General features: G+C 71.3%; 51 protein-coding genes, 7 tRNA genes and 1 pseudogene (1 of these 59 running past the window's edge). 42 read left to right on the forward strand and 17 right to left on the reverse strand.

Annotated features, from left to right (window positions below; genetic code table 11):
* Positions 1–235 precede the first annotated feature (235 nt).
* Positions 236–907, reverse strand: coding sequence for a lysophospholipid acyltransferase family protein (locus AB0I52_RS19870; protein WP_363074297.1), 672 nt, complete (start codon positions 905–907; stop codon positions 236–238).
* Between the two features lie 232 nt (positions 908–1,139).
* Here AB0I52_RS19870 and AB0I52_RS19875 point away from each other — a divergent pair, with 232 nt between their 5' ends.
* From AB0I52_RS19875 to AB0I52_RS19885, 3 genes are all read left to right on the forward strand, one after another.
* Positions 1,140–2,318 carry a glycerophosphodiester phosphodiesterase gene (locus AB0I52_RS19875; RefSeq protein WP_363074299.1) on the forward strand — a complete coding sequence of 393 codons (1,179 nt, stop codon included), beginning with the start codon at positions 1,140–1,142 and terminating at the stop codon, positions 2,316–2,318.
* A gap of 126 nt (positions 2,319–2,444) precedes the next feature.
* Positions 2,445–3,011: a sigma-70 family RNA polymerase sigma factor gene (locus AB0I52_RS19880; RefSeq protein WP_363074301.1), complete on the forward strand. Its 567-nt coding sequence runs from the start codon at positions 2,445–2,447 to the stop codon at positions 3,009–3,011.
* Between the two features lie 37 nt (positions 3,012–3,048).
* Positions 3,049–3,552 carry a GNAT family N-acetyltransferase gene (locus AB0I52_RS19885; protein ID WP_363074445.1) on the forward strand — a complete coding sequence of 168 codons (504 nt, stop codon included), beginning with the start codon at positions 3,049–3,051 and terminating at the stop codon, positions 3,550–3,552.
* A gap of 31 nt (positions 3,553–3,583) precedes the next feature.
* Here AB0I52_RS19885 and AB0I52_RS19890 read toward each other — a convergent pair whose 3' ends face one another.
* Both AB0I52_RS19890 and AB0I52_RS19895 read right to left on the reverse strand, forming a co-directional pair.
* On the reverse strand, positions 3,584–4,021 hold the full coding sequence (locus AB0I52_RS19890; RefSeq protein ID WP_363074303.1) for a hypothetical protein: 438 nt from the start codon (positions 4,019–4,021) through the stop codon (positions 3,584–3,586).
* Positions 4,022–4,023: 2 nt separating this feature from the next.
* Positions 4,024–4,383, reverse strand: a complete 360-nt coding sequence (locus AB0I52_RS19895; protein ID WP_363074305.1) for a hypothetical protein — start codon at positions 4,381–4,383, stop codon at positions 4,024–4,026.
* Between the two features lie 617 nt (positions 4,384–5,000).
* On the opposite strand from AB0I52_RS19895, the gene AB0I52_RS19900 reads away from it, so the two are divergent.
* The 8 genes from AB0I52_RS19900 to AB0I52_RS19935 all read left to right on the forward strand — a co-directional run bounded on the left by AB0I52_RS19900 (position 5,001) and on the right by AB0I52_RS19935 (position 15,926).
* Positions 5,001–6,065: an ATP-binding cassette domain-containing protein gene (locus tag AB0I52_RS19900; RefSeq protein WP_363074307.1), complete on the forward strand. Its 1,065-nt coding sequence runs from the start codon at positions 5,001–5,003 to the stop codon at positions 6,063–6,065.
* Positions 6,062–6,733, forward strand: a complete 672-nt coding sequence (locus tag AB0I52_RS19905; protein WP_363074309.1) for a methionine ABC transporter permease — start codon at positions 6,062–6,064, stop codon at positions 6,731–6,733. The genes AB0I52_RS19900 and AB0I52_RS19905 overlap by 4 nt, the downstream gene beginning before the upstream one ends.
* A gap of 72 nt (positions 6,734–6,805) precedes the next feature.
* Positions 6,806–7,672: a MetQ/NlpA family ABC transporter substrate-binding protein gene (locus AB0I52_RS19910; protein ID WP_363074311.1), complete on the forward strand. Its 867-nt coding sequence runs from the start codon at positions 6,806–6,808 to the stop codon at positions 7,670–7,672.
* Positions 7,673–7,773: 101 nt separating this feature from the next.
* Complete coding sequence (locus AB0I52_RS19915) at positions 7,774–8,451, forward strand: GNAT family N-acetyltransferase (RefSeq protein WP_363074313.1); 678 nt, start codon at positions 7,774–7,776, stop codon at positions 8,449–8,451.
* Between the two features lie 104 nt (positions 8,452–8,555).
* Positions 8,556–9,794, forward strand: coding sequence for a precorrin-6y C5,15-methyltransferase (decarboxylating) subunit CbiE (cbiE, locus tag AB0I52_RS19920; RefSeq protein WP_363074315.1), 1,239 nt, complete (start codon positions 8,556–8,558; stop codon positions 9,792–9,794).
* Between the two features lie 333 nt (positions 9,795–10,127).
* A complete protein-coding gene (gene cobT / locus AB0I52_RS19925) occupies positions 10,128–13,592 on the forward strand; it encodes a nicotinate-nucleotide--dimethylbenzimidazole phosphoribosyltransferase (RefSeq protein ID WP_363074317.1) in 3,465 nt (1,154 codons plus the stop codon).
* Positions 13,593–13,789: 197 nt separating this feature from the next.
* Entirely contained in the window at positions 13,790–15,043 is a 1,254-nt protein-coding gene (gene cobA / locus AB0I52_RS19930) for a uroporphyrinogen-III C-methyltransferase (RefSeq protein WP_363074319.1), read from the forward strand.
* Positions 15,044–15,107: 64 nt separating this feature from the next.
* A complete protein-coding gene (locus AB0I52_RS19935; RefSeq protein WP_024490659.1) occupies positions 15,108–15,926 on the forward strand; it encodes an RNA methyltransferase in 819 nt (272 codons plus the stop codon).
* 32 nt (positions 15,927–15,958) lie between these two features.
* Here AB0I52_RS19935 and AB0I52_RS19940 read toward each other — a convergent pair whose 3' ends face one another.
* Positions 15,959–17,248 carry a protein kinase gene (locus AB0I52_RS19940; protein WP_363074321.1) on the reverse strand — a complete coding sequence of 430 codons (1,290 nt, stop codon included), beginning with the start codon at positions 17,246–17,248 and terminating at the stop codon, positions 15,959–15,961.
* 205 nt (positions 17,249–17,453) lie between these two features.
* On the opposite strand from AB0I52_RS19940, the gene AB0I52_RS19945 reads away from it, so the two are divergent.
* The 4 genes from AB0I52_RS19945 (at position 17,454) to AB0I52_RS19960 (ending at position 19,748) form a co-directional block, all read left to right on the forward strand.
* Entirely contained in the window at positions 17,454–17,714 is a 261-nt protein-coding gene (locus AB0I52_RS19945; protein ID WP_363074323.1) for a hypothetical protein, read from the forward strand.
* Positions 17,715–17,900: 186 nt separating this feature from the next.
* A complete protein-coding gene (locus AB0I52_RS19950; protein WP_363074325.1) occupies positions 17,901–18,110 on the forward strand; it encodes a hypothetical protein in 210 nt (69 codons plus the stop codon).
* A gap of 205 nt (positions 18,111–18,315) precedes the next feature.
* Entirely contained in the window at positions 18,316–19,392 is a 1,077-nt protein-coding gene (locus tag AB0I52_RS19955) for a phosphotransferase (RefSeq protein WP_363074327.1), read from the forward strand.
* A 68-nt stretch (positions 19,393–19,460) separates the two neighbouring features.
* Positions 19,461–19,748 carry a zf-TFIIB domain-containing protein gene (locus AB0I52_RS19960; RefSeq protein WP_363074329.1) on the forward strand — a complete coding sequence of 96 codons (288 nt, stop codon included), beginning with the start codon at positions 19,461–19,463 and terminating at the stop codon, positions 19,746–19,748.
* 149 nt (positions 19,749–19,897) lie between these two features.
* On the opposite strand, the gene AB0I52_RS19965 is transcribed toward AB0I52_RS19960, so the two are convergent.
* From AB0I52_RS19965 to AB0I52_RS19985, 5 genes are all read right to left on the reverse strand, one after another.
* A tRNA-Val gene (locus AB0I52_RS19965) sits at positions 19,898–19,969 on the reverse strand.
* Between the two features lie 23 nt (positions 19,970–19,992).
* Positions 19,993–20,064 (reverse strand) — tRNA-Val (locus AB0I52_RS19970).
* Between the two features lie 19 nt (positions 20,065–20,083).
* A tRNA-Val gene (locus AB0I52_RS19975) sits at positions 20,084–20,155 on the reverse strand.
* Position 20,156: 1 nt separating this feature from the next.
* A tRNA-Cys gene (locus tag AB0I52_RS19980) sits at positions 20,157–20,230 on the reverse strand.
* Positions 20,231–20,267: 37 nt separating this feature from the next.
* Positions 20,268–20,340: transfer RNA gene (locus tag AB0I52_RS19985), tRNA-Gly, on the reverse strand.
* Between the two features lie 163 nt (positions 20,341–20,503).
* Here AB0I52_RS19985 and AB0I52_RS19990 point away from each other — a divergent pair.
* From AB0I52_RS19990 to AB0I52_RS20000, 3 genes are all read left to right on the forward strand, one after another.
* Positions 20,504–21,541 carry a chorismate-binding protein gene (locus AB0I52_RS19990; RefSeq protein ID WP_363074447.1) on the forward strand — a complete coding sequence of 346 codons (1,038 nt, stop codon included), beginning with the start codon at positions 20,504–20,506 and terminating at the stop codon, positions 21,539–21,541.
* The gene (locus AB0I52_RS19995; protein WP_363074331.1) at positions 21,538–22,359 is read left to right on the forward strand and encodes an aminodeoxychorismate lyase; all 822 of its coding nucleotides are present in this window, start codon (positions 21,538–21,540) and stop codon (positions 22,357–22,359) included. The genes AB0I52_RS19990 and AB0I52_RS19995 overlap by 4 nt, the downstream gene beginning before the upstream one ends.
* Positions 22,360–22,454: 95 nt before the next feature.
* The gene (locus AB0I52_RS20000; RefSeq protein ID WP_363074333.1) at positions 22,455–23,291 is read left to right on the forward strand and encodes a GNAT family N-acetyltransferase; all 837 of its coding nucleotides are present in this window, start codon (positions 22,455–22,457) and stop codon (positions 23,289–23,291) included.
* Positions 23,292–23,313: 22 nt separating this feature from the next.
* Here AB0I52_RS20000 and AB0I52_RS20005 read toward each other — a convergent pair whose 3' ends face one another.
* Positions 23,314–23,829 carry a DsbA family protein gene (locus tag AB0I52_RS20005; protein WP_363074335.1) on the reverse strand — a complete coding sequence of 172 codons (516 nt, stop codon included), beginning with the start codon at positions 23,827–23,829 and terminating at the stop codon, positions 23,314–23,316.
* Positions 23,830–24,032: 203 nt separating this feature from the next.
* Here AB0I52_RS20005 and AB0I52_RS20010 point away from each other — a divergent pair, with 203 nt between their 5' ends.
* The 3 genes from AB0I52_RS20010 to AB0I52_RS20020 all read left to right on the forward strand — a co-directional run bounded on the left by AB0I52_RS20010 (position 24,033) and on the right by AB0I52_RS20020 (position 26,832).
* A complete protein-coding gene (locus AB0I52_RS20010) occupies positions 24,033–24,497 on the forward strand; it encodes a hypothetical protein (RefSeq protein WP_363074337.1) in 465 nt (154 codons plus the stop codon).
* Positions 24,498–24,767: 270 nt separating this feature from the next.
* A complete protein-coding gene (locus tag AB0I52_RS20015; RefSeq protein WP_363074339.1) occupies positions 24,768–25,784 on the forward strand; it encodes a LacI family DNA-binding transcriptional regulator in 1,017 nt (338 codons plus the stop codon).
* A 76-nt stretch (positions 25,785–25,860) separates the two neighbouring features.
* Positions 25,861–26,832 (forward strand): acetylxylan esterase, encoded by a 972-nt coding sequence (locus tag AB0I52_RS20020; RefSeq protein ID WP_363074341.1) that lies wholly within the window; start codon positions 25,861–25,863, stop codon positions 26,830–26,832.
* Positions 26,833–27,150: 318 nt separating this feature from the next.
* On the opposite strand, the pseudogene AB0I52_RS20025 reads toward AB0I52_RS20020, so the two are convergent.
* Positions 27,151–27,726 (reverse strand): annotated as a pseudogene (locus tag AB0I52_RS20025) (CGNR zinc finger domain-containing protein); the annotation flags it as partial.
* 281 nt (positions 27,727–28,007) lie between these two features.
* On the reverse strand, positions 28,008–28,421 hold the full coding sequence (locus AB0I52_RS20030) for an SsgA family sporulation/cell division regulator (protein ID WP_003959770.1): 414 nt from the start codon (positions 28,419–28,421) through the stop codon (positions 28,008–28,010).
* Positions 28,422–28,611: 190 nt separating this feature from the next.
* Here AB0I52_RS20030 and AB0I52_RS20035 point away from each other — a divergent pair, with 190 nt between their 5' ends.
* Together AB0I52_RS20035 and AB0I52_RS20040 are read left to right on the forward strand one after the other, a co-directional pair.
* Positions 28,612–29,103, forward strand: coding sequence for a TIGR02611 family protein (locus AB0I52_RS20035; protein ID WP_363074343.1), 492 nt, complete (start codon positions 28,612–28,614; stop codon positions 29,101–29,103).
* Between the two features lie 54 nt (positions 29,104–29,157).
* Positions 29,158–29,229 (forward strand) — tRNA-Val (locus AB0I52_RS20040).
* A 174-nt stretch (positions 29,230–29,403) separates the two neighbouring features.
* Here the strand turns inward: AB0I52_RS20040 and AB0I52_RS20045 are convergent.
* Complete coding sequence (locus AB0I52_RS20045; RefSeq protein ID WP_363074345.1) at positions 29,404–31,902, reverse strand: hypothetical protein; 2,499 nt, start codon at positions 31,900–31,902, stop codon at positions 29,404–29,406.
* An 83-nt stretch (positions 31,903–31,985) separates the two neighbouring features.
* Between AB0I52_RS20045 and AB0I52_RS20050 the strand changes: the two genes are divergently transcribed.
* Positions 31,986–32,432, forward strand: a complete 447-nt coding sequence (locus tag AB0I52_RS20050; protein ID WP_363074347.1) for an SRPBCC family protein — start codon at positions 31,986–31,988, stop codon at positions 32,430–32,432.
* A gap of 39 nt (positions 32,433–32,471) precedes the next feature.
* Positions 32,472–32,543, forward strand: a tRNA-Val gene (locus AB0I52_RS20055).
* 97 nt (positions 32,544–32,640) lie between these two features.
* On the opposite strand, the gene AB0I52_RS20060 is transcribed toward AB0I52_RS20055, so the two are convergent.
* Positions 32,641–33,354: a 3'-5' exonuclease gene (locus AB0I52_RS20060; protein ID WP_363074349.1), complete on the reverse strand. Its 714-nt coding sequence runs from the start codon at positions 33,352–33,354 to the stop codon at positions 32,641–32,643.
* Positions 33,355–33,604: 250 nt separating this feature from the next.
* Here AB0I52_RS20060 and thrS point away from each other — a divergent pair, with 250 nt between their 5' ends.
* Entirely contained in the window at positions 33,605–35,581 is a 1,977-nt protein-coding gene (thrS, locus tag AB0I52_RS20065) for a threonine--tRNA ligase (protein WP_363074351.1), read from the forward strand.
* 26 nt (positions 35,582–35,607) lie between these two features.
* Here the strand turns inward: thrS and AB0I52_RS20070 are convergent, their stop codons facing one another.
* Positions 35,608–36,285 carry a potassium channel family protein gene (locus AB0I52_RS20070; protein WP_363074353.1) on the reverse strand — a complete coding sequence of 226 codons (678 nt, stop codon included), beginning with the start codon at positions 36,283–36,285 and terminating at the stop codon, positions 35,608–35,610.
* Between the two features lie 66 nt (positions 36,286–36,351).
* On the opposite strand from AB0I52_RS20070, the gene AB0I52_RS20075 reads away from it, so the two are divergent.
* Positions 36,352–36,909: an HIT domain-containing protein gene (locus AB0I52_RS20075; protein WP_363074355.1), complete on the forward strand. Its 558-nt coding sequence runs from the start codon at positions 36,352–36,354 to the stop codon at positions 36,907–36,909.
* A 135-nt stretch (positions 36,910–37,044) separates the two neighbouring features.
* On the opposite strand, the gene AB0I52_RS20080 is transcribed toward AB0I52_RS20075, so the two are convergent.
* Both AB0I52_RS20080 and AB0I52_RS20085 read right to left on the reverse strand, forming a co-directional pair.
* A complete protein-coding gene (locus AB0I52_RS20080) occupies positions 37,045–38,715 on the reverse strand; it encodes a hypothetical protein (RefSeq protein WP_363074357.1) in 1,671 nt (556 codons plus the stop codon).
* A gap of 148 nt (positions 38,716–38,863) precedes the next feature.
* Complete coding sequence (locus tag AB0I52_RS20085; RefSeq protein WP_363074359.1) at positions 38,864–41,089, reverse strand: elongation factor G-like protein EF-G2; 2,226 nt, start codon at positions 41,087–41,089, stop codon at positions 38,864–38,866.
* Positions 41,090–41,379: 290 nt separating this feature from the next.
* Here AB0I52_RS20085 and pgsA point away from each other — a divergent pair, with 290 nt between their 5' ends.
* The 15 genes from pgsA to AB0I52_RS20160 all read left to right on the forward strand — a co-directional run.
* Positions 41,380–42,060 (forward strand): phosphatidylinositol phosphate synthase, encoded by a 681-nt coding sequence (gene pgsA, locus AB0I52_RS20090; RefSeq protein WP_363074361.1) that lies wholly within the window; start codon positions 41,380–41,382, stop codon positions 42,058–42,060.
* Positions 42,057–42,986, forward strand: a complete 930-nt coding sequence (locus AB0I52_RS20095) for a phosphatidylinositol mannoside acyltransferase (RefSeq protein WP_363074363.1) — start codon at positions 42,057–42,059, stop codon at positions 42,984–42,986. Before pgsA ends, AB0I52_RS20095 begins: the two co-directional genes overlap by 4 nt.
* 120 nt (positions 42,987–43,106) lie before the next feature.
* The gene (locus AB0I52_RS20100; RefSeq protein ID WP_363027691.1) at positions 43,107–44,267 is read left to right on the forward strand and encodes a glycosyltransferase family 4 protein; all 1,161 of its coding nucleotides are present in this window, start codon (positions 43,107–43,109) and stop codon (positions 44,265–44,267) included.
* Between the two features lie 119 nt (positions 44,268–44,386).
* The gene (locus tag AB0I52_RS20105; RefSeq protein WP_362967061.1) at positions 44,387–44,932 is read left to right on the forward strand and encodes a hypothetical protein; all 546 of its coding nucleotides are present in this window, start codon (positions 44,387–44,389) and stop codon (positions 44,930–44,932) included.
* A gap of 172 nt (positions 44,933–45,104) precedes the next feature.
* Complete coding sequence (gene pdxS, locus AB0I52_RS20110) at positions 45,105–46,025, forward strand: pyridoxal 5'-phosphate synthase lyase subunit PdxS (protein ID WP_363074365.1); 921 nt, start codon at positions 45,105–45,107, stop codon at positions 46,023–46,025.
* 6 nt (positions 46,026–46,031) lie between these two features.
* Positions 46,032–46,664, forward strand: a complete 633-nt coding sequence (gene pdxT, locus AB0I52_RS20115) for a pyridoxal 5'-phosphate synthase glutaminase subunit PdxT (protein WP_363074367.1) — start codon at positions 46,032–46,034, stop codon at positions 46,662–46,664.
* 61 nt (positions 46,665–46,725) lie between these two features.
* Positions 46,726–47,478 carry a YebC/PmpR family DNA-binding transcriptional regulator gene (locus AB0I52_RS20120; RefSeq protein WP_123468415.1) on the forward strand — a complete coding sequence of 251 codons (753 nt, stop codon included), beginning with the start codon at positions 46,726–46,728 and terminating at the stop codon, positions 47,476–47,478.
* A gap of 127 nt (positions 47,479–47,605) precedes the next feature.
* Positions 47,606–48,178, forward strand: coding sequence for a crossover junction endodeoxyribonuclease RuvC (gene ruvC / locus AB0I52_RS20125; protein WP_363074369.1), 573 nt, complete (start codon positions 47,606–47,608; stop codon positions 48,176–48,178).
* A complete protein-coding gene (gene ruvA, locus AB0I52_RS20130; RefSeq protein WP_362967069.1) occupies positions 48,175–48,801 on the forward strand; it encodes a Holliday junction branch migration protein RuvA in 627 nt (208 codons plus the stop codon). Before ruvC ends, ruvA begins: the two co-directional genes overlap by 4 nt.
* A gap of 83 nt (positions 48,802–48,884) precedes the next feature.
* On the forward strand, positions 48,885–49,958 hold the full coding sequence (gene ruvB, locus AB0I52_RS20135; RefSeq protein ID WP_363074372.1) for a Holliday junction branch migration DNA helicase RuvB: 1,074 nt from the start codon (positions 48,885–48,887) through the stop codon (positions 49,956–49,958).
* A 164-nt stretch (positions 49,959–50,122) separates the two neighbouring features.
* Positions 50,123–50,614, forward strand: a complete 492-nt coding sequence (gene yajC / locus AB0I52_RS20140) for a preprotein translocase subunit YajC (RefSeq protein ID WP_363074374.1) — start codon at positions 50,123–50,125, stop codon at positions 50,612–50,614.
* 147 nt (positions 50,615–50,761) lie between these two features.
* Positions 50,762–52,486, forward strand: a complete 1,725-nt coding sequence (gene secD / locus AB0I52_RS20145) for a protein translocase subunit SecD (protein ID WP_363074376.1) — start codon at positions 50,762–50,764, stop codon at positions 52,484–52,486.
* A 1-nt stretch (position 52,487) separates the two neighbouring features.
* A complete protein-coding gene (secF, locus tag AB0I52_RS20150; protein WP_363074378.1) occupies positions 52,488–53,609 on the forward strand; it encodes a protein translocase subunit SecF in 1,122 nt (373 codons plus the stop codon).
* Entirely contained in the window at positions 53,606–54,160 is a 555-nt protein-coding gene (locus AB0I52_RS20155; protein WP_362967079.1) for an adenine phosphoribosyltransferase, read from the forward strand. Before secF ends, AB0I52_RS20155 begins: the two co-directional genes overlap by 4 nt.
* 170 nt (positions 54,161–54,330) lie before the next feature.
* Positions 54,331–56,900, forward strand: the 5' portion of a protein-coding gene (locus tag AB0I52_RS20160) for a bifunctional (p)ppGpp synthetase/guanosine-3',5'-bis(diphosphate) 3'-pyrophosphohydrolase (RefSeq protein WP_363074380.1). The gene runs 1 nt beyond the window's last position; 2,570 of the gene's 2,571 nt are visible here — the first part of the coding sequence; it begins with the start codon at positions 54,331–54,333; only part of the stop codon is in view: it crosses the right edge, with 2 bases visible at positions 56,899–56,900.

Here is a 56,900-nt window from a genome sequence, read left to right on the forward strand (position 1 = left end):
GGGGTCGCCCCGGTACAACCAGTATCGGGGCGACCCTCCGCCCCTTGCGATCGCACGCACCGGACACCGCCGGGCCCGCCCTTCGGGCGGACGGCGCTGCTTTCGAAACACGCCCTAGCAGGTCCCGTCCGTCTCGCGTGGTCCGGACGGGTGGAACGGATACGCACAAGGGCCCGTACCCCCAACCGGGGTACGGGCCCTTCCGTAGGTCCGTGACGCGGTGCCGCGCGTCGGCTCAGGCAGCCTTGGCCTTCGTCGCGTACATGTCGACGTACTCCTGGCCGGACAGCCGCATCACCTCGGCCATCACTGAGTCCGTCACCGCCCGCAGCACATAGCGGTCGCGGTCCATGCCCTCGTAACGCGAGAACTCCATCGGCTCACCGAAGCGGACCGTGACCTTGCCCGGCCGGGGGACACCGGAGCCGCCCGGCTGGAGCTTGTCCGTACCGATCATCGCGAACGGCACGACCGGCGCACCCGTCATCAGCGTGAGCCGGGCGATGCCCGTACGGCCCCGGTAGAGGCGGCCGTCGGGGGAGCGGGTTCCCTCCGGGTAGATCGCGAAGGCCCTGCCCTCCTCCAGCACCCGGCGGCCCGTCATCAGCGCCGCGACACCGCCGCGGCCGCCGTCCCGGTCCACCGGGATCATGCCGACGCCCGTGAAGAACCAGGCCATCAGACGGCCCTTGAGTCCCTTGCCCGTGACGTACTCGTCCTTGCCGATGAAGAACACCGGGCGGTCGCAGCAGATCGGCATGATCATCGAGTCGATGAACGTGAGGTGGTTTCCCGCCAGGATCACCGGCCCGGATCCCGGAATGTTCTCGATGCCTTCCATCCGCGGCCGGAACATCAGGCGCAGGATCGGTCCGAGCACTGCCTTGATGAGTGCGAGTCGGGACAACGGTTCCTCCGGTGTAGTGGCCGGGCCGGCCGAGCGACGGATTGAGCGGTCCATGCAGGTGAGGACGATACTCGCGGGTGCTCGCTGATCGCACATCGGGTTCACGCGGCGGATACGCAGTGTTGACGTGTGTTTGCGCCATGTTGGCCCGGATGCCGCCGTCAGGACCGCGGCGCTGCCTACGCTCGGGCCTCGCTCCACAGGTGCCGGACATCATATGCGAGGAGTATTCATGACAGAGCGTGCACAGGCCATTCCCGGACGGCGGACCGTCATGGGCGCGGGAGCCGCCGTACTCGGTACCGCGGCCATCGGCCTGACCGGGGGGACGGCACGGGCCGCCGGGAACACCTCGGATCGGTCCGGTGGCCACGGCGGCGGCTTCGGGCACCGCCTCGACCTGCCGGTGCCGACCGTCATCGGACACCGGGGCACCAGCGGATACCGCCCCGAGCACACCCTCGGCTCGTACCGGCTGGCCCTCGACATGGGCGCGCACATCATCGAGCAGGACCTGGTGCCGACCAGGGACGGCCACCTCGTCTGCCGTCACGAGAACGACATCACCGCCACCACCGATGTGTCCGCCCACCCCGAGTTCGCGAGCCGCAGGACCACGAAGACGATCGACGGCATCCCGCTCACCGGCTGGTTCACCGAGGACTTCACCCTCGCCGAACTGAAGACGCTGCGCGCCAAGGAGCGCATCCCGGGCAACCGCCAGAAGAACACGCTGTACGACGGCCGCTGGGAGATCCCCACCTTCGAGGAGGTCCTGCGCTGGGCCGACCGCGAGGGCCGCAGGCGCGGGAAGCCCGTCTGGCTGTACGTCGAGACCAAGCACCCCACCTACTTCCGCGGCCTCGGCCTCGGCCTTGAGGAACGGCTCGTCAAGCTGCTGCGGCGCTACGACCGCCACCGCGCCCAGTCGCCGCTGATCCTCCAGTCCTTCGAACCCAGCAGCATCCAGCGGCTGTCGAAGCTCGTCGCCACTCCGCGCGTCGTCCTCCTCTCGGGCGCCGGAACCCAGCCCTGGGACTTCACGGCGACCGGAGACCCGCGCACCACCGACGACCTGGTGAAGCCCGCCGGCCTGAAGTGGATGGCGTCCTTCGCCCAGGGCATCGGCCCCACCCTGGACCTGATCATTCCCAAGGACGGCTCCGGCGGGCTCGGAGAACCCACCACCCTGGTACGCGACGCGCACGCCCAGGGGCTGATCCTGCACCCCTACACCATGCGCAACGAGAACACCTTCCTGCCCGCCGGCTTCCGGCGCGGCAGCGACCCCAACGCCTACGGGGACGCGTTCGGCGCCTTCGCCGCGTACTTCGCGACGGGCATCGACGGGATCTTCTCCGACAACCCGGACACGGCGCTGCTCGCGGCGGCGGACTTCACGGGCAAGTAGCGGGCCCGCCCCGGCCGATGGCCGCCGGCGGCACGGGCCCGTCAGCACCCGGCCGGGCGTGCCCCGGTCGGGTGGTGCTCGACCGGTTCGGCTACCGGCCGGCGCAGAAGCGCGTCGGGTGGGTGCATGACGCTTCTCGATCTTCCCTCGGCGCCGTCCATCCCGGCCCCCGCAGCCGTCGTCCGGACCCTGTATCCGCTGGTCAGCGCGGAGGCGGGCGCCGAGGCGGCGGCCTCGGCCACCGGTGCGGCCATCGACCCCGCCGATCTCGAACAGAGCGTCTGGCTGCGCCTGCTGGAGCGGCTGCCCGAGCAGGGGCCGCCGGCGGACGCCGCCCGCTGGGTGCGGGACACCGTGCGGGGGGAGGCCCGCCGGGCCCGCCGCACCGCCCGGCACGAACGGCCCTACCGTGACGAGGCCGTCCCCGATCCGGCCGGCTGCCCCGAGCGGGCGTTCGCCGGCGCCGACGAACGCCGGGTGCTGCGCGCGGCTGTGGACCGGCTCCCCGCCCGCTGCGCACGCCTGCTGAGCGCGCTGCTCGCCCCGAACGATCCCACCTACCGGGAAATCGCAGGGGAGTTGGGTATGTCACAGGGGAGTTTGGGTCCGATCCGTTCCCGATGCCTGGGATGTCTGCGCAGAATGCTGGCGGCGGAGGTTGTAGCTCCTGAACTGCGGGGAAAGGAGCGGTAGACAACCGGCGGATCAGATGAGCGGGAGGCATGCGCGGATGGGCATGAGCGTGATCATCTCGGCGGCGGGCACACAGGACGCCGAACAGATCTTGAAACTCCAGTACCTCTGTTTTCAGAGCGAGGCGGAGCTGTACGGGAACTACCGGATCGACCCGCTCGTCCAGACCCTCGACTCATTGCGCGCCGAGATCGCCACGAACCTGGTGTTCGTGGCACGGCTCGGTGAGGAAGTCGTCGGTTCGGTACGGGGATCAGCGGATCAGGACGGTGTCGGGGAGATCGGGCGGCTCTGCGTCCACCCCCGGCTCCAGGGGCACGGCCTCGGCGCCCGACTGCTGCGGGCGGCGGAGTCCGGACTCGCCGCCCAGCGGTCGGCCACCCGCTTCCGGCTGCACACCGGACACCTCAGCGAGAACAATCTGCGGCTCTACCGCCGGGCCGGTTACGCCCCCGTGGGCAACGCCACCGGCCAGGACGGTGTCCGGATGATCCTGCTGGAGAAGGAGGCCTCGGCCGCCGCGTACGTGACCAGCGCCTGACCCCCGACCGGCACCCGACCTCGACCGGTGTCTAAGCGGTCCTCGCGCGGCGCAGCCAGATCATCCCGGTGACCGGCAGGATCACCGGGATGAACAGGTAGCCCGTGCCGAAGTCCGACCAGACGGTGGCGTCCGCGAACGCGGACGGGTCGGCCAGCGTCCACGTCCCCACGACCAGTACCCCGGCGAGCTCGGCGGCGCAGCACACCAGCGCCGTCCTGCGCGCCTTCTCCCCGCCGCGCACCAGCGAATACGTGATGAAGCCGTAGACGAGCGCGGCCACGGCCGACAGCACATAGGCCAGTGGTGCCTTGCCGAAGTCCAGGATCATCTGGACGATCGAACGGGACGCCGCCGCCACGGTGAACACGCCGTAGAACCAGACCAGTACCCGGCCCGGACCGGTTCCCAGGTCGAAGGGCTGCTTCTCGCCGGTGGCTGCCGCGGGGGTGCGATCGGTGTCGGTCACGGTCAGTTTCCCCAGATGTCGTAGAGCCGTACTTCGAGAACGGCCAGCACGACCGCGCCCGCCGCCACCGTCACCGAACCCCACCGGGTCCGCTCGCTCAGTGACAGGAACCCCGCCGCCGGAACGGCGAGGAAGGCCCCGATCAGATACGCGATGAAGATGGTCATGCCTTGTTCCGGCCGCTCGCCGCGGGCCATCTGCACGATCCCCACCACCAGCTGGGCCAGCGCGAGCACCGAGACCACGGCCATCCCGATGAAGTGCCAGTCCTTGGTCGGCTGGTCCCGGTAGGCGGCGAATCCGCACCAGGCGGCGAGGGCGAGGGCGGCCACGCCGGCCGCGATCGTCAGGGCGTCAAGCATGAGCCGAGGGTATTACGGGCCGGACGGCCCGCCGAGTGCGCCCCCGCACCCGGGCGCCGGACAGGCCGCGGGGCGCGGAGCCGCACGCTTGAACAGGAAGCTCCACGCCGGCGCCCTGCCGTACGAGGACCGTGGCCTTGGCCACAGAACAGGACCGGTCCGGACTGGCGATCGATGGTGCCGCCGAGCGCCAGAAACCCACATCAATGCAGGTCACGGCGTTGCGCCTGGAAATTTCGAAGGCCTGCGGGGCGGCCCCGGAACACCATCCACGCTCGTCCGCTATTCGGACAGCCGGTCCGGGCGGAACGTTACGTCTGTTTTACTTTGGGACATGACCACGACGAGCAGCCGCATCCTTGCGACCGAGGCGATCACGACGCCCGGTGCTCGTTGTATGTGTCGAATGCGCGCCTTCTGAGGGCCCCCGCCCGAGCCTCGCGCCCCAAAGCGAGGACGAGTCTGTCCGAGCACGCTGCCCCGCGGTGAACCACCGCGCCGGGCCGTGCCGGGACCCCGCTCGAAACGTCCGATCGAACGTCCGAACAGTCTCACCGGACGAATGCCCCGTGCCCGGCGGACACCGCGCCGCGCACTCGACAGTGACGGAAACCCCTGTGATCACCACTACGGGCCTCACGAAGGTCTACCAGTCGCGCGACCGTGAGGTCACCGCTCTGGACGGCGTCGACCTGCATGTCCGCGAGGGCGAGGTGTACGGCGTCATCGGACAGAGCGGCGCCGGAAAATCATCCCTGATCCGCTGCGTCAACCTGCTGGAGCGCCCCACCTCGGGCACCGTGACCGTGGCCGGCCAGGACCTCACGGCCCTCGCGGGCCGGGGCCGCCGGGCCGGAAGGGAACTGCGCGAGGCGCGCAGCCGCATCGGCATGGTCTTCCAGCACTTCAACCTGCTGGCCTCCCGCACCGTCCAGGACAACGTCGAACTCCCGCTGGAGATCCTCGGCGTCGCCGGCCGCGAACGGTCCCGCAAGGCCCTCGAACTCCTCGACCTGGTCGGCCTCGCCGAGAAGGCCAAGGCGTACCCCGGTCAGCTCTCCGGCGGCCAGAAGCAGCGCGTCGGCATCGCCCGCGCGCTCGCCGGTGACCCCAAGGTGCTGCTCTCCGACGAGGCGACCTCGGCGCTGGACCCCGAGACCACCCGCTCCATCCTCCAGCTGCTGCGCGACCTCAATCAGCAGCTCGGCCTCACCGTCCTGCTCATCACGCACGAGATGGACGTCGTCAAGACGGTCTGTGACTCCGCCGCGCTGATGCGCAGGGGCCGCGTCGTCGAGTCCGGCACCGTGGGCGAACTGCTCGCCACCCCCGGCTCCGAACTCGCCCACGAACTGTTCCCGGTCGGCGGCAGCGCCTCCGGCCCCGACCGCACGGTCGTCGACGTCACCTTCCACGGCGAGGCCGCCGTCCGGCCGGTGATCTCGCAGCTCTCCCGCACGTACAACATCGACATCTCGATCCTGGGTGCGGCGATGGACACCGTCGGCGGCAAGCAGATCGGCCGGATGCGCATCGAGCTGCCCGGCCGGTTCGAGGAGAACGTCGTGCCCATCGGCTTCCTGCGCGAGCAGGGCCTGCAGGCCGAGCTCGTCGAAGACGCGGACGCCGCTCCCGCCCCCGCCCTCATCCCCGCACCGCTCACCAAGGAGGCGGCGAAGTGACCTGGTCCGAAATGCAGCCGCTGCTGACGCAGGGCACCGTCGACACCCTCTACATGGTGCTGTGGTCGGCGGCCGTCACCGTCCTGGTCGGACTGCCGCTCGGCGTCCTGCTCGTCCTCACCGACAAGGGCGGACTGCTGCAGAACACCCCGGTGAACAAGGTCATCGGCGTGATCGTGAACATCGGCCGCTCGCTGCCGTTCATCATCCTGCTGATCGCCCTGATCCCCTTCACCACCTGGGTCGTCGGCACCTTCATCGGCCCGACCGCGATGATCGTGCCGCTCGCCGTCGGCGCCATCCCGTTCTTCGCCCGGCTCGTCGAGACGGCGGTCCGCGAGGTCGATCACGGGCTCGTCGAGGCCGTCCAGTCCATGGGCGGATCCATCCCGACGATCGTCCGCAAGGTCCTGCTGCCGCAGGCGCTGCCGTCCCTCGTCTCCGGTGTCACCACCACCCTCATCGTGCTCATCGGCTACTCCGCGATGGCCGGCGCGGTCGGCGGCGAAGGACTCGGCTCCAAGGCCGTCACCTACGGATTCCAGCGCTTCGACAACCAGTTCATGCTCATCACCGTCGCGCTGCTGATCGTCATCGTGACCGTGATCCAGCTGATCGGCGACGGAGCCGTACGCCTGCTGGCCCGCCGGGGCCGCAGCACCTCCTGAGACTTTCCCTCCCCACAGCCCGCACTCCTTGTCCGGGCGTACCACCATCACCATCCGAAAGAGGCACTCTTCGTGCGCAAGAACATCAAGATCACCGCGGCTGCCGCCGCCACTGCCGCGCTCGCCTTCGGCCTCACCGCCTGCGGCACGGACTCCGACCCGGCGTCCAAGAGCGAGACCGGCGCCAAGGCCGACACCTCCAAGGCCCTCGTCGTCGCCGCGTCACCGACGCCGCACGCCGACATCCTGAACTTCGTCAGCAAGAACCTGGCGGCCGAGGCCGGCCTCAAGCTGGAGGTCAAGGAGTTCACGGACTACGTCCTGCCGAACACCGCCACCGAGACCGGCCAGGTCGACGCCAACTTCTTCCAGCACCAGCCATACCTCGACGACTTCAACGAGAAGAACAACACCCACCTGGTCTCCGTCGGCACCGTGCACCTGGAGCCCCTCGGCCTCTACTCCAAGAAGGTCAAGGACCTGGGCGACATCAAGTCGGGCCAGACCATCGCCGTACCGAACGACACCACCAACGAGGGCCGGGCGCTCCAGCTGCTCGCGGGCAACGGCCTGATCACCCTCAAGGACGGCGTCGGCACCAGCGCCAAGCTGAGCGACATCACCGACAAGAAGGGCCTCAAGTTCAAGGAGCTGGAGGCCGCGACCGTCCCCCGCGCCCTGAACGACGTCGACGCCGCCGTCATCAACGGCAACTACGCCATCGAGGCCGAGCTCAAGCCCGCCAAGGACGCCCTGGCCCTCGAAAAGGCCGACGGCAACCCGTACGCCAACATCGTCGCCGTGAAGAAGGGCAACGAGAAGGACGCCCGCGTCCAGAAGCTCGTGAAGCTCCTCCACTCCGACGAGGTCAAGAAGTTCATCGAGGACAGCTACCAGGGCTCGGTCATCCCGGCCTTCGGTTCCGCAGCCAAGTCCTGACCCCGGCACGGCACTTGCCCGAGGAGCCCCGCACACCCCGGCCGGGTGCGCGGGGCTCCGTCGTGCGGACCCGCCCATGCACAAGGCCCGCCCGATGCTGCATGCTGTGCCTTTACACGGTCTTCGGCATGGAGCTGCGCATGACTTCCACCTTTCCGGACATCTCCATCAGCACGGATCGGTTGGTGCTGCGCCCCTTCGACATGACGGACGTCCCCGCGTACATCGAGATGATGAACGACGAACTCGTCACCGCCTGGACCGAGGCACCCCACCCCTACGCCCAGGTCGACGCCGAACGCTGGGTCCGCAGGATCGCCCCCGCGCAGCGCACCAAGGGTGACGGCATCGTCTTCGCCGTCACCGAGTTCCTCACCCAGCGCCTCGTCGGCTCGGTCCGGCTGCACAACACCGACTGGCGGACCCTGGCCACCGAGGCCGCCTACATCACCGCCCCCTGGGCGCGCGGCGAGGGATACGCCACCGAGTCCGTGCTGGCGCTCGCCCAGTGGCTCTTCCGCGACCAGGGCTTCGAGCGGCTGGAGCTGCGCACCGCCGCCGACAACACCGCCTCCCAGCAGGTCGCGCAGAAGATCGGCTGCATCAGCGAGGGAATCCTGCGCAACGCCCGCATAGCCCGCTCACAGACCGAGGACGGAGGATGGGCCGACATCAGGACCGATCTGATCGTCTGGGGCCTGCTTCCCGAGGACCTGGAGGGAGTCGCCGAGCAGCTCGCCGACGCCGGTGGATACGGTACGTACAACGACTGGAACTGACCCTTCCCGGCCCGGCGCCGCACCGGCACGCACCAGGTGATCCCGCCGTGACCGCCCTGGGGCGACCAGCCCCGCCTGCAACAACTCCAGGAGACTGACAACAGATGGCCGACCGGGTCACAGTGATCGGCTGGGACGGCTCACCACTGAACAGAGCGGCCACCGCCGCGCTCTCGGCCGCCACACTCGTCGCCGGAGCCGCCCACCACCTCGCACTGCCCGAAGTGCCGCACACCGCGGAACGGATCCGGCTCGGCTCGATCGACCTGGCCGCCCGGCGGATCGCCGGCCACCGCGGCAGCGCCGTGGTCCTCGCCGACGGCGACCCGGGATTCTTCGGAGCCGTACGCAGCCTGCGCGCCCCCGAACACGGCCTCGAAGTCGAAGTGGTGCCCGCGGTCTCCGCCGTCGCCACCGCCTTCGCCCGCGCCGGTATGCCGTGGGAGGACGCCCAGACCGTCGTCGCCCACCCCCGCACCCTGCGCCGCGCGGTGAACGTCTGCCGCGCCCACCACAAGGTCGCCGTCCTCACCTCGCCCGGCGCCGGACCGGCCGAACTCGCTCTGCTGCTCGAAGGCGTCCACCGCACGTTCGTCATCTGCGAGGAACTCGGCACCACCCGCGAACAGGTCACCGTCGTCACCTCCGAGAAGGCCGCCGACCACGTCTGGCGCGACCCCAACGTCGTCATCGTCATCGGCGGCGGCCCCGAACGGCGGGCCGACGGAGCGTGGATCGCGGGCCGCCACCCCGCCTACCCCCAGGGCGTACGGGGCTGGGCGCTGCCCGCCGGTGCCTACCGGGGTGACGGGCCGGCCCCCGCGGGGGAGAGCGGCGAGGGCGAGTCCCCGGGGCTGCGTGCCGCCCAACTCGCCCACCTCGGGCCCCGGACCGGCGACCTGGTCTGGGACATCGGCTCCGGCAGCGGGGCCCTGGCCGTGGAGGCGGCCCGGTTCGGCGCGGCGGTCCTGGCCGTGGACGGCGACCCGGACGCCTGCGCCCGTACCGCGGCGGCGGCTCGGGCCTTCGGGGTCCAGCTCCAGGTGGTCCAGGGGCGCGCCCCGCACGTGCTGGAACGGCTGCCCGAGCCCGATGTCGTACGGATCGGGGGCGGCGGCGTCCCCGTCGTCACCGCCGTCGCCGACCGCAGGCCGGAGCGGATCGTGACCCATGCCTCCACCCGGGACGAGGCCGAGGCGCTGGGCGCCGCCCTCGCCGAGAACGGATACACGGTCGCCTGCTCGCTCCTGCAGTCCGTCGAACTCGACACGTCCGCATGGTCGGAGCGCGAACGCTCGGTCGTCTTTCTGCTGTCCGCACTGCGGTCGGACCTCGCCCCCTGACCCTGCCGGCACACGGCGGGAGGTAGGCTGGCCGATCGTTGCACCGCGCCCGGATCATCGTCGCTTCGTTCGTCAATGTCCGGAAAAGGGGACCGTTTTGGCCCTCGTTGTGGTACGGCAGAACCGGGGGACGCGCAACGTGGCGCAGTCCACAGCGAGCCGTGGCGAAATGAGCTGCCGCGGCGGCGAACGACCGCGAGAATGCAGTATGTCCGCGACCGTTTCGTGCCGCGCGGCGCGCCCGCTCGTTCCACTGGACGAGCGCCTGTGTGCCGTGTTCGGGCGTCCCGGGCGAAGGGCCGAAGGAGCACTGACGATGGGCGAGGGGTACGCATGAGTGACACCGGCCAGATCCCGGGCGAGGGACTGCCGGAGAACGCAGGCATGGTGGAGCAGCCGGGCGTCCCCGCCCCGGACGCCTACACCTTCCTCGATCCCTCCGAGCACACGTCCGAGGACGATGACCTTCTGCTGATGCCGAGCCCCCAGGGCGCCTGGAGCGAGCCGCAGGCCGTCCCGGTGCCCGGCCAGTTCCCGGACGACACGGCCACACAGGCCCCCGCGCCCGAGCAGGGCGGCTACCAGCCCCGGCCCGCCGCGCAGCACGAGTCCCGGCTGTCGGGCGACAACCCGGTACAGACGCAGGGCCCGGTACAGACGCAGGGCCCGGTGCAGCTCCAGGAGCAGCAGGCCCCGGTCCAGGTTCCGGCGTACGCCATGCAGGCTCCAGCCGAGCCGCTGCCGCGGACCGGCCAGGGGACCCATGAGTCCGGCGGCCGCGACTCGGGCGCCGTCGACCTCAGCGGCGTACGTATCCCCTCGCCCGTCCCCGCACCGGCGCAGGTCCAGGTGCCGGTGGCCCAGACCCAGGCGCCCGTGCGCCGGCCGCTGCACCGCGGCCCGGCCTCGCCCGAGTCGGGACCGGCCTACGGCGGAACCTCGGGCGGCGGCGTGGTCCGTTCGCTCGCCGACCGGGGCCCGGCGGGTGTGCGGCAGGCCCAGGTCCAGGCTCCGGCGCCCGCGCCCGCACGGCACGCGGGACCGGCCACCGCCGAGCCCGAGTACTTCGAGATGACGGCTGAGGAGTCGGCCGCCCTGCCGGGCCCGCAGCTCGGTGTGATCCCGCCGCAGGGCGTGAACGAGTGGGCGGCCCAGGCACCGCAGCAGGCCGCCGCACCGGTCGCGGTGGAAGCGGAAGCGTCGCCTGCGGAGCCGGGCACTGCGGAGCCGGGCTCTGCGGAGCCGGGCACTGCGCAAGCGCAGCCGGCAGAAACGGTCGTCCCGGAGCCGGCGGCCGCCGAGCCCGTGCCGGCGGCGCAGCCCGTCGAGCCCGCGCCGGTTCCGCTTGAGGAGCCCGTACCGGTGCCGGCCGAGGTCGAGGCGGAGCTTCCGGCCGAGACCCCGTCGGAGACGGCACCGGCGCCGGTTGAGGCTGTTGTCGACGTGGCGCCGGCCGAGGCGGCACCCGTCGACGCGACTCCTGCCGACGCGACTCCTGCCGACGTGGCACCGGCCGAGGCGGCACCCGTCGACGCGGCTCCTGCCGACGTGGCACCGGCAGACGTGGCACCGGTCGAGCCGGCCGTCCCGCACCCGGCCCCGGCGCCCGTCGTCGAGCAGCCGGTGGAGCCCGTCGCGGTCGTGGAGGCCGCGCCCGAGGGACGGGCGATCGTCATGGAGCCCGTGGTGGTCGAGGCGGCGGAGAGCGCCGAGAGCGCCGAGACCGCCGTTCCGGAGCCCGTGGCCGAGCTGGAGACACCGCCGGAGCCGGAGCTTGAAACCGGCCCGGAGGTCATCGAGACCCCGGACTTGACGGACGGCACCGACACCGCTCCGGCACAGCCGCCGGAGACCGAGCAGGCCGCCGAACCGGCTGAACCGATCGAACCGACCGAACCGGTCGTACCGCAGAACGCCCCGGATCCCGTACAGCCGGAGGCCGTGAGCGGCACGCCGGCCGCGGACGCTCCCGAAACGGCCGAAGTACCCGAAGCGCCCGAAGCGCCCGAAGCACCCGACGTTCCGGAGGCAGGGGCGGCGGAGGCCGAAGAGGTGGTCGTCACGTCGCCGCCCGCCCCCGGCTACGACGACGCCGAGCGCGAGGCCGTACTGCGCGTCATGCGGGAACGCCGCGACATCCGCAACGGTTTCCGCAGCGACCCGATCCCGCACGAGGTGCTTCTGCGCGTCCTGGAAGCCGCGCACACCGCGCCCAGCGTCGGGCACTCGCAGCCCTGGGACTTCGTCGTCATCCGTTCCGCGGAGACCCGCCGTTCCATGCACGAACTGGCGCAGCGCCAGCGTGAGGCGTATGCGAAGTCGCTCCCCAAGGCGCGGGCGAAGCAGTTCAAGGAACTGAAGATCGAGGCGATGCTCGACACCCCGGTCAACATCGTCGTCACCGCCGACCCCACCCGCGGCGGCCGCCACACCCTCGGTCGGCACACCCAGCCGCAGATGGCCCCGTACTCCTCGGCGCTCGCCGTCGAGAACCTGTGGCTCGCCGCCCGCGCCGAGGGGCTCGGCGTCGGCTGGGTCAGCTTCTTCGACGAGCGCGAGATGGTCCGGTCCCTCGGCCTGCCCGAGCACCTCGAAGTCGTCGCTTACCTGTGTGTCGGTTACGTGGACGAGTTCCCGGAGGAGCCCGAGCTGATGCAGGCGGGCTGGTCCAAGCGCCGCCCGCTGTCGTGGGTCGTCCACGAGGAGACGTACGGCCGCCGCGCCCTGCCCGGCGAGGAGCCGCACGACTTGTTGCAGGAGACCATCTCCAACATCCGGCCCCTGGACGCCAAGGCGCTCGGTGAGGCCTGGGAGCGCCAGAAGCGGATGACCAAGCCGGCCGGTGCGCTCGGCATGCTGGAGATCATCTCGGCGCAGCTGTCCGGGCTCTCCCGGATCTGCCCGCCGCCGATCCCGGAGCCCGCTGCCGTCGCGATCTTCGCCGGCGACCACGGGGTGCACGCCCAGGGCGTCACGGCCTGGCCCCAGGAGGTGACCGGCCAGATGGTCGCCAACTTCCTCGGCGGCGGCGCGGTCTGCAACGCCTTCGCGGCCCAGGTCGGCGCCGAGGTGTGCGTGGTCGATGTCGGGGTGGCCTCGGAGCTGCCCGCGACGCCCGGCCTGCTGCCCCGCAAGGTGCGCGCCGGCACGGCCGACTTCACGACCGGCCCCGCACTCACCCGTGAGGAGGTCCTCGCGGCGATCGAGGTCGGTATCGAGACCGCCCGCGATCTGGTCGCGGCGGGCAACAAGGGCCTGCTCACCGGTGAGATGGGCATCGCCAACACCACGGCGTCGGCCGCCCTGATCTGTGTGTACACCGGGATGGACGCGGCAGAGGTGACCGGTCGCGGTACCGGCATCAACGACGAGATGCACGCCCGCAAGGTCGACGTGGTCCGCCGTGCGCTCGACCTGCACCAGCCGGACCCGGCCGACCCGATCGGCGTACTCGCGGCCGTCGGCGGCCTGGAGCACGCGGCTATGGCGGGGTTCCTCCTGGGCGGGGCCTCGCTCCGTACGCCGGTCATCCTCGACGGCGTCAGCGCGGGCGCCGCGGCCCTGGTGGCACGCGCCATCGCACCGGAAGCCCTGGCGGCCTGCATCGCGGGCCACCGCAGCGCCGAGCCCGGCCACGTCGCCGCGCTCAACAAGCTGGGCCTGCGTCCGCTCGTCGACCTGGACCTCCGTCTGGGTGAGGGGACCGGCGCACTGCTGGCGCTGCCGATCGTGCAGAGCGCGGCCCGCGCGATGCACGAGGTGGCGACGTTCGACTCGGCGGGCGTCACGGAGAAGTAGCGGCACGGCGGCGGGGGTTTTCGGGGCGCGCTGCTCCCGAAAACCCCCGCCCCTCAATCGCCGCAGGGCGCAAAGGCCGGCCTCGCCGGAGCCCGCCCACCCCGTATCGTGAACCCCGCCCCACAACCGCGCACGTCACAGCCGCTCCATCGCCGCAGCGGCCCGCACACCGCACCGCACGAGGAGCCCGCACAGCCATGGCCGAGCACGCCGTTCACCCCGCGTACCCCGTCGGACTGCGCCTGAGCGGACGCCGCGTAGTCGTCGTCGGTGGCGGCCAGGTCGCGCAGCGCCGCCTCCCCGCCCTCATCGCCGCCGGGGCGGACATCGTCCTCGTGTCACCGTCCGCCACCCCCTCCGTCGAGGCGATGGCGGATGCGGGCGAGATCCGCTGGGAGCGCAGGGTGTACGCCGACGGGGACCTGACGGACACCTGGTACGCGCTCATCGCGTCCGACGACACCGCGGCCAACGACGCCGCCTCCGCCGAGGCCGAGCGCACCCGCACTTGGTGCGTCCGCAGCGACGACGCGGACGCCGCCACCGCCTGGACCCCCGCCACCGGCCGCAGCGAGGGCGTCACCGTCGCCGTGCTCACCACGGACGGGCAGGGCCGCGACCCGCGCCACTCCGCCGCCGTCCGCGACGCCATCGTCGAGGGCCTGCGCGACGGCACCCTCGCCGCACCCCACCACCGCACCCGGACCCCCGGCGTCGCCCTGGTCGGCGGCGGCCCGGGGGACCCCGACCTGATCACCGTCCGCGGCCGCCGCCTCCTCGCCGAGGCCGACGTCGTCATCGCCGACCGGCTCGGCCCGCGCGACCTGCTGGACGAACTCCCCCCGCACGTCGAGGTGATCGACGCCGCCAAGATCCCGTACGGCCGCTTCATGGCGCAGGAGGCGATCAACAACGCGCTGATCGAGCACGCCAAGGCCGGCAAGGCCGTCGTCCGGCTCAAGGGCGGCGACCCGTTCGTCTTCGGGCGCGGCATGGAGGAGGCCCAGGCGCTCGCCGCCGAGGGCATCGCGTGCACCGTCGTCCCCGGCATCTCCAGCTCGATCTCGGTGCCGGGCGCGGCCGGCATCCCGGTGACCCACCGCGGGGTCGCCCACGAGTTCACCGTGGTCAGCGGCCATGTCGCCCCCGACGACGAGCGTTCGCTGGTCGACTGGGCGGCTGTCGCCCAGCTTCGCGGCACCCTGGTCCTCCTGATGGCCGTCGACAAGATCGGCGCCATCGCCCGTGCGCTCATGGACCACGGCAAGTCCCCCGAGACCCCGGTCGCACTGGTCCAGGAAGGGACCACGGCCGCCCAGCGCCGCGTCGACGCGACGCTCGCGACCGTCGCCGAGCGGGCCGCGGCGGAGGAAGTGCGCCCACCGGCCGTCATCGTCATCGGCGACGTCGTCGCGGTCGGCCCCGCCGCCGCGGCACCCACCGCCCAGTGACCATCGGTAGCGGATCTTCCTCCAGACCGTTGGCACCACACACCGGACAAGGCAGTATCAACCTGTGGCTGATCTCATCACCGTCGATGACCCCGACGACCCCCGACTGCGCGACTACACCGGCCTGACCGACGTCGAGCTGCGGCGCAGGCGAGAGCCCGCCGAGGGTCTCTTCATCGCCGAGGGCGAGAAGGTGATCAGACGCGCCAGGCAGGCCGGGTACGAGATGCGGTCCATGCTGCTGTCGGCGAAGTGGGTCGACCTGATGCGCGACGTCATCGACGAGGTCCCGGCCCCCGTGTACGCGGTCAGCCCGGAGCTCGCCGAGCGTGTCACCGGCTACCACGTGCACCGCGGCGCCCTCGCCTCGATGCAGCGCAAACCGCTGCCGGCCGCCGACGAACTGCTGCGCACCACCCGCCGCGTGGTCGTCATGGAGGCCGTCAACGACCACACGAACATCGGTGCGATCTTCCGCAGCGCCGCCGCCCTCGGCATGGACGCCGTCCTGCTCTCCCCGGACTGCGCCGACCCGCTGTACCGGCGCTCCGTCAAGGTCTCGATGGGCGCGGTCTTCTCCGTGCCGTACGCCCGGCTCGACACCTGGCCCAAGGCTCTGGAGACCGTACGGGAGGCGGGCTTCAAGCTGCTGGCCCTGACGCCCGATGAGAAGGCCAGCAGCATCGAGGAGGCGGCGCCGCACCGGATGGACCAGGTGGCCCTGATGCTCGGGGCCGAGGGCGACGGACTGTCCACCCAGGCCCTCGTCGCCGCCGACGAATGGGTGCGTATCCCGATGGCCCACGGCGTCGACTCGCTGAACGTGGGTGCGGCGGCCGCGGTCGCCTTCTACGCCGTCGCCACCGGCCGCCCGGAGAGCTGAGCCGTGATCCGGAGGTCCCGGCGGGGACGGGGCTACTGCCCGCCCTGCCCCTGAACCGCGGTCCGGCTGTGGCTCGCGCCCAGGCCGCGGGCCGGCCCCTGGCAGCCCTGGGCGGCCGCGATGCCCAGCGCCACCAGCAGCGTCACCACGACGAAGACGACGAGCCGCTGCCGCAGCAGCCGGGGGTTGGCGGGACGCCGTCCGGTCGAGGTGGTACGGGTCCCGGGCCGGGTGCCCGGCCTGCCGTTCGTCCCGTTCGCACCCTGCGGCCGCTTACCGGAACCCGTCGTGCCGCGCGGCTGCCGGTCCCGTCGTGAACCCCCGGTGCGGGGCGAGGCGGGACGCGGCGGCGCGGTCTGCCTGTTCTGCGGGCGCGACACCGGGGCGGGCCCGGCCGCACGGCGGGTCTGCTGCTCGGTGTACGGGCCGTCGAGGCGGCCCGTCGGCCGGTCGGCCTCCTGTGCGGAGCGCTGCGCCGGCGGCCGGCTCTCGTGCAGCCCCTGTGCTTCCCGCGCCGCGATCTCCTTGAGCCGCATGGAGAGTTGGAGCGTGCTCGGCCGCTCCTCCGGGTCCTTCGCCAGACAGGCGCTCACCAGCGGAGCGAGCGCGTCGTGCACGTCGTACAACTGCGGTTCCTCGTGCACCACGCGGTAGAGCATCACCTCGGAACTGCCGTGCCCGAAAGGCGAATCGGCCATCGCCGCGTACGCCAGCGTGGCGCCGAGCGAGAAGACGTCAGTCGCAGGCGTCACCGTCGCGCCCCGCACCTGCTCGGGCGCGAGGAACCCCGGCGAACCCACCGCCGTACCGACGTGCGTGAGGGTGGACGCCCCGGTCGCCCAGGCGATCCCGAAGTCGATGATGCGCGGGCCCTTGGGGGAGAGGAGGATGTTCGACGGCTTCAGGTCACGGTGGACGACACCCGCCTCGTGCACCGCCACCAGGCCCTCGGAGAGCGCCGCCCCGATCGAGGCCACCTCGGCGGCCGACAGCGGACCCTCCTCGGCCACCTTGTCGTGCAGCGAGGGCCCCGGGACGTACTGCGTGGCGAACCACGGGCGCTCCGCCTCCAGATCGGCGGCGACCAGCCGGGCCGTGCAGCCCCCGCGGATCCGCCGGGCCGCGGACACCTCGCGGGCGAACCGCGAGCGGAACTCCTGGTCCTCCGCCAGATCCGGGCGGATCACCTTGAGCGCCACCCGCTGGCCGCGCCGGTCCGAACCGAGGTAGACGACACCCATGCCGCCCGCCCCGAGCCGCCGGTGCAGCCTGAACGAACCGACGACACGCGGGTCCTCGCGCCGGAGCCGCATCATCGCCATGTCTGCCCATCCCCGCTGCCTGGTCCGCCTGACGAGGCACAGCTTACGTACCCGCCGCCCGGGGTGCTCAGAGGCCGCGCCCTCGCCGGCGAATCGATTGTCAGTGCCGGGTGGGAAACTTGAGGAGTGGTCAGGGAGCCGCGGATCCAGGCGCCCGGTCCCGTGCGAGATCTCAAAGGTCCGTCGCAGAAAGGGGATTGGATCAGTGAAGGGCGATCGAGTCGAGATAGTCGTGGACGCCGGGGACACGACCCGTACGTACGAAGTGGTGGCCTCCAGAGCAGGCCGCAGGGTGGAGACAGCGGTCCGCCGGGGGGTGGTCGAAGTGAGTGAAGTCACCAGGAGCGGATCAGTGGTGCGCACCGCGCGCTTCATGGCGACCAGAGTGCTCGCCCTGGTCGAACAGCCAGTACCCAGGGAGGACGCCTCCGAGCGTCCCCTCGGGGATGACCCCAAGGTCCGATAGGCCCGTCTCCACCCAGGGGAGTACGCCGACTACCCACGGCTCATCCTCCGGGAGGCCCGGCATTCGGTACGCGGGCATGACGCCGCCCGTCCGCCGAATCCCTAATGTTGAAGTCATGCGGCGGGCGTCGCACTCGTCCCCCGAGGCCAAACGCCCGCCGCTCCACATCAGGTCAGGAGAGGAACCATGGCGGACACGGCAGCGCGGACCATCAGCCGCACGCGGGGACGCAGGGCTTATGCCTCGTTCGGCAGCCGTCCGTCGTCCGGCAAGCGCCACCCGCTGGTGGCGACAGCCATGGTTCTTCCTCTGGCGGCCCTGCTCGCAGTCGTCTTCGGCGGCTGGGAAGCGGTGGTCACACAGGCGTCGTCCGTGGGCGTGATGCTGGGGCGCTGAGCGGCGCCCCGGGTCCGGAAGAGCGGTTCGGACCGGGACATCCGGCCAACAACCCCGTGGGGACGGGGGTGCGGCGGACGGCAGCGTTTGTCCGGTCAGCTGGGGAGCTGACCGGACATCGCGCTGTCCGGGGTCCTTACCGCGTACGCTCCTCGGCGGACCCGGTGTCGGCCGGCCCGCAGATCCTGCGCCACCGGGGGAGACCGTGACCACCGCAGTCATACGTGCGCTGGGCGCCCTCGCCCACGGAGCTGCCCATGCCCATGCCCGTGCTCATGCCGGCTGCGACTGTCCGCCGCCGGTTGTGCTCGCGGACCGGGCGGACGGCGCCGTGGTCCGCAGTGGCCCGGTCGTCGCCAAGGCCCACGCTCCCGGTACGGACACCGCCGCCCTGGCCGTACGCCTGCGGCTGGCGGCCCGTCCGGGCCTGGCGGACGTCCTGCTCGCCCCCCTGCCCGTAGGCCGTGTCCTGGCGCCCCCGACGGGCCCGGCGAAGGACGCCACGTCCTCCGTCGCCCCGTCGCCGTACCTCACCGGGTTCCACGGCCGCCCGGTCACCCTGTGGCCCCACGGGGAGCCCGTGGACCCGGGTGACCCGGACGCGGCACCGTGGGAGGAGGCCGCCGTGCTCCTGGCACGCCTCCACAGCACCGAGCTCCCGGCTTCCGCGCCCGTGCACGAGCGGCCTCCCGGGTCCGCGGCCGGGTGGTCGCGCGGGCTCCCGGTGATGCGGGGGCCCGCGAAGGCGGCTCTGGCCGTGGACCGGATGTGCGGGGCGGGCCCGGGGCAGCCGTCCGTCGCGCCCGTGCTCGCGGCCTGGCGGCGGCTGCCCGCCTGGGCCCGCGACGAGGCCCCTGCCCCCGCGCACCGCGCGCGCTTCCTCTGCCACGGCGATCTCCACCTGGGCCAGCTCGTCCGGTACCCCGCGCTGCGCGGCCACTGGCTGCTGATAGACGTGGACGACGCGGGCATCGGTGACGCCACCTGGGATCTGGCCCGGCCCGCGGCCTGGTACGCGGCCGGACTGCTGCCGCCCGACGTCTGGTTCCGCTTCCTGGACGCCTACCGGGCCGCCGGCGGTCCCGCGCTGTCCGCCGAGGGCGACCCCTGGCCCGAGTTGGACGTCGCCGCCCGCGCCCTGACCGTACAGACCGCGGCACTGGCCCTCGCCAAGTCCGCGGCGGAGGCGAGGGATCCGGATGAGGTGGAACAGATGATGATCGAGGCCTGTGCCCGAATTGCCGCTCTCCCGCCCGAGTTGGCCGCCGAGCACGCGTCGTAGGGTGAACCGACCGTCGGCGGACACGCGTTCCGGCGACGGCTAACCGACGGCGAGGAGTGAGCCCGAACATGCAGTGTCCCAAGTGCCACGCACAGATGCACACGTACAACCGCAATGGCATTCAGATCGAGCAGTGCAGCGGCTGCCGGGGGATATTCCTGGACTATGGCGAGCTGGAGTCCCTGACCCGCATGGAAGCGCAGTGGACGCAGCAGGCTCCGCCCCCGCCGCCGGCCCCGCAGGCCTACCCGGCCGCTCCCGCGCCCGCCTGGGGCGCCCCGCAGCAGCAGCATTACGGCGGTCACCACGGCCACTACCGGCAGAAGAGCTTCGGCCGGATGCTCTTCTCGTCCTGAGCCAGTTCGCCGTGCTGCGGTCCGGACGGCACCCGTCGTTGCCGCGCGCGGCCGTGCTGCGGTCCGGACGGCACCCGTCCGGACCGCAGCACGGCCGCGCGCGGCAACGACGAAGCCCCGGTCATCAAGATGACCGGGGCTTCGGGCTGTGCGCGATACTGGGATTGAACCAGTGACCTCTTCCGTGTCAGGGAAGCGCTCTCCCGCTGAGCTAATCGCGCAGGGTGACCCTGCGTGTACTGCGTGCGCGATACTGGGATTGAACCAGTGACCTCTTCCGTGTCAGGGAAGCGCTCTCCCGCTGAGCTAATCGCGCGGGGGTCCTTGCGGACCGGTGGACGATACTGGGATTGAACCAGTGACCCCTTCCGTGTCAGGGAAGTGCTCTCCCGCTGAGCTAATCGTCCTTGGAGGTGGAGACGGGATTTGAACCCGTGTAGACGGCTTTGCAGGCCGTTGCCTCGCCTCTCGGCCACTCCACCAGGGGTGGGGGTTCGGGAAGGACCCCCACCTTCTGCGAGCGGACGACCAGGTTCGAACTGGCGACCTCAACCTTGGCAAGGTTGCGCTCTACCAACTGAGCTACGTCCGCTTGTCGGTTCCGGTTCACTTGCGCGTCCCGGCGACGTGATGAACTCTAGCGGATTCCGGGGCCAGTACAAAAACGCGTTTGTGCAGCGTGCTGAGGTGCACCCGCCCCGGCGCAGGTCACCGCGGGCCGTCCTAGACTCACCGACGTGCACGACCTTGCCCCAATGGCCCGCTTCGGCGGCCTCGTCGCCTCCGATCTGCAGGATGTGACCAGCGATCCCGCGGCCCTCGACTCGTCCGGCTTCTGGGCCGTGTCCGCCGATTTCGAGGGCCGGCTCGTCTGTGCCCGCTTCGCCACCGTACGCACCGCCGCCGTGCCCGCCCCGGTGCGGGGTGCCTGGCGCGGGCCCGCCGCCGGTGACTGGAGTTCGTCCCTGGACCGCGCCGCGTACACCGCCGGCGTCCGCCGCATCCGTGAGTACATCGCGGCGGGCGAGGTCTACCAGGCCAACCTCTGCCGGGTGATGACGGCCCGGCTGCCCGACCCGGCCGCCGCGGACGTGGACGCCCTCACCTCGCTGCTGGCGCGCGGCAACCCCGCCCCGTACGCAGGAACGATTCGGCTGCCCGCGCACGGCGTGGAGATCGCGACCGCGTCCCCCGAACTGTTCCTCCGCAGGGACGGCCGCGCGGTCGAGTCCGGGCCGATCAAGGGCACCGGCCGTACCGAGGACGATCTGCTGGAGAAGGACCACGCCGAGAACGTGATGATCGTCGACCTGGTCCGCAACGACCTCGGACGGGTCTGCGCCACCGGATCGGTCGGCGTTCCCGAACTCTGCGCGGTCGAGAAGCACCCGGGCCTCGTCCACCTGGTCTCCACGGTGCGCGGCCTGCTGGCCGAGGGGACCGGCTGGCCGGAGCTCCTCGCCGCCGCCTTCCCGCCCGGCTCGGTCACCGGCGCCCCGAAATCCAGTGCGCTGAGGATCATCGGGGAACTGGAGACCGTCCCGCGCGGCCCGTACTGCGGCGGCATCGGCTGGGTGGACGCCGACCGCGCCACCGCCTCGCTCGCCGTGGGCATCCGCACCTTCTGGACCGACCGCACCGGGGCCGCCCCGGTCCTGCGCTTCGGCACCGGCGCCGGCATCACCTGGGGCTCGGATCCGGAACGCGAATGGGACGAGACCGAACTCAAGGCGTCCAGGCTGCTCGCGGTAGCGTCGGGCGCATACGAAGCAACCGGAAGGACCGCACCATGAAGATCTGGGTCAACGGCGAACTGCGCGCCGCCGATGACGCCCGGGTGTCCGTGCTCGACCACGGGCTCACCGTGGGCGACGGCATCTTCGAGACGGTCAGGACCACCGACGGCAGGCCCTTCGCGCTCACCCGGCACCTCGACCGGCTGGCCCGCTCCGCCCGGGGCCTCGGTCTGCCGGTGCCCGATCAGGACGAGGTACGCCGGGCCTGCGCCGCCGTCATCGAGGCCAACCCGGCCGCCCTCGGCCGGCTGCGGATCACCTACACCGGAGGGATCTCGCCGCTCGGGTCCGACCGTGGCACGGCCGGCCCCGGTCTCGTCGTCGCCCTCGGGGAGGTGAAGCGCCGCCCGGACACCACGGCGGTCATCACCGTCCCCTGGACGCGCAACGAACGCGGCGCGCTCGCCGGGCTCAAGACCACCTCGTACGCGGAGAACGTCGTCGCGCTCGCCCGCGCCCACGAGCGGGGTGCCACCGAGGCGCTCTTCGCCAACACCGTCGGACAGCTCTGCGAGGGCACCGGGTCCAATGTCTTCGTCGTCCTCGACGGGCAGCTGCACACCCCGCCGGTCGCCTCCGGCTGTCTGGCCGGGATCACCCGCGCGCTGGCGGTGGAGTGGACCGGGGCGCAGGAGACCGAGCTGCCGTTCGACGTCCTGGAACGGGCCGAGGAGATCTTTCTGACCTCCACCCTCCGCGACATCCAGTCCGTCCACCGGGTCGACGGCAGGGAGCTGACCGCCGGCCCGGGACCGGTCACGGCCAAGGCCATGAGCATCTTCGACGAGCGGGCCGGCAACGACCTGGACCCGTAGGGACTGTCGTCGAACTGCCGTCGCCGCCCGCGAAACACGGGGGACGACCGTAAAAGCGGATGACGGTTCGGCGTGCGGGGGATAGAAATCCCTTGATGACCACGACACTCCGGCCTTCCGGGCCGATTCAGCCGGGCGCCGACGGCGCACAGGACCACGCGTACGACGTCTGCGACAACGGGCGGCCCGTCGGCGCCGTCGAGATCGGCATGGAGCCGCGGTCGGCCGGTGCGGCGGGCCTGCTGCGGTCCCTGCGGATCGACGAGCCCGTCCGCAGGCGCGGCCGGGGGACCATCGCCGCCCTGGCGGCCGAAGAGGTGCTGCGCGGCTGGGGCTGCACCCAGGTGCGTACGGAGGTGCCCGCCGCCGACACCGCGGCGCGGCGTCTCGCCTCCGCACTCGGCTACACCGAGCGCAGCAGGAACATGATCAAGTCGTTGCCGTCGGTTCCCCCGGCCCTGCCGGACGGACTGACCGCACGCCCGATGACACCCGGGGAGTACGCGCGGTGGGAGGACCGAGCCGTCGCCGCCTACGCGGAGAGCCTGATCACCCGGGGCGTCTCGGAGGAGACCGCCCTTCAGCTCGCCCGGACCTCCCACTCCCGGCACCTCCCGGACGGCCTGGCCACCGAGGGCACCCATCTGCACTTCCTGATCCACGAGGGCGAGACCGCGGGGTACGTCTGGGTGGCCCGCTTCGAGATGCACCCCGGCCTGCTCGTCGGCTACGTGTTCGACGTGGAGGTGCACGAGGAGTTCCGGGGCCGGGGATACGGGCGGGCGCTGATGCTCCAGGCCGAGCGCATCGCGCTCGCGGCGGGCGACGAGCGGCTGGGCCTGCACGTGGTCACGGCCAACACACCCGCCCTCCGGCTGTACGAGTCGCTGGGCTACGAACCGACCCGGTACAACCTGACCAAGCAGCTGTAGGCCCTCCGCCGGTCCCGGGGCCTCAGCCCTGTCCGGCGAGCAGCCGGTCGGCGATCTCCTCGATCCGCTCGCGCAGACCCTCCTGGCTCTTGCCGCCGTCCAGCCGCTCCTCGCCGATCACATACGTCGGGGTGCCGGTGACTCCGATCGCTTTGCCCTCGGCCTGGTCGGCGTCGACGATCAGCAGGTGGCGGCCGTCGATCAGGGCGGTGTCGAACTCCTCGGCGTCCAGGCCGAGTTCCTCCGCCACCTCGATCAGCAGCGGCTCGCCGGTGCGGGCGAGGTCGGCGGTGCGGGCGAGCACCGCCTCGATGTACGGCCAGTCCTTGCCCTGTGCGGCGGCCTCCTCGACGGCCTGCGCGGCCGCGTAGGCGTGCTTGTGCTTCTCCAGCGGGAAGTGCCGCAGCCGTACCTCGATCCGGTCGCCGTACCGTGCCCGCAGGGCGTGCACATCGGTGAGGGCGTGGTGGCAGTCGGGGCACTGGAGCTCGCACCAGAGGTCGAGGACGACCGGTGCCGCGGGGGTGGATTCACTCATGGGCCCAGTCTCCCAGGGTGCGCGGGAGAGGCCCGACCGGCACCGGTACCGGTGCCGGTGCGTACGCCCCGGGAGCCCGCCCGCACGGCACCTGCGGAGGATCCCGGCCCTGATATGTCCCTGATGTGGGCTCCGGGCGTGGCCCCGGGTACGTTGAGAGGTGCAGGATGGAAGGGACGTTTCCCCTGCGCCTGGAGGCACCGATGCTTGCCGAGACCATTTGTTCCGCGGCGTCCGCGGCGGGCCTGGGCATCGCCGCCGTCACCGCGTACCGGAAGCGCTTCCTCGCTGCGACCAGGATCGCGGCCTACTCCCTGGTCCCGATCGGGCTGGTTTTGACCGGTGTCGTCCAGTGGGTCACGGACATCGCGTTCAAGCCGAGCGTCTGGCTGGGCTTCGGCCTGCTGGGAGTGGCCTGGCTGCTGTTCATCACGACCCGCGCGGTCGAACGGCGCGGTGGCGGTACCCGCAAGGAACGCAAGGCGGCCGCCCGTGCCGCGCGGGACGGCGCGGTGGAGCCGGCCGCCCCGGCCCCCGCCCTGGGAGCGGGCCTTCCGGCGGTCCAGCCGCAGCAGCGGGAGAAGCAGCCGGAGCAGAAGGCCGCCGCGAACGGATCGGGCGACGACTTCAGCGACATCGAGGCCATCCTGAAGAAGCACGGCATCTGAAGCACGGCATCTGAAGCACGGCATCTGAGGCGCGGCGTCCGGAGCGCCGCGTCGGGAGCGCCGCATGTGGCGCGCGCCATGTGACGCCCGCCCGCCCGCCGCAGTGCGGGAGCCCCGCCGGTATGAATCGATTCACGCATGATCCTTGACGGTGTTCGGGGATGGGGGCTAGCGTCCCGGACGGATTGAATCAATTCACTCACGCCCGTCCGTACGATGGGGTGACGCCGCTGGACCAGTGCGGCCAAGGGCACCAGTGGGGCAGGACAAGTGGCGCGTGTGGCAGGGATCAAGGATGTGGCCCGGCAGGCCGGGGTCTCCGTGGGCACGGTGTCCAATGTGATCAACCGGCCGGAGGCCGTACTCCCCGAGACGCGTGCGCGGGTACTGGCGGCCATCGAGGACCTCGGCTACGTCCGCAGCGAATCAGCCCGCCAGCTCAGGGCGGGACGCAGCCGGATCATGGCCCTCCTCGTCCTGGACATGGGCAACCCCTTCTTCGTCGACGTGGCCCGCGGGGCCGAGCGCGCCGCCCGGCAGGCGGGGCTCGGCGTGATGGTCTGCAACAGCGGCCAGAGCCCCGCGGAAGAGGCCGAGTACCTGGGCCTCTTCGCGGAGCAGCGGGTGTGCGGCGTTCTGGTCACGCCGGCCGACGCGACCGGCCACAATCTCGAATCCTTCAGCCGCCACCGGATTCCCTACGTCCTGGTGGACCGGGTCGCGTCCGGCACCGGGACCTGCGCGGTCTCCGTCGACGACGTGCGGGGCGGCGCCCTGGCCGTCGGGCACCTGATCTCCGCCGGGCACCGCTCGGTGGCCTACGTCAGCGGACCGGGCGACCTGCACCAGATCAGGGACCGCCGCACGGGTGCGCTGTCCGCGCTGGCCGAGGCGGGGCTGGAGCCCGAGGCACTCGTCGAGATCCCCTCCGACCGGCTGGACGTTGCGGCGGGACGTGACGCGGGGGCCCGGCTGCTCGGCCTGGTGCCCCGCCCCACAGCCGTGTTCTGTGCGAACGACCTGCTCGCCCTCGGCGTGCTGCAGGCCCTGTACGCGGCCGGGGTGCGGGTGCCGCAGGACATCGCCATCGTCGGTTACGACGACATCGAATTCGCCGCCGCCGCTGCCGTACCGCTCACCTCGGTCCGGCAGCCGGCGGTCGTGATGGGCCGGATGGCCGCCGAACTCCTGCTGGAGGAGGCGGACGACGACGGCCACCACGAGCACCGCAGCGTGGTGCTCCAGCCGGAACTCGTCGTGCGCGCATCGAGCTCCACCCCCCGCTGAGGCCGTCGCCCGGCCCTTCGTTCCCTCTGCCGTTCCCGTGTGCCGTTCCCTTCCGCCTGCCCGAAACGGAGACGCCGTGCCCTTGTTCGACCTGCCCCTGGACCAACTCCGCTCCTACCGGCCGGAGCCCGGCGAGCCCGACGACTTCGACGCCTTCTGGCGGCGCACCCTGGAAGAGGCGTCCGCGCACCCGCTGGACGCCGAGTTCACGGTGCACGACGCGGCGTTGAGCGGGGTCGTCGCCCATGACGTGTCGTTCGCCGGCTGGGGCGGGCACCGCATACGGGCCTGGCTGAACGTGCCCGCCGGCGCCGAGGGCCCCCTGCCCACCGTCGTCCACTACCTGGGATACGGCGGCGGGCGCGGGCTGCCGCACGACCACCTGGTGTGGCCTGCCGCCGGCTGGGCCACCCTGCTCGTGGACACCCGGGGCCAGGGCGCCGTCAACAACAACTCGCCGGGCTCCACCCCGGACCCGCACGGCGGCGGCAATCCCCAGTCTCCCGGCTTCATGACCCGCGGCATCCTCGACCCCGACGAGTACTACTACCGGCGGGTGTTCACCGACGCGGTGCGCGCCGTCGAGGTGGCCCGTACCCACCCGGCCGTCGACCCCGACCGGATCGTCGTGCACGGCGGCAGCCAGGGCGGCGGCATCGCGCAGGCGGTGGCGGGCCTCAGCCCCCACGTCAGGGCCGCGCTCGTCGACGTACCGTTCCTGACGCATTTCCGGCGCGCCGTGGAGATCACCGACCGGGACCCGTACCAGGAGATCGTCCGCTTCCTGTCCGCCCAGCACGGCGTCGGCGAGCAGGTGTTCCGGACCCTCTCGTACTTCGACGGCATCAGCTTCGCCGTCCGGGCGACGGTGCCGGCGCTCTACTCGGTTGCCCTGATGGACACCGTCTGCCCGCCGTCCACCGTCTTCGCCGCCTACAACCACTGGGCGGGCCCCAAGGAGATCGAGGTCTATCCCTGGAACAACCACGAGGGCGGCGGCTCGGCCCACCGAGGGGTGCAGCTGCGTATGCTGCGCGACCTGGGCTGACCGGCGACGCGGCGGGGGAGCGCGGGCGTTCCCGAATACGTGACGGAGGATCGGACGCCGGAGCGATTGCGGTCACCACGTGGGGGGTGAACTCCCGTGACAAAAAACCGTGTTGATCACCAACAGGGACCGGTCTGCGTCATGATCGTCCGGAGATGGTGGACACCTCCCGGGGCGATGCCCCCGCACCCCCCGCCGAAGAGCCGCGTGGCTGCCTCTTCGCGCTTTCCCAGCCTCCTCTGATGATCTTCCTCACGGTGATCGGCGGCCTGCTGCTGATGGCCGCGTTGCATGATCTTTTCGTGCTGTGAACGGCTCGCCGGCCGCTTCTTCCCTGCGGCGCGCCCGGTACGCGGCGACGTGCAAGCGGTTACCGCAGGTGCGGCTGGAGCAGTAGCGGCGGGAGCGGTTGCGGGAGAGGTCGACGAAGGCGTGCCGGCAGTCCGGCGCCTCGCAGCGCCGCAGCCGCTCCGTCTCGCCCGCCACGATGATGAACGCGAGGGCCATCCCGCAGTCGGCCGCCAGGTGGTCGGCGATCGAGGCGTCCGGCGCGAAGTAGTGCACGTGCCAGTCGTAGCCGTCGTGGTTGCTGAGCTGCGGCGTGGTGCCCGCGGCGGCCACCAGGGAGTTGACGAGCGAGGCGGCGACCTGTGCCTCGGAGGCCGCGAAGACCGCCGCGAACCGGGCCCGCACGTCGTGCACGGCCCGCAGGTCCTTCTCGTCGAGCTCGTTCACCCCGCTCAGGCGGTGGCGCCCGGCGAACGCGTAGAGCGCGGGGATGCCGGCGAGCCCGTCGGCCGGTGCCCCGGCCTCCGGCTGCGCGCTCTCGGGCGCGGTGTTCACCAGATCGACCACCGTGTCGAGGGCGATCCGGGTGTCGTGTGGGATCAGCACGCTTTCGCTCCCTGGCCTCCGGCGGGCGGGGCGCCCACCGATGCCGGCTGACTCTACTGGCTCGGCCGCGTCGCCCCCAGGGGTCAGGGAGGGCCTCCGGAGCCCCTGGGGGCGCTTACCCGCCCCGGCCCCCGGTCACGGGGCGGGTAAGCCCGTGGACGCGGACCGGCGCCCCCACCACGGTGGATTCCGTGGTGGCGGCGCCGGTTTCTGCCGTATGAGGTTGTCCGCGCGACGCCGTCTCCCCGAGTCGGACGGCGTCGTGCAGTTCTCGGCCTGGCTCAGCTCTCGGCCAGGATGTGTGAGAGCTCCGTATCGAGATCGAAGTGACGATGCTCGGTACCCGGCGGGACCGCGGCGTCGGTCCTCTTCAGGAACGACTCCAGGGCCCGTGCCGGGGCCTCGAGCAGGGCTTCGCCCTCCGGGGAGCTCAGCGCGATACAGACGACGCCCTGGCCGTGACTACGGGATGGCCAGACGCGGACGTCTCCGGTGCCGGTGGGCCTGTGCAGCCCCTCGGCAAGGAGGTCGCGGGCGAAAACCCACTCGACCGTCTCCTCCGCTCCGGTGTGGAAGGTGGCGTGCACGGCATACGGATCGGCCGTGTCATACCGCAGGCCCGCGGGTACAGGCAGTGAGGACTCGCTCGACACAACGAGGCGCAGGTGCAGCTCGCAGCTGACCGTGGTGTTCATAAGCGCCAGGGCCTTTCGCTCAGTGTGCGCTCGGGGATTCGCACGTCGGCGAAATCGACATGCCACCTACGGTGGCGTTGTAAACCCCTCTGACCGTTTTGTGATCCTTGAGGTAGCTCGCACAGCGGTGTGTAACTTTGGGTCACGCGGCCATTCCAGTGACGAAAGCCGTTCCGGTAGGTTGACCCCCATGAGTGCGGAGAGTGACGAGCGGGACGGAGCCGCCGCACCGGCGGATCCGCCGCCCGCGACGGGGGACGTGGCGGGCGGCGGGACGGGGGACGTCGCGCGGGACGTGACCACGGAGGGCCCGGAGCTCGGCTCCAGGGCGCCCGGGTTCATCAAGGCCTCCAGGGCGCTGCACCTGAGCTGGCAGGTCGGCGTGTTCCTGGTCGGCCTCGCGGTGGTGGTGGCGGGCATCATCATGCTGCCGCTGCCCGGCCCCGGCTGGCTGGTGATCTTCGGTGGCATGGCGATCTGGGCGACCGAGTTCGTCTGGGCGCAGCTGGTGCTGCGCTGGACCCGGCGGAAGGTCACCGAGGCCGCCAGGCGGGCACTCGATCCCAAGGTCCGGCGGCGCAACGTCGCGCTCACCGTGATCGGTCTGGTGATCATCGCGGTGCTGGTGGGGATCTATGTGTGGAAGTTCGGAATCGTCATGCCGTGGAAGATCCACGAGTGACCCGGAGCCGGTCGGGGGGCGCCGCTGACATGGGGTAATGTTTGGCGTGCGCCCGGGCGATTAGCTCAGTGGGAGAGCGCTTCGTTCACACCGAAGAGGTCACTGGTTCGAACCCAGTATCGCCCACCCCGGACCGACGGCCCGGAAGCTTCTTGGAGCTTCCGGGCCGTCGGCGTTCTCGGGTGCGCTGTTCAAGCGCCTCGACGCTTCTCGTCCCAACCGTTGACGCCGCTGATGGCGCTCCCCGCTTTGACCGGTCCGAGGCTTTCGGGGGCGCCCCGGGCCGGCCACGCGGTCACATCACCGCATCCGGCCCAGGGCGTCCCGCAGCCGCCGGGCGTCGCGCAGCCGCTTCTCGTACGTCGCCCCGACCGCCAGCAGCAGCGCCCCGGCCAGCGCCGGAGCCACCCAGCGCGGCATCGAACCCACCACCTGGACCACATACGGCGCGAGCTCGTGCAACGCGTCCAGCGCCAGCACCGCACCGCCCAGCACCAGGAGGGCCTGGAGCCGCCACCGCGCCCCCAGCAGCGTGATCAGCAGCGCCGCCGCACCGAGCAGCAGCGGCCGCAGCCAGTGCGGATCGGCCCAGGCGGCGAGGAGCGACGGCACCAGTGTCGCCGCCAGAGCAGCCCCGTACGCCGTCCACGACGACGCGGCGGGATCACGGCGCCGGCGCAGCACACCGATCGCCAGCGCCGCCACGGTCACCGGCAGGGTGTACGCCTCCGGGGACGACACCCCGGACGCCGACAGCCGGACCCAGGCCGCCGTCACGAACAGCACCGTCGCCAGGTATCCGGCCACCGGCCGCCGCTCAGGGCGCAACGCCGTGCCCGCCGCCAGCACCGCGCACAGGGCCAGCACCAGAGCCAGGAACGGCAGGTCGCCCACCGCCATGCCCACAGCGGGCAGCGCCGCCGCACCGCCGGTCAGCTCGACCGGCAGCGCCACCGCGTGCGCCTTCAGCCGGGCGCCCAGCAGCACGGTCACCGCCGGCACGGCCAGGAGCAGCGGAGCCGCCCGGTGCGCCGCCAGCCCCAGTGAGACACCGCACGCACCGGCCAGCACGACGCCGCAGAGCACCGCCGCGCACGCCGCCACCGCCTGCACGGTCGCCGCCACCCGGTCCGGCCGCGACGCCGGGGCCGCGGGAGCGTCCAGCGCGACCGCGGCCGCCACGAGCGCCACCAGCAACGTCCCGAACACCGCGTACGTGGCCGCTTCCGTGCCCAGCGACAGCAGCGTCACGTCCACCGCACCGACCGCCCCGCACACCGACGCCGTCAGCGCCACCCCCGTCGTCCCGCGCCGCAGCCCGACCACCGCCACCGCGAACACACCCGCGACCAGCACCAGTTGCACCGAAACGGCCACCGCGTACGACGTGTCCAGCGCGGCCGGCAGCACCGCCAGCCCCGCCCAGCCGAGCACCGGAGCCGTCGCCCCGACAGCGCCCCGCGCCGAGGGCCCGGGGGAGAGCGCCGGACCGGCCCACCGCAGCACGCCCTCCCACGACCGGTACGCCGCCGCGAGCACCACTGCCACCACGAGCAGTACAACGGGGGCCGAGGCCATCTCCGTCCACGGCAGCCCCGCCGCACCCGTCGCACCCCGGGCACCGCCGTGCGGCGCACCCGACCACACCCGGCCCAGCTGTACCACCGGACCCGTCAGCGACACCGCGACCGGCGGCAGCGAGAACAGCACCGATCCGGCCGTCACCACCCCCGACGCCCACAACAGCCCCTGCCCGGCCGGACGCCCCAGCGGAGCCCGTACACCGGCCGACAGCGCCCCGCCGCACAGCAGATACACCGGCACCGCCCAGCCGCCGGGCACTCCCGCGACCACCACTCCGGCGACGCCGGCCACGGCCGCCAGACCGGCCACCAGGCCACCGGCCACCGCAACCGCCGCCGGTGCCCGCCGAGACCCGCACAGCGCGATCGCCGAACCCGCCAGCAGCAGCGCCCCCGGCGCCACCGCGTCCGCCGGCGCATCGGCCACCAGCGACTTCACCAGCGCCAGCAACAGCCCCACACCACCGGTCACCCAGAGACCGGAGCAGGCCGTCACGCGCAGGGCGACTCCCTTGCCCCGCAGCGCGATCGCACAGTCCAGTGCCGCCGTCGCCAGCAGCGCACCCGCGAACACCAGGGCATCCGCCCGCTCCGCCCACGCCCACAGCAGCAGCGGCAACTGCGCGCCGAGCACCGCGGCGGGCAGCGGCAGCCGCAGCCCGCCGAGCAGCAGCCCGTACACCGCCCACAGCACGGCCAGCACCGCCGAAGCGGCCGCCGCGTAGCCCAGGCCGCCCGTCTGCGGAAGCGCCACCTCATGCAGCGCGTACGCGTCCAGCACCATCAGGACCGACGCGAGGGCCGCGAGCGACTCCGCCGTCGAGGACAGCCCTCGGCGCAGCAGCACCGCAGGCGCGGCCAGGGATGCCGCCGTGACGGTCGCCAGAACCGCCGAGCGGCCGCCGATCCCCAACTGGCCCCAGCCGACCAGGGTGAACGCGATCGCCGCGACCGTCAGCAGCAGTCCGCCGAGGGCGAGCAGCACATTCTGCGGACCACGGGTGCGGACCGCGGGAACGGACGGCCGGCCCGGAACCGCGAACGGCGGCGGGAACGAGGGCGCGGGAGGTGGCGCGACCGGCGGCGGGCCGGGCGTCCGCAGGACGCTCAGCAGCCAGGCGCGGCGGTGCAGCAGCTGGGACCGGCGCAGGTCCAGCCCGGCGAGCTCGCGGTCGAGGAGTGCCAATTCCTCGGCAGGCGGAGGCAGATGTGTCATGAACGCGAGTGTGGCGGCGGTCATGCGTTCGGACATGCGCACGGGTACTCAGTTCCCCGGCTGAGTATGCGCATCCTGGACACATGGACTGGAGTCACTACCGATTTGTCAGCGTCTGGGACCTCGACGCCCCGCCCGGCGCCGTGTACCGGCTCCTGGGACAGGTGGAGCATTACCCGCGATGGTGGCCGCAGATCCGCGAGGTCACCCCGGTCGACGACACCTCCGGCACCACCCGCATCCGCTCCCTGCTCCCGTACGACCTCGTCATCACGGTCCGCGAGCGCCGCCGCGACCCGCTCGCCGGGATCCTCGAAGTCGCCATCACCGGCGATCTCGAAGGCTGGGCCCGCTGGACCGTCACCGCGCACGGGACCGGGAGCCGTGCCACGTACGAACAGGAGGTCGAGGTGCGCAAGAGGCTGATGCGGCTGCTCGCGCTGCCGGGGCGCCCGGTGTTCCGGGTCAATCACGCCCTGATGATGCGGGCCGGACGCCGGGGGTTCGCGGCGCGGCTGGAAGCGGTTTGAACCACACCCGCCGATCCCTGTATGGTTCAACCCGTTCCCGGGCGATTAGCTCAGTGGGAGAGCGCTTCGTTCACACCGAAGAGGTCACTGGTTCGAAACCAGTATCGCCCACCCCGGGAGAGGCCGGTCCGTCAGCAACACCGACGGACCGGCCTCTGCGTGTCCGGCTCCGTGGCCGTTTCCCGTGGAGCGCCGGTCGCACACCCGCTCACGCGGCGGCGCGCAGCTGCGGACGCAACGGCCACGCCGGGTCCACCGTCTCCGGCGTGCCGCTCTTGGTGAACCAGGGCTGCGGACCGCGCGCCTGGGCGGCGTGCCACACCGCCTGGAGCGTGTGCAGCTCCGCCGGGGTCAGCCGCTCCAGCCGGGTGGCGAACCGCCGCCCCACCGCCCGGACCAGCTCCAGCGAGGCCGCCGCGTCGTGCGCCCCGTCCAGCGCCACCCCGTACAGCTCGCACAGATCCGTGAGTGTGCGCCGGCCCTTGCGGTAGCGGTCCAGATGCCTGTCGAGCACCCGTGGATCCAGCACGCACAACGGCGTGTCTCCCAGGCAGCCGGCCAGCGACGACGCCCGGTGCCGCTTCAGCTCCCGGTCCAGAAGCGTCAGGCCGAACGGCGCGTTCATCACCACCAGCGGACGGTCTGCCGCACTCTGCTCGGCCAGGGCCGTCGCTATCTCCTGCACCACCGGCGCGGGCCACCGCCCGTTGCGCTGGAGGTGGTCATCGGTCAGCCCGTGGATCTCCGTCGCTCCCGGGGGCACCGGCACCCCCGGATTCACCAGCCAGCGGGTGACGCGCATCCGCCCGCCGGCGCTGTCCTGGACGACGAGGGCGGCCGAAACGATCCGGTCCCCCTCCACGTCGACTCCCGTCGTCTCGGTGTCAAAAGCGGCCAGTGGCCCCTCGTACCAGTGAGTCATCCCCGAACTCCTCGCGCCCGAGCGGCAGATGGCGGGATTCCCCTGCCCGGTTCGGTGATACCCGCACCCTTTGCCCGGTACGCCGTTCGCGGGCCGCCCATCCGTGGGGCTGCCGGTGCGGGTGGAGGGGCGATCGGCCGGACGGAGGCCGCCGAATCCCGGCCCTTTCGCTAACAGGGCCACCGGCTCGGTACGATTCCTCTTGCACACGCAAGAGGAATGCGGTGCGCCCCTGAGTCAGGAGAGACCGGTGTCAGACGTCCGTGTGATCATCCAGCGCGATTCCGAGCGGGAAGAACGCGTGGTGACGACGGGCACTACGGCAGCCGAGCTCTTCCCCGGCGAGCGCACCGTCGTCGCCGCCCGCATCGCCGGTGAACTGAAGGACCTCGCGTACGTGGTCGCCGACGGCGAGACCGTGGAGCCCGTCCTGATCTCGTCCGAGGACGGCCTCGGCATCCTCCGGCACTCCACCGCCCACGTCATGGCGCAGGCCGTGCAGGAGCTGCACCCCGAGGCCAAGCTCGGCATCGGCCCGCCGGTCAAGGACGGCTTCTACTACGACTTCGACGTCGAGAAGCCGTTCACGCCCGAGGACCTCAAGGCCATCGAGAAGAAGATGCAGGAGATCCAGAAGCGGGGCCAGAAGTTCTCCCGCCGGGTCGTGACGGACGAGGCGGCCCGCGAGGAGCTGGCCGACGAGCCGTACAAGCTGGAGCTCATCGGCATCAAGGGCTCCGCCTCCTCGGACGACGGCGCGGACGTCGAGGTGGGCGGCGGCGAGCTGACCATCTACGACAACCTCGACCCGAAGACCGGGGACCTGTGCTGGAAGGACCTCTGCCGGGGCCCGCACCTGCCGACCACCCGGTTCATCCCGGCGTTCAAGCTGATGCGCAACGCGGCCGCCTACTGGCGCGGCAGCGAGAAGAACCCCATGCTCCAGCGCATCTACGGCACCGCCTGGCCCACCAAGGACGAGCTGAAGGCGCACCTGGAGTTCCTGGAGGAGGCCGCCAAGCGCGACCACCGCAAGCTCGGCAGCGAGCTGGACCTCTTCTCCTTCCCGGACGAGATCGGCCCCGGCCTCGCGGTCTTCCACCCCAAGGGCGGCGTCATCCGCCGGGCCATGGAGGACTACTCGCGGCGCCGCCACGAGGAGGAGGGCTACGAGTTCGTCTACTCGCCGCACGCCACCAAGGGCAAGCTCTTCGAGAAGTCCGGCCACCTGGACTGGTACGCCGACGGCATGTACCCGCCCATGCAGCTCGACGACGGGGTGGACTACTACCTCAAGCCGATGAACTGCCCGATGCACAACCTGATCTTCGACGCCCGCGGCCGTTCGTACCGTGAACTGCCGCTTCGTCTCTTCGAGTTCGGCACGGTGTACCGGTACGAGAAGTCGGGCGTCGTGCACGGCCTGACCCGCTCGCGCGGCTTCACGCAGGACGACGCGCACATCTACTGCACCAAGGAGCAGATGGCCGAGGAGCTGGACCGGACGCTCACCTTCGTTCTGAACCTGCTCCGCGACTACGGTCTGACCGACTTCTACCTGGAGCTCTCCACCAAGGACCCGGAGAAGTTCGTCGGCTCGGACGAGGCCTGGGACGAGGCCACCGAGACGCTGCGCCTGGTCGCCGAGAAGCAGGGGCTGCCGCTGGTCCCGGACCCGGGCGGCGCCGCGTTCTACGGCCCGAAGATCTCGGTGCAGTGCAAGGACGCCATCGGCCGGACCTGGCAGATGTCGACCGTCCAGCTCGACTTCAACCTGCCGGAGCGCTTCGACCTGGAGTACACCGGCCCCGATGGCACCAAGCAGCGCCCGGTCATGATCCACCGCGCCCTGTTCGGCTCCATCGAGCGCTTCTTCGCGGTGCTGCTGGAGCACTACGCGGGTGCGTTTCCGGTGTGGCTGGCGCCCGTCCAGGCCGTCGGCATCCCGATCGGCGACGCCCACATCCCGTACCTCCAGGAGTTCGCCGCCAAGGCCCGCAAGCAGGGGCTCCGGGTCGACGTGGACGCCTCGTCGGACCGGATGCAGAAGAAGATCCGCAACCAGCAGCGGGCGAAGGTGCCGTTCATGATCATCGCGGGCGACGAGGACATGGCCAACGGCGCCGTCTCCTTCCGCTACCGCGACGGTTCGCAGGAGAACGGCATCCCGGTCGAGGACGCCCTCGCCAAGATCGCGAAGGCCGTCCAGGACCGCGTCCAGGTCTGATCGGTCGGCAAGGGGCCCCCGGCGAGCTATCCGCTCGCCGGGGGTCCCTTCTCGTCCTCCCGGCGGAACGCCTGGATCAGCCACGACGAGAACGAACCCGTCACCGCTCCCAGCAGCGCCAGCCCGCAGGCCATCAGACCCGCTGCCACAACCCGGCCGAGCGGGGTCACGGGTACGGCGTCCCCGTACCCCACCGTCGTGAGCGTCGCGCACGCCCACCAGACCGCGTCGCCGAAGGTCCGGATCGAGGCACCCGGGGCATCGCGCTCCAGGCGGTAGACGGCCAGGGCCGCCGAGAAGCCCAGCAGCACGGACGTCATGCCGGCGTACGACATCACGCGTGCGTACAGGCTCAGCCGGGGCTCGTCGCGGCGCTGCTGGACGGCCGTGTAGACCTTGACCATCCGCAGCGGCCGCAGCAGTGGCAGGAGGAGCACCAGCGTGTCCAGCCAGTGCACCCGGACGAAGCGGTGGCCGAGACCGCTGAGCCGGATCCTGACGGCGTAGTCGATGACGAAGAGCAGCCAGGCGACGCCGACCAGGACGAGGGAGATGTCGCGCCAGGGCTCGGCGTCGTGCGGGGCGAGGACACGGGTCGCGTAGCCGAGCAGGAACAGCATCGAGGCGACGAAGAGCGGCGCCTCGGCGCGCTGCTCCCATCGGGTCAGAGCGGGGGTGGACTGGGCCGTGGCGCGGTCGCTCATCGGCCAAGCATCGCGGTGCGGGGACGCGTCCGGCCCCGGCGACACGCTCCGCACGGGGTAAGCAATATGCTGATCGGCATGACGAGTGAGCCGGAGCAGCAGATCGGAGTGGGGACGCCCGACGCGTTCCAGCGCCTGTGGACGCCCCACCGGATGGCGTACATCCAGGGCGAGAACAAGCCGACCGGTTCGGAGGCCGGCGACGGCTGTCCGTTCTGTGCGATTCCGTCGATGTCGGACGAGGACGGGCTTGTCGTCGCGCGCGGCGAGAAGGTCTACGCCGTGCTGAATCTCTACCCGTACAACGGTGGGCATCTGATGGTGGTGCCGTACCGGCACGTCGCGGACTACACCGAGCTGGACGGTCCGGAGACGGTGGAGCTCGCCGATTTCACCAAGCGTGCGATGACCGCGCTGCGTGCGGCGTCGGGGGCGCACGGATTCAACATCGGCATGAACCAGGGCGCGGTGGCCGGCGCCGGCATCGCCGCACACCTGCACCAGCATCTGGTGCCCCGCTGGGGCGGTGACACCAACTTCATGCCGGTGGTGGGCCACACCAAGGTGCTGCCGCAGTTGCTGGCCGACACCCGGAAGATGCTGGCCGACGCCTGGCCCGTCTGATTCGTCTGGTCCGTCTGATCCGTCTCTGATCCGTCTCTGATCCGTCTGATTCGTCTGGTCCGGCGTCCCCCTCGGCTTCCGCGCAGGGCGCCCCGGTTCCCCGGGGCGCCCTGCGCGTGTTCGCGAGGGTGGTGTCTACGCGTCGTACAGGTCGGCCTTGCGCGGGGTCGGGTCCTGGACCGCTCCGCTCAGTATCGACGAGCGGTTGCCGAAGCGTTCGGTGTCGACGCCGTTCTCGTCGAGCACCTTGATGACGGCGTTGTGCACCACCCGCAGGACGGGGGTGGCCGCACGCATCGCATCGTCCGCCATGAAGCGGTGGCGCCACGGCTTCTCGGCCCAGGCGTGCCGCAGCCCGAAGGGTTCCGGCAGGGCGATCTTGCCGCCGAGGTAGTCGAGCAGCGGCGGGTACCAGGTGAACGGGGCCCGCAGGGCGAGGCGGACCACCTCGCTGGACTCGACCAGCGCCAGCGTTATGCTGCGGGTCTCCCAGAACTTGACGGTCTTGTTGACCGTCTTCGTCTTGGCTGCGGGTTTGCTGGTGAAGAGGGAGTGGACCGGGCCGAGGGCGTGTCCGGTGACCTCGATGCGCAAGGTCTCGAAGAGCACGGTGACGGTGATCATCATGGTGATGACCAGCTGGCCGTCCCAGAGGGTGAACTGGACGCCGAGGTAGTGGCGGTCGCCGCCGCCGAACTGCTGGTGGTTGCAGATCCGCTGTATCTCGTGCGGCTTCACCTGGAAGGTGGCGACGTCCTCGCCCTCCGGGCGGGAGACCGATCCGGCGTTCTCACCGACGGGCGACACGATCCAGTGCGTGACCGAGGGCTTGGGGAAGCCGCCCGTGTTCAGCGGGCCGCGTTCCAGCTGCTTGAGCTGGTCGTGGATGACGCGCACCAGGTCCCAGCTGCGGAACTGGTGGAACTCCTTGCCGGGGTCCTTGGAGACGAGGTCCTCGGCGAGCTGCCAGCTGCCCCAGCGGGTGCCCATGCCGAGGATGCCCTTGGGGCCGGCGTAGAAGACCGAGTTGGACTGCTGTTCGGCCGAGAGCTTCTCCAGGCCCTGCCGGAGTGCCTCGCGGGCGGTCTCGCTCGGGTTCTTCGGTACGGCTTCGGGGATCTTGGCGACGACACCGCCGCCGGAGAGGAGCCCTTCCCAGCGGACGCGCATGTCCTGGGCGGAGGCCTCGGCGATCCGCTTGGCGATCAGCCAACCGATGACGGGGGCGATGGCCATCGCGCGTACGTAGAGCCCCAGGAAGCCGTTGAGGGGCATTTTGACCAGGAGGAACACCGCGGCGATCCCGATGATCGGCAGCAGTGCGTTACCGAGGGCGGAGAGCCCCTTGTCCTTGGTGTTGGTGAGACCGTCGCGCAGCCGGAACACGATGATCCACAGCAGCATCCCGGGCAGGAAGAGGAAGCCGAACAGGGCGGTCACCGCGGTGAGCTTGGTGTCGCGCGCCTTGCGGAGCCGGGACGCGGACAGGCAGTGCTCGACGACGGTCTGCGGATCGCTGCCGAAGGACTGGATGAGCGCACCACGGGCGCCGCCCAGCGTGCGCTCCTGAACGGCGCGGGAGAAGGCCTCGCCGAGGTTGGGCTTGAAGTAGTCGGACTTGAAGAACTTGGACTGGCCGGCCTTCACCTCGGACTTGTGCCACTCGCTGTTGGCCTTGAGGATCTCGTCCACCGGGCTGTCGCGGTACGCGGCAGAGGCGAGGGCGTTCGTCGCCACCGCGGCTCCCGCCGCCCCCTGGAGCGGAATCTGTGCTCCGGGAGAAAAATCGAATCCGTCGTTGGCCACTGTCGCCCCCACTCGCCCGCCAAGGAACCGCTCATGCGGCTGTTTCCCAACTGCCGTGCCCGGCACACTTTCTGAGCTGGGACCACAGCGTATCGTCCGGATCGATACGGTGTCCGGCCCTGTGGACAACCGTGGGGGACGCGGGGTGCTACGTACCGTTCGTGCCGTTGTGCTGTTGTTCGCGCATACGGTCCGAGAGGTGCGCGGGCATGGCTTCGTGGCGGGCGTACGAGCGGTCGAAGCGGCCGGCGCCGTGGGACAGGGAGCGCAGGTCGACCGCGTACCGGCCGATCTCCAGCTCCGGCACCTCGGCCCGTACGAGGGTGCGTCCGGGCCCGGACTGCTCGGTGCCGACCACCCGGCCGCGGCGGCCCGAGAGATCGCTCATCACCGGGCCGACGCATGCGTCGGGGACGAGGACGCGGATCTCGGCGACGGGTTCGAGCAGCTGGATACGGGTGTCAGCGGCCGCCTCGCGCAGGGCCAGGGCGCCGGCGGTCTGGAAGGCGGCGTCGGAGGAGTCCACGGAGTGGGACTTCCCGTCCCGCAGGGTGACCCGCAGGTCGACGAGCGGATGTCCGGTGGCGACGCCGTGGGCGGCCTGCGTACGGACGCCCTTCTCGACGGACGGGATGAACTGGCGCGGTACCGATCCGCCGACCACCTTGTCGACGAACTCGATGCCGGAACCCGGTGGCAGGGGCTCGACGTCGATCTCGCAGATGGCGTACTGGCCGTGGCCGCCGGACTGTTTGACGTGCCGGCCCCGTCCGGTGGACGGGCCCGCGAACGTCTCGCGCAGGGCGACGCGGTGGGGGACCGCGTCGACCTGGACCGCGTACCGGCCGCGCAGCCGGTCGAGCGCCACGTCCAGATGGGCCTCGCCGAGGCACCACAGGACCACCTGATGGGTGTCCTGGTTCTGCTCCAGGCGCATGGTGGGGTCCTCGGCGACGAGCCGCGCGAGGCCCTCGGAGAGCTTGTCCTCGTCCGCCTTGCCGTGTGCCTCGATGGCGAGCGGCAGCAGCGGGTCAGGCATGGTCCAGGGCTCCATCAGCAGTGGGCGGTCCGGGTCGGACAGGGTGTCGCCGGTCTCCGCGGTGCCCAGCCGGGCGACGCAGGCGAGATCCCCGGCGACGCACTCGGTGAGCGGGCGCTGCTGCTTGCCGAACGGTGAGGAGAGCGCGCCGACGCGGATCTCGGCCTCATGGAAGGGGCGGGCCTCGTGGCCGGGGTCGGTGAGCCCGTGGCCGAACACGTGCACGGTGTCGTCGGAGCGCAGGGTGCCGGAGAAGACGCGTACCAGGGAGAGCCGGCCGACGTAGGGGTCGGAGGCCGTCTTGACGACCTCGGCCACCAGCGGTCCCCGGGCGTCGCAGGCGAGGGCGGGGAGCGGGGCGCCGTGCAGGGTGGTGACGGCGGGCAGCGGGTGTTCGAGCGGGGTAGGGAAGCCGCCGGTGATCAGGTCGAGGAGTTCGACGGTGCCGACGCCCTGACGGGCGCCCTCGGCGGCGGGGGCGGCGGTGAGGACCGGGTGGAAAGCGCCGCGGGCGACGGCGCGCTCCAGGTCGTCGACGAGTGTCTTGATGTCGATGTCCGCGCCGCCGAGGTAGCGGTCCATCAGGGTCTCGTCCTCGCTCTCGGCGATGATCCCTTCGATGAGCCGGTCGCGGGCGTCGGCCAGGGGGCCCCGCTGGGCCTCGGCGGGCGGCTTCTCCTTCCGCTCGCCCCCGGAGTAGTCGAAGATCCGCTGGGAGAGCAGTCCGGTGAGCCCGGTCAGCGGGGCGTGGCCGTCGGAGCCCTCGGGCCCGTGCACGGGCAGGTGCAGCGGGAGCACGGCGTCGGGGTCGTCACCGCCGAAGATCTCCCCGCAGATCCGCGTCATCGCGTCGAACGGGGTGCGGGCGGTGTCGAGGTGGGTGACGACGATGGCGCGCGGCATACCGACGGCGGCGCACTCCTCCCAGACGGCGCGGGTGGCACCGGCCACGGCGTCGGCCTCCTGGGCCGCCGAGACAACGAAGAGGGCCGCGTCCGCCGCCCGCAGACCGGCCCTGAGCTCCCCGACGAAATCCGCGTAGCCGGGGGTGTCCAGCAGGTTGATCTTGACCCCGCCCCATTCGACGGGGACCAGGGAGAGCTGTACGGAGCGTTGCTGCCGGTGCTCGATCCCGTCGTGGTCGGAGACCGTACTGCCGTCCTCGACCCGGCCGGCCCGGTTGACCGCGCCCGCGGTCTGTGCGAGGGCCTCGACGAGAGTGGTCTTGCCCGAGCCGCTGTGGCCGACCAGCACCACGTTCCGTATGGAGGAGGGGTGGCCGGCCGTCGCCGCTCTTCCGGCGGCCCCGGTGTGTGCGTGTGCCTTGTCGCCCATGGTGCGTTCCTCCCAGATGGTGGCGCCGGGCGGGAGAACCGCCGGGCGCGGGATGGGGAGTGGGCACGGGCAGAGGGGAGCCGCCGCGGCGGCTTCGGCGACGCCCGCGGTACTTCCGAGCTTTCCACTGTCTCCGAGCCGCGTCCATATGTCGCACGCCGCGGCACGGTCCGGGCAGCCGGTCCCGGAAGGCCGGGGGTGCCCGGACGGTGGACTGCGACAGTCGTGACTACGATGGGCCAGCCGGTGGCCGATGGGGCCACGCGGCCCACCGAACCCTCGGGAAGGCCATGCTGAACAAGTACGCGCGTGCATTCTTCACGCGTGTCCTCACGCCGTTCGCCGCACTGCTGCTCCGTCTCGGCGTGAGTCCTGACGCGGTCACTCTGATCGGCACGGCCGGGGTGATGGCAGGTGCGCTGGTCTTCTTCCCGATGGGGGAGTTCTTCTGGGGCACGATCGTCATCACGATCTTCGTGTTCTCCGACCTCGTCGACGGGAACATGGCGCGGCAGGCCGGCATCTCCAGCCGGTGGGGCGCGTTCCTCGACTCGACGCTCGACCGGGTGGCCGACGGGGCGATCTTCGCCGGCTTCGCCCTCTGGTACGCGGGCAGCGGCGACGACAACGTCCTGTGCGCGGTCGCGATCTTCTGCCTCGCGAGCGGCCAGGTGGTCTCGTACACCAAGGCACGCGGTGAGTCGATCGGTCTGCCGGTCGCGGTCAACGGGCTCGTGGAGCGGGCCGAGCGGCTGGTGATCTCCCTCGTGGCGGCCGGGCTCGCCGGGCTGCACAAGTTCGGAGTGCCCTGGATCGAGCACCTCCTCCCGATCGCGCTCTGGTTCGTCGCGGCGGGCAGCCTGGTGACGCTCGTGCAGCGAGTCGTGACGGTGCGCCGCGAGTCCGCGGAGGCCGACGCGGCCGCCGCCGAGTCGGCCGCGGCGGACCGGGGGAGCGAGGCCACTCAGTGAGCCGCGCCCTCGGGGACGCGAGGCCCGGTCCCAAGGAACGGATCAGCGACGGGCTGTACGGACTCGGCTGGGCCGCGGTCAAGAAGCTTCCCGAACCGGCCGCGCGGGCGCTCTTCCGCACCATCGCCGACCAGGTGTGGAAGCGGCGCGGCAAGAGCGTGCTGCGGCTGGAGTCGAATCTGGCGCGGGTCGTGCCGGACGCGAGCCCGGCCCGCCTCGCCGAGCTGTCCAAGGCCGGGATGCGCTCGTACATGCGGTACTGGATGGAGTCGTTCCGGCTGCCCACCTGGAGTGCGCGGCGGATCAAGGACTCCATCGACGTGACGGACGCGCACCGGCTGACCGAGGGCCTCGACGCCGGGCGCGGCGTCATCCTCGCCCTGCCGCACCTGGGTAACTGGGACCTGGCGGGTGCGTGGGTCACCACGGATCTGAAGGTCCCGTTCACCACGGTCGCCGAGCGGCTGAAGCCGGAGTCGCTGTACGACCGGTTCGTGGCGTACCGCGAGGGACTGGGCATGGAGGTCCTGGCGCACAACGGCGGGACCGCGTTCGGCACGCTGGCGCAGCGGCTGCGGGCGGGCGGCCTGGTCTGTCTGGTCGCCGACCGCGATCTGTCGGACTCCGGCGTCGAGGTGACGTTCTTCGGCGACACGGCCCGGATGCCGGCCGGTCCCGCGCTGCTCGCCCAGCAGACCGGGGCGCTGCTGCTGCCGGTCACGCTCCATTACGACGACACGCCGGTGATGAGGGCGCGAGTTCATCCCCCCGTCGAGGTTCCCGGCTCGGGTGACCGCGCGCAGCGGACGTCCGTCATGACACAGGCGCTGGCCGATGCCTTCGCCCGGGGAATCGCCGAGCACCCGGAGGACTGGCACATGCTGCAACGGCTCTGGCTCGCCGACCTCGAACCCCTCGGAGACTAGGCCGTGTCCGCGAAGTCCCGTCCGGCGCGCGACGCCTGGCACGCACGCTCGCCGCGTTGTCGCGATCGGGTCATGCCGGGCTCGCGGGGGGCGGCCTGACCCAACCGAAAGGCCCTAGCAGTGAAGATCGGCATCGTCTGCCCGTACTCCTGGGACGTACCGGGCGGAGTGCAGTTCCACATCCGTGATCTGGCCGAGCACCTGATCCGGCTCGGCCACCAGGTGTCCGTGCTGGCCCCGGCCGACGACGAGACGCCGCTCCCGCCGTACGTGGTGTCCGCGGGCCGTGCCGTGCCCGTCCCGTACAACGGTTCCGTGGCCCGGCTGAACTTCGGTTTCCTGTCCGCGGCACGGGTGCGGCGCTGGCTGCACGACGGCACGTTCGACGTGATCCACATCCATGAGCCGACCTCGCCCTCGCTGGGGCTGCTGACCTGCTGGGCCGCGCAGGGGCCGATCGTCGCCACGTTCCACACGTCCAATCCGCGCTCCCGGGCGATGATCGCCGCCTATCCGATCCTCCAGCCGGCGCTGGAGAAGATCAGCGCGCGCATCGCGGTCAGCGAGTACGCGCGCCGCACCCTGGTCGAGCATCTGGGCGGCGACGCCGTGGTCATCCCGAACGGTGTCGACGTCGGGTTCTTCGCCGCGGCCGAGCCCAGGCCCGAGTGGCAGGGCGGCACGATCGGCTTCATCGGGCGCATCGACGAGCCCCGCAAGGGCCTGCCCGTCCTGATGCGGGCACTGCCCGCGATCCTGGCCGCCCGCCCGGACACCAGGCTGCTGGTGGCCGGCCGGGGCGACGAGGAGGAGGCCGTCGCCTCGCTGCCGAAGGAGATGCGCGAGCGGGTCGAGTTCCTCGGCATGGTGAGCGACGAGGACAAGGCGCGGCTGCTGCGCAGCGTCGACGTGTACGTCGCGCCCAACACCGGCGGCGAGAGCTTCGGCATCATCCTGGTCGAGGCCATGTCGGCGGGGGCGCCGGTCCTGGCCAGCGATCTGGACGCCTTCGCGCAGGTTCTGGACCTGGGCGCGGCGGGCGAACTCTTCGCCAACGAGGACGCGGACGCCCTGGCGGCGGCAGCGGTCCGGCTGCTGGGCGACCCGGAGCGGCGCGCGGAGCTGCGCGAGCGCGGCAGCGCCCATGTGCGGCGCTTCGACTGGTCGACCGTGGGGGCGGACATCCTCGCGGTGTACGAGACGGTGGCGGACGGGGCCGCGTCGGTCGCGGCGGACGAACGCACCGGGCTGCGGGCCAGGTTCGGCTTGGCACGGGACTGAGCGGCCGTCGGGCCGCCCGGCGGCCCTGAGCCGTCCGCCGTTCCCCGGCGGCTCTTCCGCAGGCTCCCCCGCCGGCCGAGGAGGCCGTACGGTGCCCGGTCACCGGTAGCCTTCGGCCCGTGACCGAAACCCTTATCTGGACCGTCGTCGTGCTCGTCGCGATCGGCCTCTACCTCAGCTGGACCGCGGGCCGGCTCGACCGGCTGCACACCCGTATCGACGCGGCCCGCGCCGCGCTCGACGCACAACTGCTGCGCCGCGCGTCGGTCACCCAGGAACTCGCCACGTCCGGTGTCCTCGACCCGGCCGCCTCCATCGTCCTGTACGAGGCCGCGCACGCCGCCCGTCAGGCGGAGGAGGAGCACCGCGAGGTCGCCGAGAGCGAACTGAGCACCGCCCTGCGCGCGGTGTTCGGCGAACCGGCGCAGGTGGAGGCCGTGAAGGAGATCCCGGGCGGCGAGGAGGCCGCGTCCGAACTGGCCGCCGCCGTCCGCCGGGTCCCGATGGCGCGCCGCTTCCACAACGACGCGGTGCGGGCCGCCCGAGCGCTGCGCCGCCACCGCACGGTGCGCTGGTTCCGGCTGGCCGGCCACGCCCCGTTCCCGCTCGCCTTCGAGATGGACGACGAGCCGCCGGTCGCCCTCGCCGCCCGTCCGGTCAGCTGACGCCCGCGGCGCGATCGGGGCCCGGGAGAACGGCCCCGGCCCGTTCGCCGCCGGCCCAAAACGATCCACCGGCCTCCTATTGGCCCTTGCTGTGGACCGGTCCCGGAGAGTTTGCTCAGCAGTGCATCACCCCATGCACGCCCAGCGTCTTTTCTCCCAGTGAGGTCGATCCGTGTCCACGCTTCCCACCACCCCGCAGTCCGCTGACTCCCCGGCGACCGGCACGGCCCGCGTCAAGCGCGGCATGGCCGAGCAGCTCAAGGGCGGCGTGATCATGGACGTCGTCAATGCCGAGCAGGCGAAGATCGCCGAGGACGCGGGCGCCGTGGCCGTCATGGCCCTGGAGCGGGTGCCCGCCGACATCCGTAAGGACGGCGGCGTGGCCCGGATGTCCGACCCGGACATGATCGAGGAGATCATCGAGGCCGTCTCCATCCCGGTCATGGCGAAGTCCCGCATCGGACACTTCGTCGAGGCCCAGGTCCTGCAGTCCCTCGGCGTCGACTACATCGACGAGTCCGAGGTGCTCACCCCGGCCGACGAGGTCAACCACAGCGACAAGTTCGCCTTCACCACCCCGTTCGTCTGCGGCGCCACCAACCTGGGCGAAGCCCTGCGCCGCATCGCCGAGGGCGCGGCCATGATCCGCTCGAAGGGCGAGGCCGGCACCGGCAACGTCGTCGAGGCCGTCCGTCACCTGCGCCAGATCAAGAACGAGATCGCCCGGCTGCGCGGCTACGACAACAACGAGCTGTACGCCGCCGCCAAGGACCTCCGCGCCCCGTACGAGCTGGTCAAGGAGGTCGCCGAGCTCGGCAAGCTGCCCGTCGTCCTCTTCTCCGCGGGCGGCGTCGCCACCCCCGCGGACGCCGCGCTGATGCGTCAGCTGGGCGCCGAGGGCGTCTTCGTCGGCTCCGGCATCTTCAAGTCCGGCGACCCGGCCAAGCGCGCCGCCGCCATCGTGAAGGCCACCACGTTCTTCGACGACCCGAAGGTCATCGCGGACGCCTCCCGCAACCTGGGCGAGGCCATGGTCGGCATCAACTGCGACACCCTGCCCGAGACCGAGCGCTACGCCAACCGTGGCTGGTAGCCACTGATGAGCGACACCCCTGTGATCGGAGTCCTGGCCCTCCAGGGCGACGTACGGGAACACCTGATCGCCCTGGCCTCGGCGGACGCCCTGGCCAGGCCGGTCCGGCGGCCCGAGGAACTCGCGGAGATCGACGGCCTGGTCGTCCCCGGCGGTGAGTCCACCACGATGTCCAAACTGGCCGCGCTGTTCGGGATGCTGGAACCGCTGCGCGAACGGGTGGCCGCCGGGATGCCGGTATACGGCACCTGCGCCGGAATGATCCTGCTCGCCGACAAGATCCTCGCCCCTTCCCCGAGCTCTCAACTCGGTTCGAGCAGGGGATACCCCATTTCGGGCCAGGAGACCATCGGCGGCATCGACATGATCGTGCGCCGTAACGCTTTCGGGCGGCAGAACGAGTCGTTCGAGGCGGCCGTCGAGGTCGCCGGAATCGACGGCGGCCCGGTCGAGGGCGTCTTCATCCGGGCCCCCTGGGTCGAATCCGTGGGCGCGTCGGCCCGCGTCATCGCGGAGCACGGCGGCCATATCGTGGCGGTACGGCAGGGAAACGCCCTTGCCACGTCATTCCATCCCGAACTGACCGGTGACCACCGGCTTCACGCGTACTTCGTCGACATGGTGCGCGCATCGGGCTGACTCGACCCCGGTAGGATCTCTCGGGTTCGTACGGAATTTGGTGACGCGAAGGAGAAGGCAGATGTCCGGCCACTCTAAATGGGCTACGACGAAGCACAAGAAGGCCGTGATTGACGCCAAGCGCGGCAAACTCTTCGCGAAGCTGATCAAGAACATCGAGGTCGCGGCCCGCACCGGCGGTGTGGACCCCGAGGGCAACCCGACCCTTGTGGACGCGATCCAGAAGGCGAAGAAGAGCTCGGTCCCGAACAAGAACATCGACTCAGCGGTCAAGCGCGGTGGCGGTCTCGAAGCGGGCGGCGTCGACTACCAGACGATCATGTACGAGGGCTACGGCCCGAACGGTGTCGCGGTGCTCATCGAGTGCCTCACCGACAACCGTAACCGCGCCGCGTCCGACGTGCGCGTCGCCATGACGCGCAACGGCGGCTCGATGGCCGACCCGGGCTCCGTCTCGTACCTGTTCAACCGCAAGGGCGTCGTCATCGTCCCCAAGGGCGAGCTGTCCGAGGACGATGTGCTGGGCGCGGTCCTGGACGCGGGTGCCGAGGAGGTCAACGACCTCGGTGAGAGCTACGAGGTCGTCAGCGAGGCCACCGACATGGTCGCGGTCCGCACCGCGCTCCAGGAGGCGGGCATCGACTACGACTCGGCCGAGGCCAACTTCCTGCCCACCATGCAGGTCGACCTCGACGAGGAGGGCGCCCGCAAGATCTTCAAGCTCATCGACGCGCTGGAGGACAGCGACGACGTGCAGAACGTCTTCGCCAACTTCGACGTGTCGGACGAGGTCATGGAGAAGGTGGACGCCTGAGCCGCGCCTCGCGACGCAGCTTCCGTGGACGGGCCGACGGGGACACACCCCGTCGGCCCGTCGCATTGTCAGTGCGAGCCGATAGCCTGCGGGAACAGTTGACCGATCGGCAGGGAGGGGGCGAACCGTGCGGGTACTCGGCGTGGATCCCGGGCTGACCCGGTGCGGCATCGGCGTCGTCGAGGGCGTCGCCGGCCGCCCCTTGACGATGCTCGGCGTCGGAGTCGTGCGCACCCCGTCCGACGCGGAGCTCGGACACCGGCTGGTGGCCATCGAGCGCGGCATCGAGGAGTGGCTCGACGAGCACCGGCCCGAGTACGTCGCCGTCGAGCGGGTGTTCGCCCAGCACAACGTCCGTACGGTGATGGGCACGGCCCAGGCCAGCGCGGTCGCCATGCTCTGCGCGTCCCGCCGCGGCATCCCGGTGGCCCTGCACACGCCCAGCGAGGTCAAGGCCGCCATCACCGGCAGCGGCCGCGCGGACAAGGCCCAGATCGGGGCCATGGTCACCCGGCTCCTGCGGCTGGACGCCCCGCCGAAACCGGCCGACGCCGCCGACGCCCTCGCCCTCGCCATCTGCCACATCTGGCGCGCCCCGGCGGTCAACCGCCTCCAGCAGGCGCACGCGGCAGCGGCCGCGGCCCGCACCCCGCGCATTCCGCGCACCGCAGCAGCTCCCGTCCGGAAGGTCCCCCGATGATCGCCTTCGTCAGCGGCCCCGTGGCCGCTCTCGCCCCGACCACAGCCGTGATCGAGGTCGGCGGCATCGGCATGGCCGTCCAGTGCGCGCCGAACACCCTCGCCGGTCTCCGTATCGGCAAGGAGGCCAAGCTCGCCACCTCCCTCGTCGTACGGGAGGACTCCCTCACGCTCTACGGCTTCACCGACGACGACGAGCGGCAGACCTTCGAGCTGCTCCAGACCGCGAGCGGGGTCGGACCCAGGCTCGCCCAGGCCATGCTCGCCACGCACAGCCCGGACGCCCTGCGCATCGCCGTGTCCACCGGGGACGAGAAGGCGCTCACCGCGGTCTCCGGCATCGGCAAGAAGGGCGCGCAGAAGCTCCTGCTCGAACTCAAGGACAGACTCGGCGAGCCGGTCGGCGCCCACATCGGCCAGCAGGGCATCGGCACCGCGGTCTCCTCCTCCTGGCGGGACCAGCTGCAGGCCGCCCTGATCGGCCTCGGCTACGCGACCCGCGAGGCGGACGAGGCGGTGTCCGCCGTGGCCCCGCAGGCGGAGGCGGCCCTCGCGCAGGGCGCGCAGCCGCCCGTACCGCAGCTGCTGCGCGCCGCCCTGCAGACCCTCAACCGCGCGCGCTGAGCAAGCCGGGAGGGCACCCTTCTCCACCCCGGGCCGGGCACCGCACGGCCCGGCACCGAAACACCCTAGGCGGGACTGACGAGATGAACTGGGACGAGACCCGACCCGACACCGACGAGCTGCTCGACGAGCGCCTCGTCGACGCCGGCGCGGACGGCGAGGACACCGCCGTCGAGGCGGCACTGCGCCCCAAGGACCTCGACGAGTTCGTCGGCCAGGAGACGGTGCGCGAACAGCTCGACCTGGTCCTCAAGGCGGCCCTCGCCCGTGGCGCCACCGCCGACCACGTGCTGCTCTCCGGCGCCCCGGGCCTGGGCAAGACCACCCTCTCCATGATCATCGCCGCCGAGATGAACGCGCCGATCCGGATCACGTCCGGCCCCGCCATCCAGCACGCCGGCGATCTGGCCGCGATCCTGTCCTCGCTCCAGGAGGGCGAGGTCCTCTTCCTCGACGAGATCCACCGGATGTCCCGGCCCGCCGAGGAAATGCTCTACATGGCGATGGAGGACTTCCGGGTCGACGTGATCGTCGGCAAGGGGCCGGGCGCCACCGCCATCCCGCTGGAGCTGCCGCCCTTCACCCTGGTCGGAGCCACCACCAGGGCAGGGCTCCTGCCGCCCCCGCTGCGCGACCGCTTCGGCTTCACCGGACACATGGAGTTCTACACCCCCGTCGAACTGGAAAGGGTGATTCACCGCTCCGCCCGGCTCCTCGACGTCGCGATAGACGTGGAGGGCGCCGCGGAGATCGCCGGCCGCTCCCGTGGCACGCCCCGTATCGCCAACCGGCTGCTGCGCCGCGTCCGGGACTACGCCCAGGTCAAGGCCGACGGCAGGATCGACCGGGACATCGCAGCGGCGGCCCTCAAGGTGTACGAGGTCGACGCCCGCGGTCTCGACCGGCTGGACCGGGCGGTGCTCGGCGCCCTGATGAAACTCTTCGGCGGCGGTCCGGTCGGCCTGTCAACCCTCGCGGTCGCCGTGGGTGAGGAACGCGAGACGGTCGAGGAGGTCGCCGAGCCCTTCCTGGTGCGGGAGGGCCTGCTGGCCAGGACGCCGCGCGGGCGGGTCGCCACACCGGCTGCCTGGGCCCACCTCGGGCTGGTTGCGCCGCAGCAAGGCGGAAAGGGACAACAGGGCCTGTTCGGGGCGTGATGCATCACAGGTTGGCCTGCAGAGGAACCCGGGTGCCATGCTGGGCGTTGTTCCATCGATGCGGACTCGCTTAGACTCCGCCGATGCCGCCCTTACAGGTCGGTGTACCCACCCCCGTAGACCAGGCCGCCTTCCAGTGCGGTCGTGCGAAGGAAACTCGTCCCGTGAATCCCGTGACTCTCCTCCCCTTCATCGTGCTCATCGGGGCCATGTTCCTGATGACGCGGTCCGCCAAGAAGAAGCAGGCGGCGGCTGCGAACATGCGCAATGAAATGCAGCCCGGTACCGGCGTCCGGACGATCGGGGGCATGTACGCCACCGTCAAGGAGCTTCACGACGACTCGGTCCTCCTTGAGATCGCTCCCGGCGTCCATGCCGTCTATGCCAAGAACTCCATCGGTGCCGTCCTCGACGACGCGGAGTACAACCGCATCGTCCACGGTGACGAGGAGGAGCTCGACGTCGACGGCGCTGTCGTGCCCGACGACGCCTCCTCGCTGACCGAGCTCGACGACGCCGACGCCGACGACGCCAAGATCGATCTGGGCAAGAAGGCCGAGGCGGACGACTCCGAGGCGGACGACTCCGAGCCGGCCGACACCCAGGCCGACAAGAAGTCCGACGGCAAGACCGACGGCGAGGCCGACGCGAAGTAGCACACGCCCCGGGGACGCCGTGAGCCCACAGGCATCCGGCTGTCCCCGGGACCGTGCGGTCTTCTGCGAGGGCGGGTCCCCACTACACTTCGTGGCCGCTTGGGCGCGTACCCGGCGCGGGGCGGTTGGACAGGGAGAAACGAGAAGGTGGCAGCACCGAAGAAGGGCCGAGGTTCGGCCGGTGGTCAGGACAGGCCGGGCCGTGCCCTGGCTCTGATCCTCATTGCCATGGTCGCGCTGACCGGCGGGATGTTCCTCGCCGATCAGCCGACGCCGCGACTCGGCATCGACCTGGCGGGTGGCACGTCCATCACGCTGGAGGCGAAGGCCGAGCCCGGCCAGGAGTCGGCGGTCAACAAGACCAACATGGACACGGCGGTCCAGATCATGGAACGCCGCGTCAACGGTCTTGGCGTCTCCGAGGCAGAGGTTCAGACCCAGGGCAAGAGCAACATCATCGTCAACATCCCCAAAGGCACGAACTCCGCCCAGGCCCGGGAGCAGGTCGGTACGACCGCCAAGCTCTACTTCCGGCCGGTGCTGACCGTAGCCCAGGGAACGCCCACCCCGGCACCCAGCGCCTCGTCCTCCGACAAGGCCAGCCCGGCGGCGACGCCGAGCTCCTCCGCCACCGACAAGGCGACGAGCCCGTCCGACAAGCCGAGCCCGAGCGCCACCACCCAGGGCCGCGCGGTCACCGGCGCCCTGAAGGCCGACTCCACGCCCACCCCGAAGGCGAGCGGCACCCCCACGGCGTCCGCCGAGGAGCAGGCGGCGGCCGCCAAGCTGCAGAAGCGGTTCGAGGCGCTCGACTGCTCCACCAAGGCCGGCCGTTCCCAGGCAGCCCAGGGCTCCAAGGCCACCGACACGGTGATCGCGTGTGAGCAGGACGGCAGCGCCAAGTACGTGCTCGGCCCGGCCGAGGTCGACGGCACGGACGTGAAGACCGCGAAGGCGGCCATCAACCAGAACAACGGTCAGTGGATCGTTCAGATGGGCTTCACCGACGGCGGCGCCAAGAAGTTCCAGAAGATCACGGGCACGCTCGCCCAGCAGCAGTCCCCGCAGAACCAGTTCGCCATCGCGCTCGACAACGAAGTGGTCTCGGCGCCCTCCGTGCGCGAGGCGCTCAGCGCCGACGCGGAGATCTCCGGCAGCTTCACCCAGCAGTCCGCCGAGGACCTGGCCAACGTGCTCTCCTACGGCGCGCTGCCGCTCTCCTTCAAGGAGCAGAGCGTCACCACCGTCACTGCCGCACTCGGCGGGGAGCAGCTGAAGGCGGGCCTGATCGCCGGTGCCATCGGCCTGGCCCTGGTCGTCATCTATCTGGTGGCCTACTACCGCGGGCTGGCGTTCATCGCGCTCCTCAGCCTCCTGGTCTCCGGCATCCTGACCTACACGATCATGTCGCTGCTCGGCCCGGCCATCGGATTCGCGCTGAACCTGCCCGCTGTGTGTGGCGCCATCGTGGCGATCGGAATCACCGCGGACTCGTTCATCGTGTACTTCGAACGCATCCGTGACGAGATCCGCGAGGGCCGTACGCTCCGTCCCGCCGTCTCACGGGCCTGGCCCCGCGCCCGCCGCACCATCCTGGTCTCCGACTTCGTGTCGTTCCTGGCCGCGGCGGTGCTGTTCGTCGTCACTGTCGGAAAGGTCCAGGGCTTCGCGTTCACGCTGGGTCTCACCACTCTGCTCGACGTGGTCGTGGTGTTCCTCTTCACCAAGCCCGTCATGACGCTGCTGGCCCGCAAGAAGTTCTTCGCGAGCGGTCACCCGTGGTCCGGGCTGGACCCGAAGCGGCTCGGCGCCAAGCCGCCGCTGCGTCGTTCGCGCCGTGTCAACGCCCCCACCGACCCGAAGGAGGCGTGAGATGTCGCGACTCGGCAATCTCGGCGCCCGTCTCTACCGCGGCGAGGTCGGCTACGACTTCATCGGCAACCGCAAGATCTGGTACGGCATCTCGATCCTGATCACCATCACGGCCATCGTCGGCCTGGCGGTCAGCGGCCTGAACATGGGCATCGAGTTCAAGGGCGGCGCCGTCTTCACCACCCCCAAGACGAGCGTCTCCGTCGCCAAGGCGGAGGAACTGGCGGCGACGTCCTCGGGTCACCAGGCCATCGTCCAGAAGCTGGGCAACGGCGGACTGCGCATCCAGATCACCGAGGTCGACACCTCGAAGTCGGACGCGATCAAGAGCGACCTCGCCAAGAGCCTCAACGTCTCCGAGGAGAAGATCGCCGCCGACCTGGTCGGCCCCAGCTGGGGTGAGCAGATCGCCAACAAGGCCTGGACCGGCCTCGGCGTCTTCATGGTCCTCGTGGTGATCTACCTGGCCATCGCCTTCGAATGGCGCATGGCCATCGCGGCCCTGGTCGCGCTGATCCACGACATCACCATCACGGTCGGTGTCTACGCCTTGGTCGGCTTCGAGGTCACCCCGGGCACCGTGATCGGTCTGCTGACGATTCTCGGTTACTCCCTCTACGACACGGTCGTCGTCTTCGACAGCCTCAAGGAGGGCACGAAGGGGATCACCAAGCAGACCCGGTGGACGTACAGCGAGATCGCCAACCGCTCCATCAACAGCACGCTGGTCCGCTCGATCAACACCACGATCGTCGCCCTGCTGCCGGTCGCCGGCCTGCTGTTCATCGGTGGCGGTGTCCTCGGCGCGGGCATGCTGAACGACATTTCCCTGGCACTCTTCGTCGGCCTCGCCGCCGGTGCGTACTCCTCGATCTTCATCGCCACTCCGCTCGTCGCCGACCTCAAGGAACGCGACCCGCAGATCAAGGCCCTGAAGAAGCGGATTCTCGCCAAGCGCGCGGCAGCGGCCGCCAAGGGCGAGCTCTCCGAGGCGGAGGAGGCGGAGCAGGGCCTCCCCGCTGCCGCTGACGCCGCCGCTGACGTCGCACCCGCCGCAGCGGTCGTCGGCCAGCGCCAGGAGCCCCCCAGGGGCCACGGCCGGACCCCGGGGAAGCGTCGATGACCAGCAGCACCACAGCGAGCACGAGGGACCTCCTGCTCAGCCGGATCCGTGACGTGGCGGACTACCCGAAGCCGGGGGTGATGTTCAAGGACATCACCCCGCTGCTCGCGGACCCGGTGGCCTTCACCGCTCTCACCGACGCCCTGGCGGAACTGTGCGTACGGCACGGCGCCACGAAGATCGTCGGCCTGGAGGCCCGCGGTTTCATCCTGGCCGCACCGGTCGCGGTCCGGGCCGGGCTCGGCTTCGTCCCCGTCCGCAAGGCCGGAAAGCTGCCGGGCGCCACGCTCAGCCAGTCCTACGAGCTGGAGTACGGCACCGCGGAGATCGAGATCCACGCCGAGGACCTGTCCGCCGACGACCGGATCATGGTCATCGACGACGTCCTGGCCACCGGCGGCACCGCCGGTGCCTCGCTGGAACTCATCCGGCGGGCCGGGGCCCGGGTCGCCGGCGTCGCCGTCCTCATGGAACTGGGATTCCTGGCCGGCCGGGCCCGCCTGGAGGAGAGCCTGCGGGGCGCTCCGCTGGAGGCCCTGATCACGGTCTGAGCGCCGGCGGACCGCACGCGGCGCCGCATCACAGGCACGGAAGCGGGCCCCCGGGAACAACCGGGGGCCCGCTTCGCGTTGTGTGTGCTCTCACGGTCCCCGGGGGAGGAGCGGCCGCAGGGTCGTTACGATGGCCTTTCCGGGTGTCCGGATCCGCACGAGGAGCGCTCTTGCCAGACGAGGCCCAGCCAGTCGCCGCCCCGCAGCCCGACAAGCCCGCGGCGGCCCCAGCCACGCCCGCGAAGCAGCAGCCCGCGGAGAAGCCGAAGCCTCCGGCGCCGGAGCCCGGCGCGGGCCCGGCCCCCGCCGAGGCCAACGGGCCCGCGCCCGTTTCCCCCGCCCAGCCGGCCCAACCCGCCTCGCCGCCCCCGACGGCACCGAAGCCCCCGGCGAAGCCCGCCGCGTCGGCGCCCGCGCCCGCAGGCCCGGTGGCCCGTACCGGCGGTGGCTCCTCCAACCGGGTGCGGGCCAGGCTGGCCCGCCTCGGCGTCCAGCGCTCCAGCCCGTACAACCCGGTCCTCGAACCGCTGCTGCGTACCGTCCGCAGCAACGACGCCAAGATCGAGACCGCCACGCTGCGCCAGATCGAGCGCGCTTACCAGGTCGCGGAACGCTGGCACCGCGGTCAGAAGCGCAAGAGCGGCGACCCTTACATCACCCACCCGCTCGCCGTGACCACGATCCTGGCCGAGCTGGGTATGGATCCGGCCACTCTGATGGCGGGGCTGCTGCACGACACGGTCGAGGACACCGAGTACGGCCTGGACACCCTGCGCCGCGACTTCGGCGACCAGGTCGCCCTGCTGGTCGACGGCGTGACCAAGCTGGACAAGGTCAAGTTCGGTGAGGCGGCGCAGGCCGAGACCGTGCGCAAGATGGTCGTCGCGATGGCCAAGGACCCCAGGGTGCTGGTCATCAAGCTCGCCGACCGGCTGCACAACATGCGCACCATGCGCTACCTCAAGCGGGAGAAGCAGGAGAAGAAGGCGCGCGAGACGCTGGAGATCTACGCCCCGCTCGCCCACCGCCTGGGCATGAACACCATCAAGTGGGAGCTGGAGGACCTCGCCTTCGCGATCCTCTACCCGAAGATGTACGACGAGATCGTCCGCCTCGTCGCCGAGCGGGCGCCCAAGCGCGACGAATACCTCGCCATAGTGACCGACGAGGTCCAGTCCGACCTGCGCGCCGCCCGGATCAAGGCCACCGTCACCGGCCGGCCGAAGCACTACTACAGCGTCTACCAGAAGATGATCGTGCGGGGCCGGGACTTCGCCGAGATCTACGACCTGGTGGGCATCCGTGTCCTCGTCGACACGGTCCGCGACTGCTACGCGGCGCTCGGCACCGTCCATGCGCGGTGGAATCCGGTCCCCGGCCGGTTCAAGGACTACATCGCGATGCCCAAGTTCAACATGTACCAGTCGCTGCACACCACGGTGATCGGTCCCAGCGGCAAGCCCGTCGAGCTGCAGATCCGTACGTTCGACATGCACCGCCGTGCCGAGTACGGCATCGCCGCGCACTGGAAGTACAAGCAGGAGGCCGTCGCGGGCGCCTCCAAGGTGCGCACCGACGTCCCCAAGAACACCGGCCGCGGCCAGGACACCGTCAACGACATGGCGTGGCTGCGCCAGCTCCTGGACTGGCAGAAGGAGACCGAGGACCCCAGCGAGTTCCTGGAGTCCCTGCGTTTCGACCTCTCGCGCAACGAGGTCTTCGTCTTCACGCCGAAGGGCGACGTGATAGCGCTCCCGGCAGGGGCGACACCGGTCGACTTCGCGTACGCCGTCCATACGGAGGTCGGCCACCGGACCATAGGAGCCCGGGTCAACGGGCGGCTCGTACCGCTCGAATCCACGCTCGACAACGGCGATCTGGTGGAGGTCTTCACCTCCAAGGCGGCCGGTGCCGGACCCTCCCGTGACTGGCTCGGGTTCGTCAAGTCGCCGCGGGCACGCAACAAGATCCGCGCCTGGTTCTCCAAGGAGCGCCGCGACGAGGCGATCGAGCAGGGCAAGGACGCCATCGCGCGGGCCATGCGCAAGCAGAACCTGCCGATCCAACGGATCCTGACCGGCGACTCACTGGTCACCCTCGCCCACGAGATGCGCTACCCCGACATCTCGTCCCTGTACGCCGCGATCGGCGAGGGACATGTCGCGGCGGCCGGCGTCGTGCAGAAACTGGTCCAGGCGCTCGGCGGCCAGGACGAGGCCAACGAGGACCTCGCGGAGAGCTCGCCGCCCTCGCACGGCCGCAACAAGCGCCGTGCGAACGCCGACCCCGGCGTCGTCGTCAAGGGCGTCGAGGACGTCTGGGTCAAGCTGGCCCGCTGCTGTACGCCCGTTCCCGGCGACCCGATCATCGGGTTCGTCACCCGGGGCAGCGGAGTCTCCGTCCACCGTGCGGACTGCGCCAACGTCGACTCGCTCTCGCAGGAGCCGGAGCGGATCCTTGAGGTCGAATGGGCACCCACCCAGTCCTCCGTCTTCCTCGTCGCCATCCAGGTCGAGGCGCTGGACCGGTCCAGGCTGCTCTCGGACGTCACACGGATCCTGTCCGACCAGCACGTGAACATCCTGTCCGCGGCCGTGCAGACCTCCCGCGACCGGGTGGCCACCTCGCGGTTCACCTTCGAGATGGGTGACCCGAAGCACCTCGGCCACGTCCTGAAGGCCGTACGCGGCGTCGAGGGCGTCTACGACGTCTACCGGGTGACCTCGGCCCGGCGGCCCTG

Origin of the sequence: Streptomyces sp. NPDC050423 (assembly GCF_040655445.1) — a bacterium.
Classification (GTDB): Bacteria; Actinomycetota; Actinomycetes; order Streptomycetales; family Streptomycetaceae; genus Streptomyces.

Excerpts from the sequence above, each read along its gene's own strand:
- AB0I52_RS19875 (WP_363074299.1), top strand. The coding sequence starts at position 1,140 with ATGACAGAGCGTGCACAGGCCATTCCCGGACGGCGGACCGTCATGGGC.
- AB0I52_RS19880 (WP_363074301.1), top strand. The coding sequence starts at position 2,445 with ATGACGCTTCTCGATCTTCCCTCGGCGCCGTCCATCCCGGCCCCCGCA.
- AB0I52_RS19885 (WP_363074445.1), top strand. The coding sequence starts at position 3,049 with ATGGGCATGAGCGTGATCATCTCGGCGGCGGGCACACAGGACGCCGAA.
- AB0I52_RS19895 (WP_363074305.1), bottom strand. The coding sequence starts at position 4,383 with ATGCTTGACGCCCTGACGATCGCGGCCGGCGTGGCCGCCCTCGCCCTC.
- AB0I52_RS19915 (WP_363074313.1), top strand. The coding sequence starts at position 7,774 with ATGCTGTGCCTTTACACGGTCTTCGGCATGGAGCTGCGCATGACTTCC.
- cbiE (WP_363074315.1), top strand. The coding sequence starts at position 8,556 with ATGGCCGACCGGGTCACAGTGATCGGCTGGGACGGCTCACCACTGAAC.
- cobT (WP_363074317.1), top strand. The coding sequence starts at position 10,128 with ATGAGTGACACCGGCCAGATCCCGGGCGAGGGACTGCCGGAGAACGCA.
- cobA (WP_363074319.1), top strand. The coding sequence starts at position 13,790 with ATGGCCGAGCACGCCGTTCACCCCGCGTACCCCGTCGGACTGCGCCTG.
- AB0I52_RS19940 (WP_363074321.1), bottom strand. The coding sequence starts at position 17,248 with ATGGCGATGATGCGGCTCCGGCGCGAGGACCCGCGTGTCGTCGGTTCG.
- AB0I52_RS19950 (WP_363074325.1), top strand. The coding sequence starts at position 17,901 with ATGGCGGACACGGCAGCGCGGACCATCAGCCGCACGCGGGGACGCAGG.
- AB0I52_RS19960 (WP_363074329.1), top strand. The coding sequence starts at position 19,461 with ATGCAGTGTCCCAAGTGCCACGCACAGATGCACACGTACAACCGCAAT.
- AB0I52_RS19990 (WP_363074447.1), top strand. The coding sequence starts at position 20,504 with ATGGCCCGCTTCGGCGGCCTCGTCGCCTCCGATCTGCAGGATGTGACC.
- AB0I52_RS19995 (WP_363074331.1), top strand. The coding sequence starts at position 21,538 with ATGAAGATCTGGGTCAACGGCGAACTGCGCGCCGCCGATGACGCCCGG.
- AB0I52_RS20000 (WP_363074333.1), top strand. The coding sequence starts at position 22,455 with ATGACCACGACACTCCGGCCTTCCGGGCCGATTCAGCCGGGCGCCGAC.
- AB0I52_RS20005 (WP_363074335.1), bottom strand. The coding sequence starts at position 23,829 with ATGAGTGAATCCACCCCCGCGGCACCGGTCGTCCTCGACCTCTGGTGC.
- AB0I52_RS20010 (WP_363074337.1), top strand. The coding sequence starts at position 24,033 with ATGCTTGCCGAGACCATTTGTTCCGCGGCGTCCGCGGCGGGCCTGGGC.
- AB0I52_RS20030 (WP_003959770.1), bottom strand. The coding sequence starts at position 28,421 with ATGAACACCACGGTCAGCTGCGAGCTGCACCTGCGCCTCGTTGTGTCG.
- AB0I52_RS20035 (WP_363074343.1), top strand. The coding sequence starts at position 28,612 with ATGAGTGCGGAGAGTGACGAGCGGGACGGAGCCGCCGCACCGGCGGAT.
- AB0I52_RS20045 (WP_363074345.1), bottom strand. The coding sequence starts at position 31,902 with ATGACACATCTGCCTCCGCCTGCCGAGGAATTGGCACTCCTCGACCGC.
- AB0I52_RS20050 (WP_363074347.1), top strand. The coding sequence starts at position 31,986 with ATGGACTGGAGTCACTACCGATTTGTCAGCGTCTGGGACCTCGACGCC.
- AB0I52_RS20060 (WP_363074349.1), bottom strand. The coding sequence starts at position 33,354 with ATGACTCACTGGTACGAGGGGCCACTGGCCGCTTTTGACACCGAGACG.
- AB0I52_RS20070 (WP_363074353.1), bottom strand. The coding sequence starts at position 36,285 with ATGAGCGACCGCGCCACGGCCCAGTCCACCCCCGCTCTGACCCGATGG.
- AB0I52_RS20075 (WP_363074355.1), top strand. The coding sequence starts at position 36,352 with ATGCTGATCGGCATGACGAGTGAGCCGGAGCAGCAGATCGGAGTGGGG.
- AB0I52_RS20085 (WP_363074359.1), bottom strand. The coding sequence starts at position 41,089 with ATGGGCGACAAGGCACACGCACACACCGGGGCCGCCGGAAGAGCGGCG.
- pgsA (WP_363074361.1), top strand. The coding sequence starts at position 41,380 with ATGCTGAACAAGTACGCGCGTGCATTCTTCACGCGTGTCCTCACGCCG.
- pdxT (WP_363074367.1), top strand. The coding sequence starts at position 46,032 with ATGAGCGACACCCCTGTGATCGGAGTCCTGGCCCTCCAGGGCGACGTA.
- AB0I52_RS20120 (WP_123468415.1), top strand. The coding sequence starts at position 46,726 with ATGTCCGGCCACTCTAAATGGGCTACGACGAAGCACAAGAAGGCCGTG.
- ruvA (WP_362967069.1), top strand. The coding sequence starts at position 48,175 with ATGATCGCCTTCGTCAGCGGCCCCGTGGCCGCTCTCGCCCCGACCACA.
- ruvB (WP_363074372.1), top strand. The coding sequence starts at position 48,885 with ATGAACTGGGACGAGACCCGACCCGACACCGACGAGCTGCTCGACGAG.
- secF (WP_363074378.1), top strand. The coding sequence starts at position 52,488 with ATGTCGCGACTCGGCAATCTCGGCGCCCGTCTCTACCGCGGCGAGGTC.
- AB0I52_RS20155 (WP_362967079.1), top strand. The coding sequence starts at position 53,606 with ATGACCAGCAGCACCACAGCGAGCACGAGGGACCTCCTGCTCAGCCGG.